At 61.9% G+C, this 56,860-nt stretch carries 53 protein-coding genes (2 of these 53 only partly in view); 23 read left to right on the top strand and 30 right to left on the bottom strand.

Annotated features, from left to right (window positions below):
* Positions 1–3,189 carry the 3' portion of a GH36-type glycosyl hydrolase domain-containing protein gene (locus ACLHZ1_RS01725; protein ID WP_427260705.1) on the top strand. 5,310 nt of this gene lie to the left of the window's left edge, so the window shows 3,189 of its 8,499 coding nt (coding positions 5,311–8,499); its start codon lies beyond the left edge, outside the window; it ends in the stop codon at positions 3,187–3,189.
* Positions 3,190–3,200: 11 nt separating this feature from the next.
* Here the strand turns inward: ACLHZ1_RS01725 and ACLHZ1_RS01720 are convergent, their stop codons facing one another.
* The gene (locus ACLHZ1_RS01720; protein ID WP_408792508.1) at positions 3,201–3,917 is read right to left on the bottom strand and encodes a Crp/Fnr family transcriptional regulator; all 717 of its coding nucleotides are present in this window, start codon (positions 3,915–3,917) and stop codon (positions 3,201–3,203) included.
* 415 nt (positions 3,918–4,332) lie between these two features.
* Here ACLHZ1_RS01720 and ACLHZ1_RS01715 point away from each other — a divergent pair, with 415 nt between their 5' ends.
* The gene (locus ACLHZ1_RS01715; RefSeq protein WP_427260704.1) at positions 4,333–4,662 is read left to right on the top strand and encodes a hypothetical protein; all 330 of its coding nucleotides are present in this window, start codon (positions 4,333–4,335) and stop codon (positions 4,660–4,662) included.
* A gap of 254 nt (positions 4,663–4,916) precedes the next feature.
* On the opposite strand, the gene ACLHZ1_RS01710 is transcribed toward ACLHZ1_RS01715, so the two are convergent.
* The 18 genes from ACLHZ1_RS01710 to rpsB all read right to left on the bottom strand — a co-directional run bounded on the left by ACLHZ1_RS01710 (position 4,917) and on the right by rpsB (position 24,854).
* Positions 4,917–5,234 carry a BON domain-containing protein gene (locus ACLHZ1_RS01710; RefSeq protein ID WP_427260703.1) on the bottom strand — a complete coding sequence of 106 codons (318 nt, stop codon included), beginning with the start codon at positions 5,232–5,234 and terminating at the stop codon, positions 4,917–4,919.
* A 362-nt stretch (positions 5,235–5,596) separates the two neighbouring features.
* Complete coding sequence (accA, locus tag ACLHZ1_RS01705; protein ID WP_427260702.1) at positions 5,597–6,547, bottom strand: acetyl-CoA carboxylase carboxyl transferase subunit alpha; 951 nt, start codon at positions 6,545–6,547, stop codon at positions 5,597–5,599.
* Between the two features lie 16 nt (positions 6,548–6,563).
* Positions 6,564–10,043: a DNA polymerase III subunit alpha gene (gene dnaE / locus ACLHZ1_RS01700; protein WP_427260701.1), complete on the bottom strand. Its 3,480-nt coding sequence runs from the start codon at positions 10,041–10,043 to the stop codon at positions 6,564–6,566.
* Between the two features lie 58 nt (positions 10,044–10,101).
* Complete coding sequence (gene rnhB / locus ACLHZ1_RS01695; protein ID WP_427260700.1) at positions 10,102–10,692, bottom strand: ribonuclease HII; 591 nt, start codon at positions 10,690–10,692, stop codon at positions 10,102–10,104.
* Between the two features lie 78 nt (positions 10,693–10,770).
* Entirely contained in the window at positions 10,771–11,910 is a 1,140-nt protein-coding gene (gene lpxB, locus ACLHZ1_RS01690) for a lipid-A-disaccharide synthase (protein ID WP_427260781.1), read from the bottom strand.
* A complete protein-coding gene (lpxA, locus tag ACLHZ1_RS01685; RefSeq protein ID WP_392444124.1) occupies positions 11,903–12,694 on the bottom strand; it encodes an acyl-ACP--UDP-N-acetylglucosamine O-acyltransferase in 792 nt (263 codons plus the stop codon). The genes lpxB and lpxA overlap by 8 nt, the downstream gene beginning before the upstream one ends.
* 2 nt (positions 12,695–12,696) lie before the next feature.
* Positions 12,697–13,158 (bottom strand): 3-hydroxyacyl-ACP dehydratase FabZ, encoded by a 462-nt coding sequence (gene fabZ, locus ACLHZ1_RS01680; RefSeq protein ID WP_041993394.1) that lies wholly within the window; start codon positions 13,156–13,158, stop codon positions 12,697–12,699.
* Between the two features lie 18 nt (positions 13,159–13,176).
* Complete coding sequence (gene lpxD / locus ACLHZ1_RS01675; protein WP_427260780.1) at positions 13,177–14,199, bottom strand: UDP-3-O-(3-hydroxymyristoyl)glucosamine N-acyltransferase; 1,023 nt, start codon at positions 14,197–14,199, stop codon at positions 13,177–13,179.
* Positions 14,200–14,202: 3 nt separating this feature from the next.
* Positions 14,203–14,715 (bottom strand): OmpH family outer membrane protein, encoded by a 513-nt coding sequence (locus ACLHZ1_RS01670; RefSeq protein WP_427260699.1) that lies wholly within the window; start codon positions 14,713–14,715, stop codon positions 14,203–14,205.
* A 162-nt stretch (positions 14,716–14,877) separates the two neighbouring features.
* Entirely contained in the window at positions 14,878–17,301 is a 2,424-nt protein-coding gene (gene bamA, locus ACLHZ1_RS01665; protein ID WP_427260698.1) for an outer membrane protein assembly factor BamA, read from the bottom strand.
* A 34-nt stretch (positions 17,302–17,335) separates the two neighbouring features.
* Positions 17,336–18,688, bottom strand: a complete 1,353-nt coding sequence (rseP, locus tag ACLHZ1_RS01660; protein ID WP_427260697.1) for a sigma E protease regulator RseP — start codon at positions 18,686–18,688, stop codon at positions 17,336–17,338.
* A gap of 73 nt (positions 18,689–18,761) precedes the next feature.
* A complete protein-coding gene (ispC, locus tag ACLHZ1_RS01655; RefSeq protein ID WP_427260696.1) occupies positions 18,762–19,958 on the bottom strand; it encodes a 1-deoxy-D-xylulose-5-phosphate reductoisomerase in 1,197 nt (398 codons plus the stop codon).
* A complete protein-coding gene (locus ACLHZ1_RS01650; RefSeq protein ID WP_427260695.1) occupies positions 19,958–20,815 on the bottom strand; it encodes a phosphatidate cytidylyltransferase in 858 nt (285 codons plus the stop codon). Before ACLHZ1_RS01650 ends, ispC begins: the two co-directional genes overlap by 1 nt.
* 27 nt (positions 20,816–20,842) lie before the next feature.
* Positions 20,843–21,619: a polyprenyl diphosphate synthase gene (uppS, locus tag ACLHZ1_RS01645; RefSeq protein ID WP_041993377.1), complete on the bottom strand. Its 777-nt coding sequence runs from the start codon at positions 21,617–21,619 to the stop codon at positions 20,843–20,845.
* A gap of 72 nt (positions 21,620–21,691) precedes the next feature.
* Positions 21,692–22,249: a ribosome recycling factor gene (gene frr / locus ACLHZ1_RS01640; RefSeq protein ID WP_041993374.1), complete on the bottom strand. Its 558-nt coding sequence runs from the start codon at positions 22,247–22,249 to the stop codon at positions 21,692–21,694.
* Between the two features lie 84 nt (positions 22,250–22,333).
* Positions 22,334–23,068 carry a UMP kinase gene (gene pyrH / locus ACLHZ1_RS01635; RefSeq protein ID WP_427260694.1) on the bottom strand — a complete coding sequence of 245 codons (735 nt, stop codon included), beginning with the start codon at positions 23,066–23,068 and terminating at the stop codon, positions 22,334–22,336.
* A gap of 70 nt (positions 23,069–23,138) precedes the next feature.
* Positions 23,139–24,020, bottom strand: coding sequence for a translation elongation factor Ts (gene tsf / locus ACLHZ1_RS01630; protein ID WP_427260693.1), 882 nt, complete (start codon positions 24,018–24,020; stop codon positions 23,139–23,141).
* 105 nt (positions 24,021–24,125) lie between these two features.
* Positions 24,126–24,854, bottom strand: a complete 729-nt coding sequence (rpsB, locus tag ACLHZ1_RS01625) for a 30S ribosomal protein S2 (protein ID WP_408792521.1) — start codon at positions 24,852–24,854, stop codon at positions 24,126–24,128.
* A 362-nt stretch (positions 24,855–25,216) separates the two neighbouring features.
* Between rpsB and map the strand changes: the two genes are divergently transcribed.
* The 4 genes from map to ACLHZ1_RS01605 all read left to right on the top strand — a co-directional run bounded on the left by map (position 25,217) and on the right by ACLHZ1_RS01605 (position 30,267).
* The gene (gene map / locus ACLHZ1_RS01620; protein WP_408792522.1) at positions 25,217–26,005 is read left to right on the top strand and encodes a type I methionyl aminopeptidase; all 789 of its coding nucleotides are present in this window, start codon (positions 25,217–25,219) and stop codon (positions 26,003–26,005) included.
* A gap of 53 nt (positions 26,006–26,058) precedes the next feature.
* Positions 26,059–28,698: a bifunctional uridylyltransferase/uridylyl-removing protein GlnD gene (glnD, locus tag ACLHZ1_RS01615; protein ID WP_408792524.1), complete on the top strand. Its 2,640-nt coding sequence runs from the start codon at positions 26,059–26,061 to the stop codon at positions 28,696–28,698.
* Between the two features lie 120 nt (positions 28,699–28,818).
* Positions 28,819–29,646: a 2,3,4,5-tetrahydropyridine-2,6-dicarboxylate N-succinyltransferase gene (gene dapD / locus ACLHZ1_RS01610; RefSeq protein ID WP_427260692.1), complete on the top strand. Its 828-nt coding sequence runs from the start codon at positions 28,819–28,821 to the stop codon at positions 29,644–29,646.
* Between the two features lie 237 nt (positions 29,647–29,883).
* Entirely contained in the window at positions 29,884–30,267 is a 384-nt protein-coding gene (locus ACLHZ1_RS01605) for a DUF3461 family protein (protein WP_427260691.1), read from the top strand.
* A gap of 147 nt (positions 30,268–30,414) precedes the next feature.
* Here ACLHZ1_RS01605 and ptsG read toward each other — a convergent pair whose 3' ends face one another.
* From ptsG to ACLHZ1_RS01575, 6 genes are all read right to left on the bottom strand, one after another.
* A complete protein-coding gene (gene ptsG, locus ACLHZ1_RS01600) occupies positions 30,415–31,845 on the bottom strand; it encodes a PTS glucose transporter subunit IIBC (protein WP_427260690.1) in 1,431 nt (476 codons plus the stop codon).
* A 424-nt stretch (positions 31,846–32,269) separates the two neighbouring features.
* Positions 32,270–33,238: a MalM family protein gene (locus ACLHZ1_RS01595; protein WP_427260689.1), complete on the bottom strand. Its 969-nt coding sequence runs from the start codon at positions 33,236–33,238 to the stop codon at positions 32,270–32,272.
* Positions 33,239–33,329: 91 nt separating this feature from the next.
* Positions 33,330–34,649 (bottom strand): maltoporin, encoded by a 1,320-nt coding sequence (locus tag ACLHZ1_RS01590; protein ID WP_427260688.1) that lies wholly within the window; start codon positions 34,647–34,649, stop codon positions 33,330–33,332.
* Positions 34,650–35,178: 529 nt separating this feature from the next.
* On the bottom strand, positions 35,179–35,619 hold the full coding sequence (locus ACLHZ1_RS01585) for a flavodoxin (protein ID WP_427260687.1): 441 nt from the start codon (positions 35,617–35,619) through the stop codon (positions 35,179–35,181).
* Between the two features lie 92 nt (positions 35,620–35,711).
* Positions 35,712–36,497, bottom strand: a complete 786-nt coding sequence (gene truC, locus ACLHZ1_RS01580; protein WP_427260686.1) for a tRNA pseudouridine(65) synthase TruC — start codon at positions 36,495–36,497, stop codon at positions 35,712–35,714.
* A complete protein-coding gene (locus ACLHZ1_RS01575) occupies positions 36,494–36,829 on the bottom strand; it encodes a YqcC family protein (RefSeq protein WP_408792534.1) in 336 nt (111 codons plus the stop codon). The genes truC and ACLHZ1_RS01575 overlap by 4 nt, the downstream gene beginning before the upstream one ends.
* Before the next feature lie 254 nt (positions 36,830–37,083).
* Between ACLHZ1_RS01575 and ACLHZ1_RS01570 the strand changes: the two genes are divergently transcribed.
* From ACLHZ1_RS01570 to ACLHZ1_RS01550, 5 genes are all read left to right on the top strand, one after another.
* Entirely contained in the window at positions 37,084–38,112 is a 1,029-nt protein-coding gene (locus ACLHZ1_RS01570) for a DUF3549 family protein (RefSeq protein WP_427260685.1), read from the top strand.
* A gap of 20 nt (positions 38,113–38,132) precedes the next feature.
* Positions 38,133–38,435 (top strand): DUF3301 domain-containing protein, encoded by a 303-nt coding sequence (locus ACLHZ1_RS01565; RefSeq protein WP_427260684.1) that lies wholly within the window; start codon positions 38,133–38,135, stop codon positions 38,433–38,435.
* A gap of 80 nt (positions 38,436–38,515) precedes the next feature.
* On the top strand, positions 38,516–38,746 hold the full coding sequence (locus tag ACLHZ1_RS01560) for a DUF2789 domain-containing protein (RefSeq protein WP_427260683.1): 231 nt from the start codon (positions 38,516–38,518) through the stop codon (positions 38,744–38,746).
* A 115-nt stretch (positions 38,747–38,861) separates the two neighbouring features.
* Positions 38,862–39,185 (top strand): hypothetical protein, encoded by a 324-nt coding sequence (locus ACLHZ1_RS01555; protein ID WP_427260682.1) that lies wholly within the window; start codon positions 38,862–38,864, stop codon positions 39,183–39,185.
* 19 nt (positions 39,186–39,204) lie between these two features.
* A complete protein-coding gene (locus ACLHZ1_RS01550) occupies positions 39,205–39,990 on the top strand; it encodes a Zn-ribbon-containing protein (protein WP_427260681.1) in 786 nt (261 codons plus the stop codon).
* Between the two features lie 91 nt (positions 39,991–40,081).
* Here the strand turns inward: ACLHZ1_RS01550 and syd are convergent, their stop codons facing one another.
* Complete coding sequence (gene syd, locus ACLHZ1_RS01545) at positions 40,082–40,630, bottom strand: SecY-interacting protein (RefSeq protein WP_427260680.1); 549 nt, start codon at positions 40,628–40,630, stop codon at positions 40,082–40,084.
* A 50-nt stretch (positions 40,631–40,680) separates the two neighbouring features.
* On the opposite strand from syd, the gene queF reads away from it, so the two are divergent.
* The 7 genes from queF (at position 40,681) to ACLHZ1_RS01510 (ending at position 49,823) form a co-directional block, all read left to right on the top strand.
* Complete coding sequence (gene queF / locus ACLHZ1_RS01540; RefSeq protein WP_427260679.1) at positions 40,681–41,529, top strand: NADPH-dependent 7-cyano-7-deazaguanine reductase QueF; 849 nt, start codon at positions 40,681–40,683, stop codon at positions 41,527–41,529.
* Between the two features lie 112 nt (positions 41,530–41,641).
* Positions 41,642–43,909, top strand: a complete 2,268-nt coding sequence (locus tag ACLHZ1_RS01535; protein WP_427260678.1) for a hypothetical protein — start codon at positions 41,642–41,644, stop codon at positions 43,907–43,909.
* A 95-nt stretch (positions 43,910–44,004) separates the two neighbouring features.
* Positions 44,005–45,639: a GGDEF domain-containing protein gene (locus ACLHZ1_RS01530; RefSeq protein ID WP_427260677.1), complete on the top strand. Its 1,635-nt coding sequence runs from the start codon at positions 44,005–44,007 to the stop codon at positions 45,637–45,639.
* 188 nt (positions 45,640–45,827) lie between these two features.
* A complete protein-coding gene (ppnN, locus tag ACLHZ1_RS01525) occupies positions 45,828–47,183 on the top strand; it encodes a nucleotide 5'-monophosphate nucleosidase PpnN (protein ID WP_427260676.1) in 1,356 nt (451 codons plus the stop codon).
* Between the two features lie 134 nt (positions 47,184–47,317).
* Positions 47,318–48,106, top strand: a complete 789-nt coding sequence (gene xni / locus ACLHZ1_RS01520) for a flap endonuclease Xni (RefSeq protein WP_427260675.1) — start codon at positions 47,318–47,320, stop codon at positions 48,104–48,106.
* A 150-nt stretch (positions 48,107–48,256) separates the two neighbouring features.
* Positions 48,257–49,264, top strand: coding sequence for an isocitrate dehydrogenase (locus tag ACLHZ1_RS01515; RefSeq protein WP_427260674.1), 1,008 nt, complete (start codon positions 48,257–48,259; stop codon positions 49,262–49,264).
* A gap of 121 nt (positions 49,265–49,385) precedes the next feature.
* Positions 49,386–49,823 carry a hypothetical protein gene (locus tag ACLHZ1_RS01510; RefSeq protein WP_427260673.1) on the top strand — a complete coding sequence of 146 codons (438 nt, stop codon included), beginning with the start codon at positions 49,386–49,388 and terminating at the stop codon, positions 49,821–49,823.
* Here ACLHZ1_RS01510 and ACLHZ1_RS01505 read toward each other — a convergent pair whose 3' ends face one another.
* Positions 49,824–50,999: a membrane-associated sensor domain-containing protein gene (locus ACLHZ1_RS01505; protein WP_427260672.1), complete on the bottom strand. Its 1,176-nt coding sequence runs from the start codon at positions 50,997–50,999 to the stop codon at positions 49,824–49,826. It abuts the gene before it with no gap.
* An 86-nt stretch (positions 51,000–51,085) separates the two neighbouring features.
* On the opposite strand from ACLHZ1_RS01505, the gene ACLHZ1_RS01500 reads away from it, so the two are divergent.
* The 3 genes from ACLHZ1_RS01500 to ACLHZ1_RS01490 all read left to right on the top strand — a co-directional run bounded on the left by ACLHZ1_RS01500 (position 51,086) and on the right by ACLHZ1_RS01490 (position 52,828).
* Positions 51,086–51,322 carry a YheU family protein gene (locus ACLHZ1_RS01500; protein WP_427260671.1) on the top strand — a complete coding sequence of 79 codons (237 nt, stop codon included), beginning with the start codon at positions 51,086–51,088 and terminating at the stop codon, positions 51,320–51,322.
* 75 nt (positions 51,323–51,397) lie between these two features.
* A complete protein-coding gene (locus tag ACLHZ1_RS01495; protein WP_408794986.1) occupies positions 51,398–52,267 on the top strand; it encodes a phosphoribulokinase in 870 nt (289 codons plus the stop codon).
* A gap of 15 nt (positions 52,268–52,282) precedes the next feature.
* Entirely contained in the window at positions 52,283–52,828 is a 546-nt protein-coding gene (locus tag ACLHZ1_RS01490) for a DUF4136 domain-containing protein (protein ID WP_427260670.1), read from the top strand.
* A gap of 68 nt (positions 52,829–52,896) precedes the next feature.
* On the opposite strand, the gene ACLHZ1_RS01485 is transcribed toward ACLHZ1_RS01490, so the two are convergent.
* A complete protein-coding gene (locus tag ACLHZ1_RS01485; RefSeq protein WP_408794981.1) occupies positions 52,897–53,196 on the bottom strand; it encodes an MliC family protein in 300 nt (99 codons plus the stop codon).
* Between the two features lie 37 nt (positions 53,197–53,233).
* Complete coding sequence (locus tag ACLHZ1_RS01480) at positions 53,234–53,638, bottom strand: OsmC family protein (RefSeq protein ID WP_427260669.1); 405 nt, start codon at positions 53,636–53,638, stop codon at positions 53,234–53,236.
* Between the two features lie 317 nt (positions 53,639–53,955).
* On the opposite strand from ACLHZ1_RS01480, the gene crp reads away from it, so the two are divergent.
* Both crp and ACLHZ1_RS01470 read left to right on the top strand, forming a co-directional pair.
* A complete protein-coding gene (crp, locus tag ACLHZ1_RS01475; protein WP_041995525.1) occupies positions 53,956–54,594 on the top strand; it encodes a cAMP-activated global transcriptional regulator CRP in 639 nt (212 codons plus the stop codon).
* A gap of 190 nt (positions 54,595–54,784) precedes the next feature.
* Positions 54,785–55,585 (top strand): putative RNA methyltransferase, encoded by an 801-nt coding sequence (locus ACLHZ1_RS01470; RefSeq protein ID WP_427260668.1) that lies wholly within the window; start codon positions 54,785–54,787, stop codon positions 55,583–55,585.
* Positions 55,586–55,689: 104 nt separating this feature from the next.
* On the opposite strand, the gene ACLHZ1_RS01465 is transcribed toward ACLHZ1_RS01470, so the two are convergent.
* Positions 55,690–56,860, bottom strand: the end of a protein-coding gene (locus ACLHZ1_RS01465; protein ID WP_427260667.1) for a glycosyl hydrolase family 18 protein. 1,424 nt of this gene lie beyond the right edge of the window; only the last 1,171 of its 2,595 coding nucleotides appear in the window; the start codon falls outside the window, past its right edge; the stop codon is at positions 55,690–55,692.

Raw genomic sequence — 56,860 nt, 5'->3', positions numbered from 1 at the left:
AACACCACGGGCACCGTGCTTGACCCCATCTTCTCCCTGCGCCAGCGGGTCCAGGTTCTGCCCGGCGGCAGCACCCATGTCGCCTTCTGGACCCTGGTGGCCTCCTCACGGCCGGCGCTGCTCGATCTCATCGATCAGCACCACAACCGCCACGCCTTTCAGCGGGCCAAGACGCTGGCCTGGACTCAGGCCCAGGTGCAGTTGCACCACCTCAACATCCAGCCCTCAGACGGAGCCAACTTCCAGCGGCTGGCCGCCCCCCTGCTCTATGCCGATGCCAGGTTTCGCGCCCCCTCCCGCACCATCGGCGAGGGACTGATGCGGCAATCGGCCCTCTGGCAACAGTCCATCTCGGGGGATCTGCCCATCATGCTGCTGCGCATCGACGATGTGGAGGATCTGGCCCAGGTGCATGAACTGCTGCTGGCCCACGAGTATCTGAGGATGAAGCGCCTGGCGGTGGATCTGGTGATCATGAACGAGCACGCCTCCACCTATGTGCAGGATCTGCAAAACGGCATCGACACCGCCGTGCGCGGCAGCCAGTCCCGGCCGCGCTTCCACTCCGAGCTGGCCCAGGGATCCGTCTACACGGTGCGCCGAGACCTGATGAGCGGCGAGCTGTGCGAGCTGCTGTACGCCGCGGCCCGCGTCGTGCTGACAGCGCGCCGCGGCACCCTGCAAGAGCAGCTCGCCCGCCTCAAGGAGCCCCCCCAGCACGCCCCATTGGCGGCGCCCCCCAGAGCGCGCCACGCCGGCGCCATCAAGCATGCCCATCACCCCGAGCTGGAGTGCTTCAACGGCCTGGGGGGATTTGCCAGGGAGGGGCGCGAATACGTCACCCTGCTCAGCGGCGAGCAGACCACCCCGGCCCCCTGGCTCAACGTGATTGCCAACCCCGGCTTTGGCTTCCAGGCCTCTGCCCAGGGCAGTGGTTACACCTGGGCCGACAACAGCAAGGAGAATCAGCTGACCCCCTGGTCCAATGATCCGGTGACCGACCCGGTCGGCGAGGCCATATACATTCGCGATGAAGAGACCCGGGCGCTGTGGAGCCCCACCGCCCAGCCCATCCGCGACGGGGGCCAGTATGTCGCCCGCCATGGCTTTGGCTACAGCCGCTTCGAGCACCAGGCCCACGGCATCCACAGCGAGCTGCTGCAATACGTGCCGGTGGCGGATCCCGTCAAGATCTCCCGCCTGACGCTGCACAACCTGACCAACACGCCCCGCCGACTCGCCATCACCTGCTATGCGGAGTGGGTGCTGGGTCCATCCCGCGCGGTCAGCGCCCCCTTCATCACCACCCGGATCGACGAGCGGACCGGGGCCATGCTGGCCCGCAATCCCTGGAACGGGGCCTTCCCCGAGCGGGTGGCCTTCCTCGACCTTGGCGGCCGGCAGACCAGCTGGACCGGGGATCGCAGCGAATTTATCGGGTACCAGGGCCAGCTCGCCGCCCCGGCGGCGCTGCTTGGTGATCATCCCCTGTCCGGCAGCACCGGGGCTGGCATGGATCCTTGCTCGGCGCTGCAGACTCACGTCGAGCTGGCCCCTGGCCAGCGGCTGGAGATCCTGGTGCTGCTCGGCCAGGGGGCCTCGGCCGAGCAGGCCGCTGAGCTCATACTGCGCTATCGCCAGGATCTCGATGAGGTACTGGAGCAGGTCGAAGGCCAATGGCGGGGGCTGCTCGGCGCCGTGCAGGTCAAGACGCCGGACAGGGCCATGGACATCATGCTCAACGGCTGGCTGCTCTATCAGACCCTGGCCTGCCGGATCTGGGCCCGCTCCGCCTTTTATCAGGCGGGCGGGGCCTATGGTTTTCGCGATCAGCTGCAAGACGGCATGGCCCTGGGATTCGCCGCTCCCGAGGCGACCCGGCAACATCTGCTGCGGGCGGCGGCTCGCCAGTTTGTGGAGGGGGACATGCAGCACTGGTGGCTGCCGCACTCCGGCCTGGGGGTGCGCACCCGCATCTCGGATGACAGGGTCTGGCTGGCCCTCGCCACGGCCACCTATGTGCGCAGCAGCGCCGATGACGGCATCCTCGAGGAGAGGATCCCCTTCCTGGATGGTCCGCCCCTTGGGCCGGATCAGCAGGATGCCTTCTTCCTGCCCCAGGTCGGCGAGGAGGTCGCCTCCCTCTATGAGCACTGTGCCCGCGCCCTGGATCAGGCCATGGCGCTCACCGGCAGCCTGGGGCTGCCGCTCATGGGGTCGGGGGACTGGAACGATGGCATGAACCGGGTCGGCAGTGGCGGCAAGGGCGAGAGCGTCTGGCTCGGCTGGTTGCTGCTGCGCACCATAGCGCTGTTCGCCCCCCTGGCCCGGGCCCGTCACGACGACCGCGCCGAGCGCTGGCTGGCCCATGCCGAGCGGGTCGGCGCCGCCCTGGAACAAACCGCCTGGGATGGCGCCTGGTATCGCCGGGCCACCTTCGACGACGGCAGCTGGTTGGGGTCAAATGAGAGTCATGAGTGCCAGATAGATGCCATCGCCCAATCCTGGGCCGTCCTCTCGGGCGCCGCCGACCCGGTCCGGGCCAGGATGGCCATGCAATCCCTGGCGCACCATCTCATCCGCGACGATGAGGGCCTCTGCCTGCTGTTTCGCCCCCCATTCGATACCCTGACCCAGGATCCGGGCTACATTCGCGGCTATCCCCCCGGGCTTCGCGAGAATGGCGGCCAGTACACCCATGCCGCCGTCTGGGCCATCCTGGCCTTCGCCCGCCTGGGGGAGGCAGACAAGGCCCATGGGCTCTTCAACCTGCTCAACCCCATCCACCACGCCCGGGATCCGGCGGCGGTCGAGCGCTACAAGGTGGAGCCCTATGTCATGGCGGCGGACATCTACTCGGTCGCGCCGCACACCGGGCGGGGTGGCTGGACCTGGTACACGGGGGCGGCTGGCTGGATGTACCAAGCGGGACTGGAGGGCATCTTGGGGATCCGTCGCGAGGGGGAGTGGCTGCTCATCGACCCCGCCCTGCCGACCCACTGGCCGGGATACAGGGTGGAGATCGCCCTGGCGGAGTGCCAGATCATCATAGAGGTGAGCGCCGAGCCCCTGTGCGAGCAGGCGGCAGGCACGGTGCGACTCGATGGCGTGCTCCAGCCCCCCCGTGGCTATCCGCTGCGGGTGCCCCTCCATGGTCAGCACAGGGTCGAGATCATCCTGGGGGAGTGAGGGAAACCAGATCAGGGCTTGGACAGATAGGGCAGCAGCCGGTCCGTCTCGGCCTTCACCACCCCATAGCATTCGCAGCAGAGCTGCTCCAGCCTGGGCCTGTCCAGCACTGTGATGTGACCACGGCGGTACTCGATCACCCCCAGTTTTTGCAGCTTGCTCGCCGCCTCCGTCACCCCTTCACGCCGAACCCCCAGCATGTTGGCGATCAGCTCCTGGGTCATGGAGAGCTTGTCGCCAGAGAGCCTGTCGAGGGAGAGCAGCAGCCAGCGGCAGAGCTGCTGATCGATGGAGTGGTGACGATTGCACACCGCCGTCTGGGCCATCTGGGTCAAGAGCGCCTGGGTGTAGCGCAGCACCAGGTGGAGCATGTCGCCATGGAGGTTGAATTCGGTCTTCAGCAACTGCCCCTTCAGGCGATAGGCATGGCCTGCACTCTGCACCAGGGCGCGGCTGGTGGTGCTTTCGCCCCCCATGAACAGGGCTACCCCGATCAGCCCCTCGTTACCCACCACGGAGATCTCCGCCGAGGCGCCATTCTTCATCACATAGAGCAGGGAGACGATGCAGTCGATGGGGAAATAGACATGGCGCAGGGCATCACCAGATTCATACAAGACCTTCCCGAGCGGGAGTTCGATATATTCCAGATGGGGCAAGAGGCGCGAATAGACTTCGGGCGGCAAGGCTGCCAGCAGATGATTCAGTTGCGGGTGATGTTCAGACATATCTCGTTCTCCACGCTGGGCTAAACACTGACATGCCACCCGCCGCTATTCATCACTCCCGCCTATCCCGCCATGGCGAGAGTGACATCTCCGGCGCAGCGCCATATCAGCAGACATAACAGGGCGTCTGGGAGCCGCTATTTTCATTCGCAATCATCGGCACCTATGTGCCCTAACGTACCGACACCATACTCTGAATGGCTCATATTCCTATAACGCTCATCCATCATAAACACTGGGCGTCATGGCACGGGTATTGGCTGCCACAAATCAGAATAGGCTGTCAGACATCATTCAGCGATATATGCATGGCCGCCATGGTTAACGTCCTGTTCGCCTGTAACTGAATGAAGAGGCCCCCACGCCACACCTGTCAACGTCCCCCGGCAATCACAGAGACCGAATACGGAGCAATATGATGAATACACCTGACAAGAGTGCCCCTCTCACCAAGAGTGACGGGGCAACCGCTTCGGCGGCGAAATCGAAAGAGGCGAGCGGTGCCAGCATCAACCCCACAGTGGCGCACATGACCCAGAACACCCATGAGGTGGTGGACAAGCTGGCCGAGGCCGCTAATTCCACCGCCAGCACCTTCAACGAGAAGGGGCGGGATTTGAAAGAGGCGAGGGTCACCTACCTCAAGAAACTCCGCACTCACATCAATCACAACCCGGTGGGAAGTATTGCTCTGGCAGTCGTCATCGGCTTTTTCATCAGCTGGTTGCTGATACTGATCTTCTAACGCAATAAAAACCCCCGGGCCGAATCAATCTGGCCTGGGGGTGCTATTGGTTTCATGGCAAAACGAGCTGTGACAATGCTGTTATGTGCGCACTTTTGCCGATCCTCATCGGCGCCGCCGACTGTTTCCTGCCCAGAGGCAGGCGCTTTTTCCCCATTCATGCAGCGGCTCAAACGGGGCTTCAGCGGGGGATCCCACCCTGACGGTGAGTAATGCCTTGGCCATATTATTCCCCCGCCACCTTTATCCCCGGGTCATTTCAGGCGCAGGTCATTCTTGACCGAGGTGACGCCATCGACCTCCCTCGCCACCGCACCGGCCCTGGAGATACTCGCCTCGGAGCGAACGAAACCACTCAGTTGCACCACTCCTTTAAAGGTCTCCACGCTGATCTCGGAGGATTTAAGCTCGGGGTCGGAGAAGATGGCGGCCATGACTTTCGTCGTCACGACGGAGTCATCAAAATACTCCCCCGTCCCTTCCTGGTTGGCCGTGGATCCACAGCCAACCACCACTGCGGATAGCAATACCATGGCGGCAGCGGTCTTGATAATGCGATTGAGAGCTTTCATAGCGAGTTCGACTCCAGCTAGGGTGAAAGAGACCAATGAGCCGGGTACACAGACGAGTACATGGCCATTGCCTCCTGTCAAACCGCTCAACAGGCGGTGGCACAGGGTGCAATCTGGCAGAGACACTGGTAGTAAATTCATATCTTAAATGCTCAGGCTATGCCTGTTCCTTCTCCCCGTCTGTACGCTGGCGTACAAAGGGCGAAGCCGGGCCGATCCCCTCTGTGACTCCGGCTGACAGAGGGCCAGATCAGAAGCCAGCGCCATGATTCACGTCCGAACCGGCCCATTGGACAAACGCGGCCCATGCAAAAGGCCCCCGCATGGGCGGGGGCCTTCGACAACACCTGGACGGCGAGGGCTTAGCAGTAGCCGTAGCCCAGCAGGCGCTGGTAGCGCTGCTCCAGCAGTTGCTCGCTATCGAGCGGTCGCAGGGCATCCAGATCCTGCTTGATGCGGGCCTTGAGGCGCTCGGCCATCAGGGGCACGTCGCGGTGGGCGCCGCCGAGGGGCTCCTCGACGATGCTGTCGATGAGCTTGAGCTCCTTCAGGCGCTGGGCGGTGATGCCCATGGCATCGGCGGCCACCGGCGCCTTGTCGGCGCTCTTCCACAGGATGGAGGCGCACCCTTCCGGCGAGATGACGGAGTAGGTGGAGTACTGCAGCATGTTGACCCGATCGCCGACGCCGATGGCGAGCGCGCCGCCGGAGCCACCTTCACCGATCACGGTGCAGACCACGGGCACGGTCAGACCGGCCATGACTTTCAGGTTGCGGGCGATGGCCTCGGACTGGCCGCGCTCCTCGGCCCCCACGCCCGGATAGGCACCCGGGGTATCGATGAAGGTGATGATCGGCATCTTGAAACGCTCGGCCATCTCCATCAGGCGCATGGCCTTGCGGTACCCTTCCGGGCGCGGCATGCCGAAGTTGCGCTTGATCTTCTCCTTGGTCTCGCGACCCTTCTGCTGACCAATCACCATCACGGGCTCGCCGTCCAGACGGGCGATGCCGCCGACGATGGCCTTGTCATCGGCATAGGCGCGATCGCCGGCCAGCTCGTCGAAGTCGGTGAAGATCTGCTCGATGTAGTCGAGGGTGTAGGGACGCTGAGGATGACGCGCCATCTGGGAAACCTGCCAGGCCCCCAGATCGCCGAAGATCTTCTTGGTCAGCTCTTCGTTTTTCTTCTCCAGCCGACGAATGTCCTCATTGAGATCGACGGCACTGTTGTGCTCACTCACATGGCGGAGTTCATCGATCTGCGCCTGCAACTCGGCAATCGGCTGTTCAAAATCCAGAAAAAGACTCATAGGGCCTATAGATCCTCTAATCAAAAACCAATTCCACCCGCTCTCGTCCCAGCAGGACGCGCAAGTCATCTATCAGTTGATCGGTGGGCGTCACCCGCCACTCGGTACCAAGGGTCAGTCGCACCCGGGAGCCGGGGCGCCGATAGTGTACCTGAACCGGACAGACTCCGGCACGGGCGGGTTCCAAAATCTCGTTAAAACGCTGAAAAAAGCGTTCATCTATCCGTTGTTCGTCGAGGAAAATGCGGATCGCTCTGGCGAATCGTTCCCTCGCATCATTGATATCCAGTACTTCACGGGCCGACATTTTAAGGCCACCGGAGAAGTCATCAAAGCTGACCTGTCCAGAAACCACCAAAATACGGTCTTTTTGCATCAATTCTTCGTACTTTTCCAGCGCTTCGCTGAACAGGGTCACGTCCAGACGCCCGGATCTGTCGTCCAGGGTGAAGATCCCCATCTTGTTGCCGCGCTTGGTCACCATGCTGCGTGCCGCGATCACCAGCCCGGCCGCCGTGGTGACCGTATCGCGGGAGGTGGGGTGCAGGTCGCACAGCCGCCCCGAGGTGTAGCGCCGCAACTCGCCGCTGTACTGGTTGATGGGGTGACCGGTCAGGTAAAGGCCGAGGGTCTCGCGCTCCCCCTCCAGCCAGACCTTGTCGGGCCAGTGGGGCACGTTGGCGAATGCCTTCTTGACGTCATCTATCTCCTGGGTCAGCACCCCGAACATGTCCACCTGGCCGAACGCCTGGGCCTTGGCATGCTGCTCGGCGGCGCGCATGGCTTCTTCCAGGGTCGCCATCAGGGCGGCGCGGTGGGGGCCGAGCCGGTCCATGGCGCCGGAGTAGATGAGTTTCTCCATCACCCGCTTGTTGATCTTCTTGATGTCGACCCGGTTGCAGAAATCGAACAGATCCCGGAAGGGGCCGTCCTGATCCCGGGCGCTGAGGATGGCGTCGATGGGCCCTTCCCCCACCCCCTTCACCGCGCCTATGCCATAGACGATGTGGCCGTCCTCGTTGACGCTGAAGCGGTAGCGGCCCGTGTTCACGTCCGGCGGTATCACGGTGAGCCCCATGCGCTGACACTCGTCCACTAGCGTCACTATCTTGTCGGTGTTGTCCATGTCGGCGGTCATCACCGCCGCCATGAACTCGGCCGGGAAGTGGGTCTTGAGCCAGAGGGTCTGGTAGGAGACCAGGGCATAGGCGGCGGAGTGGGACTTGTTGAAGCCGTAACCGGCGAATTTCTCCACCAGATCGAAGATCTTCATCGCCAGCTCGCCGTCGACGCCGTTCTTGACCGCCCCCTCCTCGAAGCCGGCCCGCTGCTTGGCCATCTCCTCGGGTTTCTTCTTGCCCATGGCCCGGCGCAGCATGTCCGCCCCACCCAGGGTGTAGCCCGCCAGGGTCTGGGCTATCTGCATCACCTGCTCCTGATAGAGGATGATGCCGTAGGTGGGCTCCAGTATGGGTTTGAGGCTCTCGTGCTGCCACTTCTCGTCCGGGTAGGAGATGGCTTCTTTACCGTGCTTTCGCTCGATGAAGTTGTCCACCATGCCGGACTGGAGCGGGCCCGGACGAAACAGGGCCACCAGGGCGATCATGTCTTCGAAGCAGTCTGGCTGCAGCCGCTTGATCAGATCCTTCATGCCGCGGGATTCGAGCTGGAACACTGCCGTGGTCTCGAAGCGCTGCAACAGATCGAACGACTTCTTGTCGTCGATGGGGATGGCGGCGATGTCGACCGGCGGCTTGCCCTCCTTGGCAAGGCGCGGGTTGATCATGCCCAGCGCCCAGTCGATGATGGTCAGCGTTCGCAGCCCCAGGAAGTCGAACTTGACCAGGCCCGCGTACTCCACGTCGTTCTTGTCAAACTGGGTGACCGGGTGCTGGCCCTCACTGTCGCAATAGAGGGGCGCAAAATCGGTGATCTTGGTGGGGGCGATCACCACGCCACCGGCGTGCTTGCCGGCGTTGCGGGTGATCCCCTCCAGCCGGCGCGCCATGTCGATGAGGTCTTTGACCTCCTCGTCCTGCTCGTAGAGTTCCGGCAGCTTGGGCTCGGCCTCGAACGCCTTGGCCAGCGTCATGCCCGGATCCGGCGGAATGAGTTTGGAGATGCGATCCACGAAGCCGTAGGGGTGACCCAGCACCCGGCCTACGTCCCGCACCACCGCCTTGGCCGCCATGCTGCCGAAGGTGATGATCTGGGACACCGCATCCCGGCCATACATGTCGGCCACGTGGTCGATCACCTCGTCGCGCCTGTCCATGCAGAAATCGACGTCGAAGTCGGGCATGGAGACCCGCTCCGGGTTCAGGAAGCGTTCGAACAGGAGATCAAACTCCAGCGGATCCAGATCGGTGATCTTGAGGGCGTAGGCCACCAGGGAGCCCGCCCCCGAGCCCCGACCCGGCCCCACCGGAATGCCGTTGTCCTTGGACCACTGGATAAACTCCATCACGATGAGGAAGTAACCCGGGAAGCCCATCTGGTTGATCACCTTGAGCTCTATGTCGAGGCGCTCGTCGTACTCGCCGCGCTTGGTGGCGCGCACCTCTGGGTCCGGGAACAGGAAGGCGAGCCGATCCTCCAGCCCCTCCTTGGACTTCATCACCAGGAACTCTTCGGTGGTCATGTCGCCGGTGGGGAAGTTGGGCAGGAAGTATTCGCCCAGGCGCACCGTCACGTTGCAGCGCTTGGCGATCTCCACCGTGTTCGCCAACGCCTCCGGGATGTCGGCGAACAGCTCGGCCATCTCGGCCTGGCTGCGCAGATACTGCTTGGGGCTGTAGTTGCGCGGCCGGCGCTTGTCCGCCAGGGTGTAGCCGTCGTGGATGGCGACCCGGATCTCGTGGGCATCGAAGTCTTCGGCCTCGAGGAACACCACCTCGTTGGTGGCCACCACCGGCAGGTCGAACTCGGTGGCAATCGCCACCGCCATGTGCAGGTAGACCTCCTCATCCGGGCGCTCGGTGCGCAGCAGCTCCAGGTAATAGGCATCGGGGAAATGGGTCTGGTAGAAGGCGAGACAGGTCTCCGTCATCTGCCGGTTGCCCTTGAGCAGGAACTTGCCCACGTCACCCTCGCGCCCGCCGGACAGCACTATCACCCCCTTGGCGTGCTCGCCAAGCCAGGCCTTGTCGATGACGGGCTTGTCCTGGACATGACCGCGCTGATAGGCCCGGGAGATGAGCAGGGTGATGTTCTGGTAGCCCTCGTTGTCCATGGCCAGCAGGGTGAGGCGAAACAGCTCGTCGCCGAGATCGCTGCTCTGCACCCAGAAGTCGGCCCCGACGATGGGCTTGATCCCCTTGCCGTGGGCCGTGCCGTAGAAGCGCACCAGGCCGCACATGTTGACCTGATCGGTCAGGGCCAGGGCGCCCTGGCCATCGGCGGCGGCGGCTGCCACGATGGGGCCTATCTTCTGCAGTCCGTCGACCATGGAGAAATCGGAATGCACGCGCAGATGGATAAAGCTAGGCTCGGCCATGGTCACCTCTTGGGTTGGCTGAAGAGAGAGTCAATTGCATCATGAGTGAGGGGCCGGCTCACTCCTGCCCGAGCGCCCGGCGCACCGGCTTGAAGCTCTGCCGATACTCGGGCAGGGGGCCGCGTTCGACCAAGATGGCAAGGTGCTCCGCGGTCGGGTAGCCCTTGTGGCGGGCGAAACCGTACTCGGGATGGCGGCCATCCAGTTCGGTCATCTCGGCGTCCCGGGTCACCTTGGCCAGGATCGAGGCGGCGCTGATGGCGGCCACCAGGCTGTCCCCCTTGACCACGGCGCGGGCCTCCATCGGCAGAGCCGGGCAGCGGTTGCCGTCGATGAACACCAGCTCCGGCGTCACCGCCAGCCCCGCCACGGCGCGCTGCATCGCCAGCATGGTGGCGTGCAGTATGTTGAGTTCGTCGATCTCCACCGGGCTGGCGCGGCCGATGGCCCAGGCCAGGGCCTTTTCCTTGATCTCGCCGTACAGGGCGAGCCGCTTCTTCTCGGAGAGCTTCTTGGAGTCGGCGAGGCCAAGGATGGGATTGGCGGGATCCAGGATCACCGCGGCGGTGACCACGTCCCCCACCAGGGGGCCGCGACCCACCTCGTCCACACCGGCAATCAGCTTGTCTTCGGGAATATCGATCGTCATCTCATAGCCTTGAATCAAAACCGGCCCCGCAGGGCCAGTATCAGCACAACATCACGCCTGACACACAGGCAGACCCCACTAGCGTTCCAGCAGCGCGGCGACCGCTTCCGCTGCCTGCACATCGGCATTGCAGCGGATCTTCTCGTGCAACCGGGTGAAGGTGGCGATGAGCTCGCTGTTGTCATGGTCCAGCAGCTTGCACACCTCCTCCACCAGGTTCTCCGGGGTGCATTCGTGCTGGATGAGCTCGGGCACCAGCATCTTGTCCGCCAGCAGGTTAGGCAGGGAGACATACTCCGTCTTCACCAGCCACTGGGCCAGCAGGTAGCTGAAGGGTTTGAGCTTGTAACCCACCACCATGGGCTTTTTCACCAGCATGGCTTCCAGCGCCGCGGTGCCGGAGGCGAGCATCACCACGTCGGCGGCGATCATGGCCTCCCGGCCCTGGCCATCCAGCAGCACCATGTCGAGATCCGGGGCCACCTCGGCCTTGATGGCGAGAAACTGCTCACGCCGCTTCTGGTTGACCAGAGGCACGATGAAGCCGAGATCCGGGTTGTGCACCGTCAGGTGCTTGCACGCCTCGAGGAAGACCGGCGCCATGAAGCCCACTTCCGCCGTGCGGCTGCCCGGCAGCACAGCCAGCCAACGACGGGCGGGATCGATGCCGAGGGCCTCGCGCACCGTCCCTTGATCCGGCACCAGGGGAATGTCGTCCGCCATGGTGTGGCCGACGAAGCGACAGGGGGCGTCGAAGCGGTCGTAGAAGGCTTTCTCGAACGGCAGGAAGGCGAGCACCATGTCGGTGGCCGCCTTGATCTTGTGAATGCGGCCCTGACGCCAGGCCCAGACCGAGGGGCTGACATAGTGGACCGTCTTGATACCGGCGCGGCGCAGTTTCAGCTCCACCCCGATGTTGAAATCCGGTGCATCCACCCCGACGAAGATATCGGGCGGATTGGCGATGAAGTGGCGCAGCAGCTCGCGGCGCACCTGGAGGATGCGCGGCAGTCGGCCCAGCACCTCGCTGATCCCCATGACGGAGAGCTCTTCCATCTCGAACAGGGCCTTGACCCCGAGCGCCTGCATGCGCGGCCCGGCAATCCCTTCAAACTGCGCGTCCGGGTAGCGGGCCTTGAGCTCGCGCACCAGGCCGGCGGCCAGGATGTCGCCGGAGGTCTCTCCGGCAACGATGCCGATGCGCATGGGATCAGGCACGGATGATGCCACGCTCGTTGTCCTTGAGGAAATCCACATAGAGCTGGACGGCCGGCTCGGTGGCCGCCATCTCGGTCAGCACAGGCAGCACCTCTTCGATGGTCTTGCCGGAGCGGAAGATCTCCTTGTAGGCGCGCTTGACTGCGGAGATGGCCTCAGGGCTATAGCCACGGCGACGCAGGCCTTCGGAGTTGACCCCGAACGGCTTGGCATAGTTGCCGGCAGCCATCACGTAGGGCGGCACGTCCTTGTTCAGGGCGGCGCAGCCACCGACGAAGGCGTGGGAGCCGACCCGGCCGAACTGGTGAATGGCGGAGAGGCCGCCGAAGATGACGAAATCGCCGATCACCACGTGTCCCGCCAGGGTGGCGTTGTTGGCGAAGATGCAGTTGTCACCGATGATGCAGTCATGGGCCACGTGAACGTTGACCATGAAGAGGTTGCCGCTGCCCACCTTGGTCAGGCTCTGGTCCTGGGTGGTGCCACGGTGCACGGTGCAGTTCTCGCGAAACACGTTGTTGTCACCTATCTCGAGGAAGGTGCGCTCGCCGGCGTATTTCTTGTCCTGGCAATCCTCACCGATGGAGGTGTGCTGGAAGAACTTGTTGCCACGGCCAATCCTGGTCGGGCCCTTGATCACCACATGGGATCCTACCCAGGTGTCGTCGCCGATCTCCACTTCGGCGCCAATGACGGTAAAGGGGCCGATTTCAACCCCTTTCCCGATCACGGCAGACTCATGGACGATGGCGGTATCGTGAATCATGGCTGTCGAATCGATCACTATTACACCTCGCGTTTGGCACACATCAGCTCGGCGGTACAGACCACCTCGCCATCGACGGTGGCCACACCGGTAAACTTGGCGATGCCGCGGCGCTCCTTCAGGAAGACCACGTCCAGCACCAGCTGATCGCCAGGACCGACCGGACGCTTGAAGCGGGCGTTGTCGATGGAGGCGAAGTAGTAGAGCTCGTTGGGGGACGGCTTGCCCACCATGGTAAACGCCAGGATGCCGGTGGCCTGGGCCATGGCTTCCAGGATCAAGACCCCGGGGAACACCGGCTTGGCCGGGAAGTGTCCCTGAAAAATGGGTTCGTTGAACGAGACGTTCTTGATGGCGCGCAGCGTCTTGCGCTCATCGCTGATCTCGTAGTGCTCCACCTTGTCCACCATCAGGAACGGATAACGGTGCGGCAGCAGATCCATGATTTCCTGGATCCCCAGGCTTTTCTTTTCAGTAGTCAAAACAGTACCCTATCGTGATTATTCTTCTTCACCCAGTTTCTTCTCAAGCTTGCTTATCCGCTTGTGCATCTCGTCGATACGCATCACCCGGGCGGCGGTCTTGCGCCACTCTTTATTGGTTTGCAGGGGGATGCCGGAGGAGTAGACACCGGGCTCGGTAATGGGGCGCATCACCATGGCCATACCGGTCACGGTGGCCTGGTCGCAGATCTCCATATGCCCGTTGAAGACGGAAGCGCCGCCAATAATACAATACTTACCGACCTTGAGACTACCGGCCATCACGGTCGAACCCGCCACGGCGGTGCCGTAGCCGATCTCGACGTTGTGGGCGATCTGACACTGATTGTCGATGATGACGTTGTCGGCAATGCGGGTGTCTTCCAAGGCTCCCCTGTCAATGGTAGTACAGGCGCCTATTTCGACCCGATTGCCTATGGTGACACCGCCCAGCTGGGGGATCTTGATCCATTCGCCACGCTCGTTGGCGTAGCCAAAGCCATCGGCCCCGATGACGGTGCCGGCTTGCACCAGGCAGTCGGTGCCCAGGGTCACCTTGTGGTACAGGGTGACGTTGGCCCACAGACGGGAGCGGGCGCCCAGCCGGGTATCCTTGCCAACGAAACAGCCGGGGCCGATGCGCACATCGTCCCCCAGCACCACACCGGACTCGATGACCGCATTGGCACCGATGGCAACCCTCTCACCCAGCTGAACATCGGCGGCGATGACGGCGCTAGGATGGATATCCGTGGCCGGCTGCGGCGTGGTGTCCAGCAACTGGGCGACCCGGGCAAAGCCGACATAGGGATCCTTGAGCACCAGGGCGTTGGTGGGGCAAAACGGCAGATCCGCCTCCGTGATGAGCACGGCACTCGCCTTGCTCTGCGCCAGATAGTCGCGGTACTTCTTGTTGGACAGGAAGGTGATCTCCCCCTCCCCGGCCTTCTCCAGTGTCGCTACCTTGCGAATTTCCAGGTTTTCGTCCCCATGAACCTCGGCCCCCAGTTGCTGGGCCAGCTGTGCGAGAGTGAATACCATCAATTAGTTGCTCTTGCTGACCTGGGAGATGACCTGGCCGGAGATGTCCAGCTTGCTGGCGGCGTAAGGGGCGGCGTTGCGCTCCAGCACCAGATCGTAACCATTGCTCTTGGCGATGGAATCGATTGCGGCCTTGACCTTGGTCAGGATCTTGTTGCGCTCTTCCGCCTGACGACGGCCGTTATCCTGCTCGAACGCCTGACGCTTCTGGTTGAATTCCATCTGCAGCTTGGCCAGTTTCTCCTGGTTCTGCTTCTTCTGCTGGGCGCTCATGAAGGCTTCGTCCTTCTTGAACTTCTCGACCAGCGTCTGGCCTTCCTGCTCCAGCTTTTGCAGCTCGCGCATGCGCGGCTCGAACTCGCCCTTCAACTTCTGGGAGACGGCTTCACGCTGGGGCAGCTTCTGGAAGATTTCGCCCATGTCGACCACGGCAATCTTGGTGTCAGCCAGGGCGGAACCCATGCCGGCAGCCATCAGAGCAATACTCAGACCCGCGACTTTCAATGCTTTGTTCACACTAACTCCTTGTTCCCTCAAGGTGAGGGTAACGGATTACCTTGAATGACAAGCGGCACCCTGTGCCGACTCGTTACTGGTCGGGGCCGAATGGCCCCGGCATTACCTGCCCTCAGGAAGAGGGCGTTTCATCGAGAAAGGAGCCAGACTGGCCCCTCTCTGTTAGAAGGTGCGACCTATGTTGAACGAGAAGAACTCGGTCCTGTCACCCTCGTACTCCTTGAGCGGTCGCGCGATGGCGAACACCAGGGGGCCCATGGGGGAGAGCCACTGCAACGACAGGCCATAGGAGGCGCGGAAGTTGGTGGGATCCGAGTAGTCCAGCAGGTACTTGCAGCCCGTGGTGCAGCGATCCTTGTACTGGTCATAGTCGAAGGTGGTGTCCCACACCGAACCGGCATCGAGGAAGACGCTGGTCCGCAGCTGGGGCTGATAGGTCTCGGACGCAAACGGCGTCGGCACTATCATCTCCAGAGAGGCCACCGCCAGGGCGTTGCCCCCCACCGAGCTGCTGGTGCCCTGGGTCACGTCATTGCCCGCGACGTTGTAGTAGTAGAGCGCCTTGGGACCGACCGTGTTGCTCTTGAAGCCACGCAGGGTATCGAAACCACCGGCGAAGTAGTTCTCGAAGAAGGGCAGCACGTGCTCGTAGTCACCGTTGTTGCCGTAACCGTTGCCGTAGGAGGCGCGGGCCCTGGCCATCAGCACCCACTGATGATCCGCATCGAACGGGAAGTAGTGGGCATCTTCGGCATTGAGTTTGAAGTACTGCAGATCCATGCCGGGCACCGTCACCTTGGCGTTGACGCGCTGGCGATCGCCATCGGTCGGGAAGGTGCCCTTGTTGAGGGTGGATCGGGTCCAGCCGGCGGTGACGTCGACCGTGTTGAAGGTCAGTCGGTTGTCGCCGTCTATGTTGCCGTTGTAGACCTTCCAGAACTCCTCTACCTGCTGATAGGGGTTGGGCTGGGAGAGCTTGTTGTTCTCGATCCCCAGGCTGAAGTCGAGGCGGTTGTTCTCGTTGACCGGGAAGCCGCTGGAGAGGCGGAAACCTATGGTGGTGTTCTCGTAGTCGACGATGTTGGCATCGCCCGCACTGAATTTGTTGTAGTAGAGGCGACCACCCAGGCTGACCCCGTCCACTGTGAAATAGGGATCGTTGTAGCTGAGATCGACGCTCTTGGAGTACTTGTTGGTACTGGCGGAGATGCCGATCTTCTTGCCGGTCCCCATGAAGTTGTCCTGCTGCAGGCCCGCCTGCAGGCTCAGGCCCGACTCGGTACCATAGCCGACACCGGCGTTGATGGAACCTGCCGGCTGCTCCTTGACCTTGAAGTCGAGATCGACCTGATCGTCCCGGCCCGGTACCCGCTTGGTATCCACCTCCGCGGTTTCGAAGAAGCCGAGGCGGTTGAGGCGGGTCTTGGACTGCTCGACGTTGTCGGAGGAGAGCCAGGTACCCTCCATCTGACGCATCTCGCGCCGCAGCACCTCATCCTGGGTGGTGACGTTGCCGCTGAAGTTGATGTTGCGCACATAGACACGGGGGCCCGGCTCTATGTTGACGATCAGCTCCACCTCTTTGCTCTCGTCATTGATCTGCGGGAAGGTGGTGACCTTGGGATAGGCGTAACCGTAACGACCGAGGAACTTGGAGAGCACCTCTTCGGTGTGGGTCACCTGGCTGGCGGAGTAGACGCTGCCGGCCTCGATGGGGATCAGCTCCTTCATCTCGGCGCCGCGGTCTATCATGTCGCCCTTGAGCTGGACGCCGGAGACCTTGTACTGATCCCCTTCCTTGAGGTTGAGGGTGACATAGACCCCCTTCTTGTCCGGGGTCATGGAGACCTGGGTGGACTCCTGGGCGAAGCGGATGTAGCCGCGGTCCAGGTAGTAGGAGCGCAGCACCTCGATGTCGCCGGCCAGTTTCTGTTTCTGGTAACGCTGATCGCCGGTGAAGTTCCACCAGGGCACGTCATCTTTCAAGGAGAGCTGGGCAAGCAACTTCTCTTCCGGGAACACCTGGTTGCCGACGATGTTGATCTGCTGGATCTTGGCGGCCTCACCCTCGACGAAGGTGAACTTGAGGTCGACCCGGTTGCGGGGCAGCGGGGTGACGATGGCCTTGACCTTGGCGGAGTATTTGCCCACGCCGTAGTAGAAATCTTCCAGTCCCTTCTCGAGGGAACTCAGCACGGTGCGATCCAGGGGGTCACCTACCCGGATGCCGGAGGACTCCAGGCTCTGGGTCAGCTGCTCTTCCTTGATGTCCTTGTTGCCGGAGAACTCGATGCTGGAGATGGTCGGCCGCTCCTTGACCGCCACTTGCAGCACGTTGCCGTCCCGATAGACCTTGACGTCCTCGAAGTTGCCCGAGGCATAGAGCCGCTTGATGGCGGCGGCCAGGGTCACGGGATCCACGGTGTCACCGACCCGGATCGGCAGGTTCAACAGGGCGGCGCCCAGGGTCACCCGCTGCAGCCCGTCGACCTGAATGTCTTGCACCACAAAAGAGGCAGGGGCCGCCTGGGCCAGGAAGCTGGCACCCAGCAGGCAACTCAACACCAATGCTTTTTTAACAGCCATTTTGTTCTTATGTGTCCTTGTTGATGCTCTGGCCTCAGAGGCGAGCGAAATCATTAAACAGCGCAATACCCATCAGCAACATCAGAATGGCGGCGCCTATCCTGAACCCCACTTCCTGAATCCGCTCCGAGACCGGCTTGCCGGTCACCGCCTCGATGAGGAAATAGACCAGGTGGCCACCATCGAGCACCGGCAGGGGGAACAGATTGATGATCCCCAGATTGACGCTGATCAGCGCCAGGAAGCCGAGAAAATAGACCAGACCATAATCGGCGCTGTTGCCCGCGCCCTTGGCGATGGAGATGGGGCCGCTCAGGTTGTCCAGCGACACTATGCCACCGATCAGCTTGCCTATCATGTCGAAGGTGAGCGTGATCAGGCTCCAGGTCTTGTGCATACCCTGCCAGAGGGCATCGAACGGCCCATACTGTAACAGAATTCGATATTCATCCGGTAATGGAACCACCTGAGGCGATACCCCTACGAATCCCACCGCCTTGCCCTTCACCTGCCTGGACTGGGGGGTCAGCTCGATGGGCAGTTCGCCGCCATCCCGCGCTATGGTCAGTCGCAGGGGTTGCTCGGGAGAGGACTGCACCTGGCCCACGAAGCGAGCCCAGTCGGTCAGCGGCTCCCCCTCCAGGGTCAGGATCTTGTCGCCCTTGCGCATCCCGGCCGCCGCGGCGGCGCTCCCCTCCACCACCTCGGCCACCACCGGCAGCACCTTGGCACCCAGGGGCACTATCCCCAGGCTGGAGATGGGGGACTCCTTGTCCGGATCGAACTGCCAGTCGTGCAGCATCAGCGTCTTGTCGGTGGCGTAGCTGCTCTGGGGCGCGGTCAGCTTGAGGGTGACGGCGTCCTCCCCCAGGTGGCTGATGAGGGCATAGGTGATGCTCTCCCAGTCGCCGGTCGGCTCACCGGCCACCTCGACAATCTGCATGCCGGGCAGCAGCCCCGCCTCGGCGGCGATGGAGCCGGTGCGCACCTCGTCGACGATGGGCTTGACGCTCGGCACCCCTATCATGAACATCAGCCAGAAGGCGAACAGGGCGAACACGAAGTTCGCCATGGGGCCGGCGGCGACGATGGCCATCCGCGCCCAGACACTCTTGTGGTTGAAGGCCTGGGCCTCCTCCCCCGGCTTGAGCTCGTCGACCCGGCCGTCCAGCATCTTGACGTAGCCGCCGAGCGGGATCAGGGCCAGCACATACTCGGTGCCATCCTTGCCCATCTTGCGCCAGATTGCCTTGCCAAAGCCGATGGAGAAACGCTCCACCTTGACACCGCAACGACGGGCCACCCAGAAGTGGCCAAACTCATGGACCGCCACCAGCAATCCGAGGGCGACGACGAAGGCGCCTATGTTCCACAGCAGCGTGCCCATCAGCCCATCACCTCGATTCGGTGTGCGGCCCTGCACCCGAAGGGGGGAGTGGCAATCTGCCTGAGCGCGTCATTCATCGGCTAAGTTCCTCAATCAAGTCGTGAGCCCGGGCCCGGGCCGCCCCGTCCAGGGCAATCAAATCATCCAGCGAACCGGCCCCCTGCTGACCGAAGGCCTGCAGGGCCGCCTCGTTGACTCTGGCAATATCCATGAAACCGATGCGCTCGGCAAGGAAAGCCGCTACCGCCGCCTCGTTGGCGGCATTGAGGGCCGTGGTGGCCGCCTGACCTTGTCGGCAGGCGCTCATGGCCAGGGCCAGGCAGGGGTAACGATCCAGGTCGGGTCGGATAAAGCTGAACTCTCCGACACTGAAGAAATCCAAAGGTTCCACCCCGGAGGAGATACGGTCCGGATAGGCCAGGGCGTGGGCGATGGGGGTACACATGTCCGGGTTGCCGAGCTGGGCCAGCACGGAGCCATCCTTGTACTGCACCATGGAGTGGATGACGGACTGGGGATGGATGACCACCTGGATCTGCTCGGGGGCGGCATTGAACAACCAGCGCGCCTCTATGTACTCCAGCCCCTTGTTGAACATGGTGGCGGAGTCCACCGAGATCTTGGCCCCCATGGACCAGTTGGGGTGCGCCACCGCCTGGGCCGGGGTGACAGAGGCCAGCTCGCCTAGCTCGCTGTAGCGAAACGGACCGCCGGAGCCGGTGAGCAGTATCTTGCTGATGCCGGCAGCGGCCAGATCGCAGAAGCCGGGCTGGCGCTGGATGGCCTCGGGCAGGCACTGGAAGATGGCATTGTGTTCGCTGTCGATGGGCAGCAGCTCGGCGCCATGGTCGCGCACCGCCTCCATGAAGAAGGCGCCGGACATCACCAGGGCCTCCTTGTTGGCCAGCAGAATGCGCTTGCCGGCGCGCACGGCGGCCATGGTGGGGGCCAGCCCGGCCGCACCGACGATGGCCGCCATCACGCTGTGGGCATCGGGGTGCGCCGCCACCTCGCACAGTGCCTTGGCGCCAGACAGCACCCGGGTCTGGCTGCCGTGGGCCCTGAGTCGGCTCGCCAGTTCACGGGCGGCCGTCTCGTCCACCATGACGGCGAAGCGGGGGGAAAATTCGAGGCAGTCCCGCACCATGGCATCCAGGCTGCGCCAGGCGGTCAGGGCCAGCACCTGCCAGCGGCCGGGATTGCGGCGCAGCACCTTGAGGGTGCTCTGGCCGATGGAGCCGGAGGCCCCCAGGATCACGAGCTGGCGCATCAGACCCCCTGGCTCAGCAGCAGATAGCTGAGCAGGAACACGGGCAGCGCCGCAGTCAGGCTGTCGATGCGATCCAGGATGCCGCCGTGGCCGGGCAGCAGGGTGCCGGAATCCTTGATGCCCGCCTCGCGTTTGAACATGCTTTCGGTCAGATCGCCGAGCACCGAGGCCAGCACCGCCAGCAGGGAGCAGAGCAGCACGGTTGCCATCTTGGCGGGGACGAAGCCCATGAACCAGGTGACCCCGACCGCCAGCAGTCCTGCGGTCAACAGGCCGCCGCACAGCCCTTCGATGGTTTTACCCGGGCTCACGGCCGGCGCCAGCTTGTGCTTGCCGAACGCCTTGCCGAAAAAATACGCGCCAGAATCTGCCGCCCAGACCAGTCCCATGACGAACAGCAGGATCCAGGCGCCCATGGCGGAGTCGTGATAGAAGTTGTAGCCGCGAATGGCGACCATGGACCAGAAGAAGGGGATCAGGGTAACCAGACCAAACAGGGACTTGAGCCAGATGGACTCCTTCCACAGCCGGGCGCTTTGGGGATAGCGCAGCACCAGCAGCAGGCCGAGCAGCCACCAGCTGGCGGCGGTCCAGAGCACCCCCATCAGCAGGGGATGCAAGTCCGGCGTCCATAGCTGCTCCACCGGCAGCCACACCAGGCTGGCCCCCAGCAACAGGCAGAACAGCAGCGGGATCCACTCCCGCCGCTCGGTACTCACGAAACCACTCCATTCACGACTGGCCAGCAGAAAGACCAGGGCTGCCAACAGGGCAAAAAATTTCAAAGGCAAGAAAAACAGCGCCCCCAGCACCAGGGGGATCAGACACAATGCGGTAATAATTCGTTGTTTTAGCAAAAGAAACCTCTCTCTTGGGAGCGGGGTTTAGCCGGTCTGTTGCGCGGCGATCAATTCCCGGATCTGTTCACCCGTACACCCGAAGCGACGCTCGCGGGCCACGAAAGAGGCAACTGCCTCACTGAACTCGGCCTCGTCAAAGTCGGGCCATAACACAGGGGTAAAATGGAGCTCGGCATAGGCGAGCTGCCATAACAAAAAGTTGCTGATGCGGTGATCACCACCGGTGCGGATCAGCAGATCGACCGCAGGCAGGTCCGCCATGCAGATGGCTTGCCCCAGTCGTGTCTCATCTATCTCGTCGGCCTGAAGTTCACCGGCCGCCACGGCCCGAGCCAGTTGGCGCGCCGCCTGGGCGATGTCCCACTGACCGCCATAGTTGGCGGCGATGTTGAGGGTCAGCCCGGTGTTGCCATCGGTCAGCGCCTCCGCCTTGGCGATCTTGCCCCTCAGCCGCTCGCTGAAACGCGAGGTATCGCCGATGACCCGCAAGCGGATGCCATGGCTGTGCAGCTTCTTGACCTCGCTGCCCAGTACGGTGAGGAAGAGTTCCATCAGGGCACTGACCTCCCCTTCCGGGCGGCGCCAGTTCTCGCTGGAGAACGCAAACAGGGTCAGGGCTTCCATCTTGGCCTGGGCGGCAAAGGTGACGGCCGCCCGCACGGCCTTGACGCCGGCCTTGTGCCCATAGACCCGCATCTTGCCACGGTTCTCGGCCCAGCGCCCGTTGCCATCCATGATGATGGCCACATGGCGGGGCAGACACTGGTTGGCGCTATCGCCTAACGCTGCCAAACGCGACATTCATTTCTCCCACAAAGACAAAAGCGCCGTGCAGGGGCACTACACGGCGCTCGTAATATACCTGTCAGAGCCTTAGATTTCCATTAGCTCCTTTTCCTTCGCGGCCAGGGCTTCATCCACCAGCTTGACGAAAGAATCGGTGAGTTTCTGGATCTCTTCCTGGGCACGACGGTCGTCGTCTTCGGAGATCTCCTTGTCCTTGAGCAGCGCCTTCAGGTCTGCGTTGGCATCGCGGCGGATGTTGCGCACGGCGACACGGGCACCTTCGGCCTCGGCACGGACGATCTTGGTCAGATCCTTGCGGCGCTCTTCGGTCAGCGGCGGCAGGGGTACCCGCAGGGTCTGGCCGTTGCTGGACGGGTTCAGGCCCAGATCCGAGGTCAGGATGGCTTTTTCCACCGCCTGGATCATGGAGCGATCGAAGATGGAGATGGACAGGGTGCGGGCATCTTCAGCCACCACGTTGGCCAACTGCTTGAGCGGAGTCGCTGCGCCATAGTACTCAACCTGGATGCCGTCGAGCAGGCTCGGGTGAGCACGGCCAGTACGGATCTTGGACATCTGGGATTTGAGCGATTCTACGCTCTTGGACATGCGGTCCTTGGCGTCGTTTTTAATCTCGTTGATCACAGTGGTTTTCCTTTTGGCGAACGAACCCGCAACGGGTCCGTTTCTGACTTATTTACTGACGTAATGGATAAGAGTCCTTTCGGCTCATTTACCAATGTGGTGGATCAGGGTGCCTTCCGGCTCACCCATGATAACCCGACGCAGGGCACCCGGCTTGTTCATGTTGAACACCCGGATCGGCAGGTCGTGGTCACGCGCCAGGGTAAAGGCGGCAAGATCCATGACTTTGAGTTCTTTATCAAGCACTTCGTCATAGCTCAGCTCATGATACAGCACGGCGTCCGGATTCTTAACCGGATCATCGGTGAACACACCATCGACCTTGGTGGCCTTGAGCACGACGTCAGCCTCGATCTCGATCCCGCGCAGGCAGGCCGCAGAATCGGTGGTGAAGAAGGGGTTGCCGGTACCGGCGGAGAAGATGACGACCTTGCCGGCGCGCAACTGGCTGATCGCCTCGGCCCAGACATAGGAGTCACAGATGCCCTGCAGGGAGATGGCAGACATCAGACGGGCATTCACATAAGCACGATGCAGGGCATCACGCATGGCCAGGCCGTTCATCACGGTGGCCAGCATACCCATGTGGTCACCCACCACGCGGTTCATGCCCGCCTTGGCAAGACCGGCACCCCGGAACAGGTTGCCGCCGCCGATGACCAGACCGACCTGAACACCCAGCTCAACCAGTTCCTTGATCTCTTGGGCCATGCGATCCAGCACCGCCGGATCGATGCCGAAGCCTTCTGCGCCTTGCAGGGCCTCACCACTCAACTTAAGAAGAACGCGTCTGTATGCAGGTTTGGGATTGGTACTCATGTCACTGATTCCTGGTCATATAAAGACCGCGACATAAGTCGCGGTCTGGAGTTAGCGAAAACCGGTTCGGTTATGCCTTCTGAGCAGCCGCGATCTGGGCAGCCACTTCGGCAGCGAAGTCAGTTTCCTGCTTCTCGATGCCTTCGCCTACTTCGAAGCGAGTGAAGGAGACAACGTCAGCACCTTCTTTCTTCAGCAGCTCGGCAACGCTCATGGACGGATCCTTGACGAAGGGTTGACCAGTCAGGGAGACCTCACCGGTGAACTTCTTCATGCGGCCTTCAACCATCTTCTCGGCGATCTCTTTGGGCTTGCCGGAGTTGATGGCGATGTCGATCTGGATTTCGCGCTCTTTGGCAACGACTTCGGCAGACACATCTTCGGGCTTGACGAACTGCGGGCTGTTGGCAGCAACGTGCATGGCCAGATCTTTGGCCAGCTCGTCGGAACCACCGGTCAGCTTGGTGATAACACCGATGCGGGAACCGTGCACGTAGGTACCCAGGTTGTCACCTTCAACCAGCATCACGCGACGCAGGTTCATGTTCTCACCGATCTTGGCGATCAGGTTGGTGATGGTCAGCTCGACGGTCTCGCCGTTGCCGAAGTCGGCCGCTTTCAGGGCGTCAACGTCAGCAATCTTCTGGGTGGCAGCGATCTCGACGATCTTCTGACCCATGGCCAGGAAGCCGGCATCCTTGGAGACGAAGTCGGTCTCGCAGTTCAGCTCGATCATCACGGCAACCTTGCCTTCGGTACGGGCAAAGATCACGCCTTCGGCGGCGATACGGCCCGCTTTCTTGGCGGCCTTGGCCTGACCAGATTTGCGCATGTTTTCGATAGCCAGTTCGATATCACCGTTGGCTTCTTCCAGCGCTTTTTTGCAATCCATCATGCCAGCGGCGGTGCGCTCGCGCAGTTCTTTCACCAGGGCGGCGGAAATATTTGCCATGTCCAGTATCCTCGGTCTCGAGTTATCAAGAAACAGGGGCCACAAGGGCCCCTGCTAACCAATTACATCAGCTTGGTTAATAAGGGCTTTAACAGACCTTATCAATTACTCAGCTTCAACGAAGCCATCTTGTTCGGCTTGAACAACGATGTCTTGAGCGCGCGCTTCCAGTACGGTATCAGCAGCAGCGTTCAGGTACAGTTGAACGGCACGGATCGCATCGTCGTTACCCGGGATGACGTAATCAACGCCGTCCGGATTGGAGTTGGTATCAACGATGGAGACAACCGGGATACCCAGGTTGTTGGCTTCTTTGATAGCGATGTGCTCGTGGTCGGCATCGATCACGAACAGAACGTCAGGCAGGCCGCCCATGTTCTTGATACCACCCAGGCTCTTCTCCAGCTTGTCCATTTCGCGAGTACGCATCAGCGCCTCTTTCTTGGTCAGCTTTTCGAAGGTACCGTCTTGGCTCTGGGTTTCCAGATCTTTCAGACGCTTGATGGACTGACGAACGGTTTTCCAGTTGGTCAGCATGCCGCCCAGCCAGCGATGGTTCACATAGAACTGATCGCAACGAGCAGCAGCTTCTTTGACGGCTTCAGACGCGGCACGCTTGGTACCAACGAACAGTACCTTGCCTTTCTTGGCAGCAACGGAGCTCACGAAGTTCATGGCTTCATCAAACATCGGAACGGTTTTTTCCAGGTTGATGATGTGAACCTTGCTGCGGGCACCGAAGATGTAGGATTTCATTTTCGGGTTCCAGTAACGAGTCTGGTGACCGAAGTGAACGCCGGCTTGCAGCATGTCGCGCATAGAAACTTTAGCCATTTTATACCTCTGTATTGGGGTTAGGCCTCCACACATCCCATGTAACCGACCCCAGAGGGGCACCCCGGTACAGGTGTCGATGTGTGTGTGTTATTGATTAAGGGTGATGAAACCGGGACCAGTAGTTCCGGTTCCGGCGCGCTTTATACCATAAGTTTGCCTGAGGCGCCACCGGCAGCCGTGCTAAAAACCGGGGCCCCAGCTTCACTCTGTGTCAGAGATTTGACCCTGTGATGACAATCACACTGGAAGTCGGCGGGGGTTGCGGATAAAATTTTGCCCTGATTGCAAACGCATCTATTTTTCATTACCTGCTTGTTGTCGGCCATGCCGGCGAGGAACCAGGCCGCAAGAGAGATCCCATGTCCATTAAAATCAAGACGCCGGAAGAGATTGAAAAGATGCGCGTTGCCGGCCAGCTGGCCGCCGATGTGCTGGTGATGATAGCCCCCCACGTCAAGGCGGGCGTCACCACTGACGAGCTCAACACTCTGTGCCATGACTTCATCGTCGATGTCCAGCAGGCCATTCCCGCGCCCCTGAACTACCACGGTTTCCCCAAGTCCATCTGCACCTCGGTCAACGACGTCATCTGTCACGGCATCCCCAACCACAAGAAACTGCGGGAAGGGGACATCATCAACCTGGACATCACCGTCATCAAGGATGGCTACCATGGCGACACCTCCGCCATGTTCATCGTCGGCCAGACCACGCCCCTGCGCCGTCAGCTGTGCAAGATAGCCCAGGAGAGCCTGTACGCCGCCATCAAGCGGGTACGCCCCGGCATGTGCATCACCGAGATTGGCGCCGTGATCCAGCCCATCGTCGAGCAGGCGGGCTTCTCCGTGGTGCGTGACTACTGCGGCCACGGCATCGGTGCCGAATTCCACGAAGAGCCCCAGATCCTGCACTATCGCAACAGCGGCAAGCTGGAGCTCAAGCCGGGCATGTGCTTCACCATAGAGCCCATGGTCAACAGCAAGAAGTACCACTGCCGCACCAACCCGAAAGATGGCTGGACTGTCACCACCAAGGATGGCGGCGACTCCGCCCAGTGGGAACACACCCTGCTGGTGACCGAGGATGGCTGCGAGGTGCTCACCCTGCGCCCCGACGACACTATCGACCGCCATATCAAACACGGTTAACATCAAACCCCGGCCCCGCGCCGGGGTTTGTGTTTTCAAGATGACGAGATGCCATGGACGCCAGCCTGCTTTCCCCCCACCTGCTCCCCGATGACGACCTCGGCCGGGACAACTGCAAAGAGTATCTGAGCCGCTTTCTCGGCTGGTTGCACGAGCGCTTCGATGCCGGTGACAACATCATAGAGCTGGTCGCCACCCGCTCCCTCTACATGGATCAGCTGCTGACCCGGCTGTGGCACAAGTTCGGCTTCGATCAGGAGACCCACCTCACCCTGATTGCGGTCGGCGGTTATGGCCGGGGCGAGCTGCACCCCCACTCCGACATCGACCTGCTGATCCTCTACCAGGGGGATGAGCTGGATGAAGCCCTGGGCCAGCGCATCGGCGAGTTCATCACCCTGCTCTGGGATCTCAAGCTGGAGGTGGGCCAGTCGGTGCGCAACCTGGCCGAGTGCATCGAACAGGGGCTGGCCGACATCACGGTCGCCACCAACCTCATCGAGGCGCGCTACATCACCGGCCATCTGGCCGGCTTCGAGGCGCTGCAGCGGGCGACCCGCCCCGAGGTGTTCTGGTCGAGCGAGGATTTCTTTCGCGCCAAACGCGCCGAACAGACCCAGCGTCACCAGCAGTTCCTCGGCACCGCCTACAAGCTCGAGCCGGACCTCAAGAGCAACCCCGGGGGGCTGCGGGATATCCAGACCCTGGCCTGGGTCGCCCGCCGCCACTTCGGCGCCACCACCCTGTTCGAGATGACCAGCCACGGCTTTCTCAACCGGGCCGAGTACCGGGAGCTGCTCGACTGCCAGAACTTCCTGTGGAAGGTTCGCTTCGCCCTGCACATGGCCATCAACCGGGGCGACAACCGGCTGCTGTTCGACAGGCAGCGCACCGTGGCCGAGATGCTCGGCTTCGAGGGGGAAGGCAACCGGCCGGTGGAGCAGATGATGAAGCGCTTCTACCAGACGGTGCGCCGGGTCTCCGAGCTCAACGAGATGCTGCTGCAGCTGTTTGACGAGGCGATCCTCGGCAACACCGCCATGGACGTGCGCCGCATCAGCGACGAATTCCAACTGCGCGGCCGCCTCATCGATGCGGTGGATGCCGAGCTGTTTGGCCGCGATCCGGCCGCCATACTGCGACTCTTCTACCAGATAGCCCAGCATCCCGAGATAGCCGGCATCCACTCCGCCACCCTGCGCCAGCTGCGGGAGGCGCGGCGCAAGCTCGACTGCTGGTTGCAGGAGATCCCCGAGTGCCGGCGCCTGTTCATGGCGCTGCTGCGCCACCCCGGCGGCATCGGCCAGCCCCTCACACTTATGCACAAGTACGGGATCCTCGCGGCCTACCTGCCCCAGTGGAACCTCATCGTCGGCCAGATGCAGTTCGACATGTTCCACGCCTACACGGTGGACGAGCACACCCACCGGCTGCTCAAGAACATCCACCAGTTTCCCAATCCGGCCAGCCGCCAGACTCACCCCCTCTGCCACGAGATCTTCAATCGGCTGCGCAAACCTGAGCTGCTCTGCATCGCCGCCCTGTTTCACGACATCGCCAAGGGGCGGCGCGGGGATCACTCCGAGCTCGGCGCCGTCGATGCCCTGGAGTTCTGCCAGCTGCACGGCCTGGATCGCTACGAGAGCCGACTGGTGGCCTGGCTGGTGCGCCACCATCTGCTGATGTCGGTCACCGCCCAGCGCCGGGATATCCACGACCCCGAGGTGGTCACCGACTTCGCCCAGAAGGTGCGCGATGAACAGCATCTGGATCTGCTCTACTGCCTGACGGTGGCCGATATCTGCGCCACCAACGACACCCTGTGGAACGACTGGAAGGGCACCCTGCTGCGGGAGCTCTACTTCACCACCCAGAAGGCGCTGCGCCAGGGGCTGGAGAATCCTCCCGACATTCGGCTGCGCATCCGTGAAAACCAGCGTCAGGCGCGCCAGCTGCTCAGCCAGCGCCACCTGGACGATGCCTCCATCACGGCCCTGTGGAGCGACTTCAAGGCGGACTACTTCCTGCGTCACAGTCCGGAGCAGATCGCCTGGCACAGCCGCCATATCCTGGAGCAGGAGGGGGCCGGCGAGACGCCCCTGGTCACCATAGGCAAGCACCCGACCCGGGGCGGCAGCGAGGTGTTCATCTATTGCCGCGACACGCCTAACCTGTTCGCCACCGTGGCCTCGGCCCTGGATCAGAAGAACCTCAACATCCACGACGCCCAGATCATGAGCTCCCGCAGCGGCTATGTGCTCGATACCTTCATCGTGCTCGAGCCCAATGGCGAGCCCATCAGCCCGAACCGCACCGCCACCATCAAGAAGGCGCTGGAAAAGGCCCTGCAGGAGCCGGGCAGGCTGGTGCTGCGCAACAAGCCCCTGTCCAGACGCCATCGCCAGTTCCTGGTGCCGACCCGGGTGGTGTTCCTGCCCCACAAGGGCGAGAACCGCCACACCCTGCTGGAGCTGACCGCCCTGGATACCCCCGGCCTGCTGGCCCGCATCGGCGCCGTGTTCCAGCAGTGCGGCCTCTCCCTGCATGCCGCCAAGATCACCACCATCGGCGAGCGGGTCGAGGATTTCTTCAGCCTGACCAATCGCGACGGCGAGCCCCTGACCCAGGAGGAGCAGCGGGCCCTGGAAGAGAAGCTGGTGCATCAGCTCAACCCTCAGGAGCAGGAAGCCTGAGCCAAGTGAACCTATTGGGCCACGCCTGCCGCGGTTATGGGGAAGAAATCCCCTCTCCCCCTTAAACCCGGCGGGAAAAGTGTGATACAACAAACAGAATTTTTTCAAAGGAACCCCACCATGACCGAGTTGCAACAGATCATCGAGTCGGCCTTCGAGCGCCGTGATACCATCACCCCTGGCACGGTAGACGGCGCCACCAAGGCCGCCATACTGCAAGCCATCGAGCTGCTGGACAGCGGCAAGGCCCGGGTGGCCGAGAAGATCGCCGGTGAGTGGGTCGTCCACCAGTGGCTGAAAAAAGCGGTGCTGCTCTATTTTCGCATCAATGACAACGGCATCATCAAGGGTGACGACGCCCAGTACTTCGACAAGGTCCCCCTCAAGTTCTCCGACTACAGCGCCGAGCAGTTCAAGCAAGCGGGCGTGCGCGTGGTGCCGCCGGCGACCGCGCGCAAGGGCTCCTTCATCGCCCCCAATACCGTGCTGATGCCCTCCTACGTCAACATCGGCGCCTTCGTCGATGAGGGCACCATGGTCGACACCTGGGCCACCGTCGGCTCCTGCGCCCAGATCGGCAAGAACGTCCACCTCTCCGGCGGCGTCGGCATCGGCGGCGTGCTGGAACCCCTGCAGGCCAACCCGACCATCATCGAAGACAACTGCTTCATCGGTGCTCGTTCAGAGGTGGTTGAAGGGGTGATCGTCGAAGAGGGCTCCGTCATCTCCATGGGCGTCTTCATCGGCCAGTCCACCCGCATCTATGACCGTGAAACCGGCGAGATCCACTATGGCCGCGTCCCGGCTGGCTCCGTGGTGGTCTCCGGCTCCCTGCCCTCCAAGTGCGGCAAGTACAGCCTGTACGCCGCCGTCATCGTCAAGAAGGTGGATGCCAAGACCCGTGCCAAGGTCGGCATCAACGCCCTGCTGCGCTCCATCGACGAGTAACATGCCGCACGGCTTGCACAAAGGGCACCCTCGGGTGCCCTTTTTCGTTTCCAGCGCCTCCTGAAAGCGGGGCGGCTCATCAGCAAGCATCCATCCCCTGCGGCGAATCCGGCACGCCTCGCCGGCACAAGAGGGGTCTGAACGGCACCACTGATTTTGGTGCCCCAGTCACAGGCCGATCGCACTTTCTCGGCTATCATGGCTGAGCAAGACGCTTTCAAGTCAAGGAACAGTCGAATGTACGAGAATCTGAAGAGTTTAGGGATCCAGGATCCCACCGCGGTGGACAGCTATACCCTGCGCCAGGAAGCCAACCACGACATCCTCAAGATCTACTTCAAGAAGCAGAAAGGGGAGTTCTTCGCCAAGAGTGTCAAATTCAAGTACCCGCGCCAGCGCAAGACCATACTGGTGGACTCGGGCACCCACCAGTACAAGGATGTCACCGAGATCAACGCCAATCTCAAGTACGTGGTCGATGAGCTCGACAACCTGACCCAGGGAGTCCATGTTCAGGCGGATCAGGATCTCAAGAAGAAGATTTTGCGTGACCTGCGCCATCTGGAAAAAGTGGTGGCCAACAAGATAAGCGAGATAGAAAAGGATCTGGAAAAGCTCTGAGCCTGGCGCCATGCCGGCTCGTTGCAACAACAAGGGTGCCTCTGGGCACCCTTGTTGTTGCATCTGCCCCCGGGGTCGCAGATGCCCAGCACGAAAGAGGGAGGCCAACGCCTCCCTCTTTCGTCTTCTGTCTGTCAAGCAAGCGGATTAGTTGCTCTTCATCCAGATATCCATGTCGGTCTTCAGGTTGTCGGACTTGGTACCGAAGATGGCTTGCACGCCGGAGCCTGCTACCACCACACCGGCGGCGCCCAGCTTCTTCAGACCAGACTGGTCAACCTTGGCCACGTCTTTCACGCCCACCCGCAGACGGGTGATGCAGGCATCCAGAGAGGCGATGTTCTCTTTACCACCGAAGGCACTGACCAGGGCGGCAGACATCTCGTCCTTGCTCTGACCCACGGTCTCTTCGGCGGCTTCATCTTCACGGCCCGGGGTTTTCAGGTTCATGGTACGGATGACGAAGCTGAATACCACGTAGTAGAGCGCGGCATAAGCCAGACCCAGACCCACCAGCAGCAGCATGTTGTCGGCACGCGGCGATTGCACCACGAAGTCGATGAAGCCGTTGGAGAAGGTGTGACCGTGCACCACGCCCAGGGAGTTGGTCAGCACGTAGGCCAGACCCGCCAGCAGCGCGTGGATGGCGTACAGTACCGGAGCGATGAACAGGAAGGAGAACTCGATCGGCTCGGTGATACCGGTCAGGAAGGAGGTCAGGGCGGCAGAGGCCATGATGCCTACGATCTTGGCGCGGTTTTCCGGCTTGGCGGCGTGAGCGATGGCAAACGCGGCGGCAGGCAGACCGAACATCTTGAACAGGTAGCCACCGGCCAGCTGACCGAAGCCGTTGCCGGCGGCGCGGGTGGCGTCATCGGCGGTCAGGAAGCAGGTCATGATGCCGTGTACGGTTTCACCGGCGCCGTTGACGCAGGTACCGGCCTGATAGAAGAAGGGCACGTTCCAGATGTGGTGCAGACCGAACGGGATCAGGGAGCGTTCAACCACGCCGTAGATACCGAAAGCCAGGACAGGGTTCTGGTTGGCAGCCCAGTCGGAGAAGGCACCGATGGCGGCGCCAACGGGCGGCCAAATCACGGAGAGGATCACACCCAGGCCGATGGAGACGAAACCTGTGATGATGGGTACGGCACGCTTGCCGGCGAAGAAGCCCAGGTACTCGGGCAGCTGGATCTTGTAGAAGCGATTGAACGCCCAGGCGGCCACACCACCGGCGAGGATACCCCCCAGAACACCGGTCTCGATGTTCTCAACGCCCATCACGGGTGCCATTACCTTCAAGGTGGCGGTCATGATGCCGTAGCCAACGATGGCTGACAGGCCGGAGACGCCGTCGTTGTTGGTAAAGCCGAGGGCCACGCCCACCGCAAACAGCAGAGCCATCTGACCGAATACGGAACCACCCGCCTGCTCCATCAACTGGGAGACAATTTCTGGCATCCAGCTGAAGTGGGCGGCACCCACCCCAAGCAGAATACCTGCAACGGGCAAGACCGATACAGGCAGCATCAGCGCCTTACCGACTTTTTGCAGATTGGAGAATGCATTTTGTAACATGTGTGTACTCCTGAATGATTGTTCCCTAACGGACCCGTTCGAAGTTAAGCCTATCATCCGCATGAATGCTAACCAGAACCGGGAGATGGGGTGTTTTTTATTTTGACCAAGTCAATATAACCCATGGAATAGGGAAATTCTTCAGTCAGGAATTAGCAGATAAGAAATTTGGGGAAGAGATCACAAGATGATTGACACAAGACAAGAATAAGATTTAACAGTTAATATTCCGCACAATAACTATATTTTATTTTCATGAAAACTGCTGTTTCATATTGTATTTTAACCCTACCAAACACAACCAGCTGAAACGCAGTGTAACTCAATGTAACCAACCATTGGTTAAGTGTAGACCCAATATAATCATTAAAAAGGCCCCCGACAATGGAGGCCTGATAAATATAGCTCAGTGATGGTAAACGCATTATTTCTGCTGAGAACGTTTCACCGCATCGACGAACACGGATTTTGCCTTGGTGGAACCGGCCCGTTCGGCCTCATTGACCAATTGCATTGCCTTGTCGATATCCCCGCCCTTCACCGCTTTTTCGATCTGGCTGTGATAGAAGGCTTCCGTCTCGCTCAACATGGCGGGTGCCGGCTTGCTCGGCGCCGTGGCCACCAGGGCCGTGCCTCCTACGGCGGCAGCCGTGGCGGTCGTTGCCGGCTGGCTCATGGCCACCTTGTCGGCATACTCGGGCTTGAACACGGCTTCAATGCCCTGTGCCTTGGCCATGTCGGTGACCACTATCTGCACCAGGCCCCAGGGAGAGTGCGGGATCACGGGATCCGGCACGGCCGGCTCCACCGTGTTGTTGGCCCGGGCGAAGGCCTTGGCGGGATGCAGTATGGTGGTGCTGCCAGAGAGCGCATCGGCAGGGGTGTAGACAATCATATAGGTTTCGGCTGCCGGATTGCCCGGCATGCTGCGATCCACAAATACCTTGCCCTCGATCCTGTCGTTATCCAGCAGGTGGGCGGGTTGATAACTGAATACCGATTCACCCAACACGCGAGTCACTTTGAACTGGCTATCCAGCATGATGACTTGTGGTGCCAGCACCGTCTTGCTCACCTGAGACGCCACCTTGATGGCCAGATTGCCGGTATTGGCGGGCAGGCGATAAGCGGCGAAATAGCTCATCCCCTCCTCAAACTGAAAACTGGGTTGTTTACCATCAAGGGTCAGCAGGGTATCCCCTACGGGCAAGGCGACATAATTGAACTCACTGAATGCAGCACAGCAGCTAGTCTCCTGCGAGAGCGCCTGTTTGGCTTGATCGGCATTGCTCAGGATGGAAGCGTGTTCCTGCATGGGAACCACCATGTTCCCGGAACAACCGGCCAACAGCGCAGTAACCATGGCCGCGATAGACATCTTTACCAATTTCATTCTTCTTATCTCCATAACCCGGTTGCCGTTACCTGGCGAAACGAAACTGCCCCCAAGTGGGGGCAGTGACTAACTTAACTGAAAGCCGGGCTTACCACCAAGCTTCCGCTTGAACACCAAAGTTCCAAGTGTCTTTTGAGGATTGGCTATCGAAAGGCTTACCAGCCATATCGTTATCATCAAGCCCAACGTAAGAAGCAAACACGCGAATTTCCGGACGGGCCCAGAAGCTGGAACCAGCAGACCAGGCCTGAGCCAGAGTCAGCTTGTAACCTGAATCTTCAAGAGAAGAGCCATCAGTTGACTTGTTCTTGTCCTTGAAATAGCCGCCTTCGAAGATGGTCTTGTTGAAGTCATCCCACTTGTACATGGGGCGAACGACAGCGGACATAGTCTCCCACTTGTCGTTGCCATCCCACATCTCGTTGCCTACGCCGTAAACCAGTTGGTGACCCATCTCGACCTTATCACCCATCGGGATAACGCCCCAGTTGATCAACCGGAAGCCATCTGCTCCATCTTTGGCTTCGGCGCCATACCAAGAACCATCACCCCAGAAAGCAAATACTTTGGAGTAGCCTTCGGTACCGTACTGCACCACAGATTTGTTGAAACCACCCAGCACATTAGCAGTCAGCTCGGCGGTCAACATTACGCCGTCTTCAGCATTCTTATATTGTGCATTGTTGGATTCTTTCTGAGCATCGGTCGGATTTGCGATGGCGTAGTCGACACCCAGCTCCAGTGAGGCATCTTGCCACAGCGGAATACCGGCATAACGAAGGTCAAGGGTGTTGACGTTCAGCTCATCATTGTATGTCCAACCATCATCAGTACCGCTGCGGTCGTTGCGAACCCAGGCAAAGGACACCTTGCCGGGACCAGCCTGGATACCTTCGATACCGGCACCGGCACCAGAGATATTCCAGTAGTAGAAGTCAGAGATATGGATGTCGTGACGCTGGTAGAAACGCTTGCCTGCCCACAGAGTCGCTTCCGGAGCAAAGCCCAATAACCCCTTGGCTTGAACATTGAACTGACGCAGTGCAAACGTAGAATCTTCCTTATTGTCACATTTGGTCAGAACACCATCTGCAGCAGTGCACTGGAAACGAGACTCTGTAGATTCCCAGTCATTGGAGCCATTGGAGGTCATGGCCACCATGGAGTCAACATAGAAGGTCTTGCCATCCTTGTTAAACACTTCCTGACCCAGCTGGACTTCACCATAGGTGTCATCTTCGTGGCCCAGGCGACCAACCTTTTGCTTTTTAATAACAGTCTGCATGTCGCCATCTTTGGAGACGCCGACACCGGAACGGAAGTAGCCGTGGAAATCAACGGCGAAGGCGGCTTGAGAAGCCAGGGCTGCGGTTACTGCGGCAGCGATCGGGAGCCACTTTGCTTTCATTTTCATTTTCCTTATTTCCCGCTGTGGAGTGTGTGTCCTGAGGTTTTACTTCCTATCACCATAAAAACGTTTGGGTGATAACCGAGGTCGATTATAGGTAGGTGATATAGGGACAAACATGAGCCAATTCACAAAACAGGGACAAACAGCGCCCAATCTGGCAGTGGGGACAATAACGCCCCAAAAAGAGCAAGCGTCAGCAACAATCGACCAATATAACAACCATAATGCCGCAAAATGATAAAATGAAACCGCTGTCAGCAATTAATTTGCGACGAACAAAAAGTAATTGCATGGCGAGTGAATGACAAAAACATGACTGAAATCGCTTTCAATGAGGAACTTTTAAATTTGGGACTTGTCAGCGCAACAGTACTTTATCCATGGTGATGTCATGACGGAGATCTATCAGCCAGGAAGGTGAAACAGAAATAATGCCCGCCACAAGGCGGTGGGCAATAAAAATAACGGGCCAAATATTGGCCCGTTATTCCGAATAAAAGCGTTAATTATTTTCTCTTTGGTCTGATCAGATACTTTCTTGCCACTCTTTCAGCCAGGTAAGCGCCACCACTTCCGGCTCATCCACCTGGGTCGCATCTATTTCCAGTCGGGGCAGCAGGGCATGGGCCCCCAACTCCTGGAGCAGGGTGTCAAGCTGGCGACCGGCGCCGCAGAAATGTTCATAGCTGCTGTCACCCATGGCGATCAGCGCATAATTGAGCCCTTTCATATAGGGTGCCCTCTCCCTGAGGTCGGCGGCAAAAGGCTCCAGGTTGGGGGGGATATCCCCCTGGCCCGTGGTCGCCGACACCAGCAGCAGGAAACGATTGGTACCTATGTCTTCGAGACGCGCCTCCTCGTGGAGACGGCACTCATGGCCCAGCCCCTCCAACGACGCCATCAGCGTCTGTGCCACCAGAAAGGCGGCGCCATAGACGCTGCCCACTACGATATCTATCTGTGCCATCTTGCCTCCTCAGTCGGGGAACGACCCCAGCATGCCACAGTGGGCGAGAAGGGAACAGGGCAAGGCACCAGGTGGCAGAGATGACCTGCCGGTCAGTAATCACTCTCGCTGGCGGGCCATCCCAACTTGGCGAACAGGCTCAGCAGCTCGGCGCCGAGGGGGGCCTGGATCCGCATCGGCACCTTGAGCACTGGGTGCTCGAAGCTCAGGGTACGCGCCACCAGCAGCAGGCGCTGGCAGTCAAAGTGCTCTCGAAAGAAGCGATTGTGGCGGCCATCACCATGGGTGGTGTCCCCGACGATGGGGTGGAACAGGTGATCGAGATGGCGACGCAGCTGATGCTTGCGGCCGGTGTGGGGGGCCAGGCGCACCAGGCTGTAGCGACTGGTGGCATGCTTCTTGGACACCGCATGGGGCAGCTCCACCTGATGCAGCCGGCTGAAACTGGTCACCGCCTCCTGGGCGGGCTTGTCCGGATCGGCGAAGGCATCGGCTATCTTGTCCAGCTGCTCCTTGAGGGGATAATCGATGAGCCCGCGGGTCGGTGCCCAGCCCCGTACCAGTGCCAGATACTCCTTGTGCACCCGCCGCCCGGCAAACGCCTCGGTCAGGCTGCGGGCCACCTCGGGACTCAGGGCAAAGAGCAGCACGCCCGAGGTCGGCCGGTCGAGCCGATGCACCGGATAGACGTGACGACCCCCGATGAGATCCCGGGTCATCTGCATGGCGAAACGGGTCTCGCCCTTGTCGAGCCAGCTGCGGTGCACCAGCAGGCCGGAGGGTTTGTTGACCGCCACCAGCCAGTCATCCTGATAGAGCAGGGTCGGCGCCAGCGCATCCTCCCCGGGCTCACAGCCAGGGGTCAGGGGCTCACTCATTTTTCCACCACCTTGCCGGAGAGCAGCAGATCGAAGCGGGCGATGAGCCGCAGCAGATCGGCCACCTCCGCCAGGTTCTCCTTGTAGCTCTCGCTCGCCATGGGATAGAGGGAGACATTGGCGGGCAGGGGCGCCTGCAACATGACCAGCTGCTCCATGCGCGGGATCAGCACGAACTGCAACCACTGATCGAAGCTCAGGGTATCGACGCAAAACGGCAGCGTGCTGGCCAGCGCCTCTTCCCCGGGGTGGTCGCTCTGCCAGCGCTCCAGACGCTGCAGCTCGGCGCTCAGCTCGCCCAGCAGGCCAGCCACCAACAGATACTTGTTCATCATCTACTCCTCAAGGCCGGGAGCCTCGCTCAATCGGGCCGCTCGCATCGGCCGCCAGATACCATCAGAGATAGTCCAACCGGTCGCATCGGCTGCCGGATGCCATCAGAGGCAGGGGCTGATCCGTCGGCGGGGATACACAAAGGGGCGCCACTATACACAATCTCGCCACGGTTAGGCAGGGGCCGCGCCGCTGGCTATCTGGTGCCGGCTCCTTATAATCGGGGGCCATGACTCATCAGCCTTCTCATACCATGACCGCCATCAACACCCTGACCGAATTCCTGACCCAGGCCGATACCCAGTTCCAACTGTTCGATCTGGGCCGCCAGGTGCGCCCCCTCGACAGCGCTGAGTTCGTGCGTGTCGAGCAGCAAGCCATCCCCTACCCCTGGCCCCTGCAGCAACACGCCTGGCTCGCGGTGCACTTCTTCCAGCGCGCCGAGGAGAAACACTACCTCTGGTTCCTCAAGTTTGCCCTCGATGAGCGGGGTCTGCTCGTCAGCGCCGGTCCCAAGCACTTCATGGATCTGGTGGTCGAGACCCTGGGCTACAAGCTGACCGGCGAGCTGGACGACGCCACCGCCAAGCGGCTGGCAGACAACCCCTACACCTTCCGTCCGGCCGAGGCCAAGATGGCCAGTCTGCACGCCAAGCTGGGGTGCCAGCTCGAGCAGGCACCCTCCGGCTACTATCAGGCCCTGTGCCACTATCTGGCCGCCCCCAGTGAAGAGGGCTGGCAGCAGCTGGGCCTGCAGGGCTTTGCCGATCTCGCCGAGCGTCTGCAACTGGAGAGCAACCTGGCCCTGGTGTGCAAGGCCATGGCGCGCCTGCCCGAGGCGCCGCTGCACGCCCTGTGCCAGAGCCTGGAGAGCGCCCCCCTGCCCCCTGCCCTGCAAGGAGCACTGCTCGAGCGCATCGCCCGGGAGCAGGAGTCGGCCCACCCCAATCCCGAGACCCTGGCCTATCTGTGCCGCGCCTTCGCCGCTACCGCCAGCAACGGCCAACGCATCAACAAGCTGCTCACCCTGCTGGAGACCCACCCCAGCCCCAGCCTGCTGCTCGCCATCGCCGGTCGGCTCTGGCCGGATCTGCAAGATCCCGCCCTGCTCGATCTCTTCCTCGAGCGACTGGCCGAGCAACCGACCCCCTTCTTCAATCAGGTCTTTGCCGAGCTGGTCACCCTGCCCCTGCTGCGACCCCAGGTGCTCGCCACCCTGCGCAGCCCGGCCCGCAGCGAGGCGGTCAGCCGCGCCATCGGCCGCCTGTTCAAGGCCGGCTGACCGGCCGCAAGGAGCCCATCATGGAAGAACTGCTCTGGATCCTGCTGCTGGTTGTGCTGGCCTCCGCCTTCTGGCACCAGCGGCGCCAGGCCGAACTGGCCTGGCAATACCTGAGACGCTACTGCCAGCAGCATCAGCTGCAACTGCTGTCGGTGGCCCGCAGCCACCGGCGGCTGGCCCATCGCCCCTTGCGCCTGCTCACCTGCTACCAGTTCGAATTCAGCAGCGATGGCGAGAGCCACTACCTTGGCACCCTCACCATGCAGGGGCTCAAGATAGCCGGGGTCGAACTGCCACCCCACCGGCTGCCGAGCGAGGGATAGCGCCAGCGATGAAAGGGGCACCGGACGAGGCGAGGCAGGGGGCGGCTATAATCTAGGCATTTGCACCAAGGAGAAGAAAGATGGACCCCATGGTACACGACATGCCCGCCCTCTTTGCCCAGTTGGGGCTGCCCAACGATGCCGACAGCCTGCGCCGCTTCATCGACAGCCACGCCCTGCGCGATGGCATGGAGCTGGCGGACGCCCCCTTCTGGAATGCGTCCCAGGCCAGTTTCCTGCGCGAATCCCTGCGCGATGATGCCGCCTGGAGCGAGACCATAGATCAGCTCGATGTGCTGCTGCGCCAATGATTGCGGGCTCGCCGGGGCCGTGACAAGCGCCCGTCCATGACTTACCCTGCCGGCGCCAATCCGGCATAAAGGCAGCCCAGTTCGCCGCCCCGGCCAAGACCCCAGAGGAGCGCTCATGTCGTCCAGCGAAATCCATCAGATTGCCAGCGAGCTCAAGGCGCGCGGCATCAGTCCCACCACCGCCATGATCAAGGCGCGGCTGAGCCAGCCCATCCCCATGGCCGAACTGCTCAAGGGCCTCAGCCAGTGGAAGCAGGCCCAGCTCAAGTCGCCCCAGACCGAGCCGGCACAGGAGACGCAAGTCCAGGCGCCTCAGGTGCAGCCTGACCCGGCCACCCCCGATGCGGACGGCCCCAGCCTGCAGAGCCTGAGCGAGCGGCTGACACGGCTCGAACAGAAGCTGGACCGCCTCCTTGCCCTCATGACCCAGCCCCGCTAAATCAGGCCCAGCATCCACCATGTATATTCTCGAACTCACCTTCGAATGCTATCGCGACACCTCCCTCGGCGAGGCCGAGGGCGCCATCGTCAACTACCTCGACATGCTGCGCTATCAGGGCCAGATCCTGGGCCGGGAGTTTCCCACCAGCATGCACGATGGCCATTTCATCAGCCGGGTGGTCTGCCCTGAGCAAGACAGCCTGCACCCGGACAACCAGAGCGAGCTGGTGACCCTGGCCGAGCAGAGGCTGCACCAGGCGGGGCTGCTGGCCCCCAAATTGCAACTGCAGGGGATGGATCTGCTCTCCGACAGCACGGATCCCTGCGGCCAGAACGACGCCCGACCCGGCTGGCTGCTGCTCTATACCAGCTTCCTCCACAGCTGCTCGCCGCTGCGCTGCGGCGATCACTTCGCCCCCGTCCCCCTCTATCGGCTGCCCGCACTCGCCAACGGCGATCACAAGCAGATCATCAAGTGGCAGGAGGATTGGGAGGCCTGCGATCAGTTGCAGATGAACGGCTCCATCGCCGAACACGCGGCCCTGCACGAGATAGGGGATGCGGGCAGCCGCCTCGCCCGGCGCGGCAGGGATCTGTGCCAGCGGCTCGAGGCCCTGACCGGCATTCCCGTCTACTACTACCTCTATCGGGTCGGCGGCCTGAGCGGCGCCGAGGAGCGCGCGCGCCCCTGTCCGGGCTGTGGCGGGGACTGGGCACTCCAGGCCCCCCTGCACGAGATCTTTGACTTCAAGTGCGAGCCTTGCCGACTCGTCTCCAACCTCTCCTGGGACTTCAAGGATTGAGCCTCCTCCCTTGAGATGGCACTACCTTGTGTCCCGATATCAGAAGGGCCTTGCCGGATAGCAAGGCCCTTCTCGTCTCACAGGGACAGGATCAATGGGGCAGGGTTTCCAGCCGCTCGAGGAAAGCCGGCAGGGAGGGCGCCAGCGCGAGGCGGCGGCCCGAGTCGAGCCACTCCAGCCACACCTGGCCGGTCTCATTGTCCAGGGAGATGAGGGTCATCTCGTTGCGGGTGGTGGCGATAAACAGCGACGGGGCCCGCTTCAACTTGCGCAACATCAGCAGGTGGCCTATCAGGTTCTCCCGCAGCAAGTCGAGATCCTGCTCGTTCCAGGGCAGGATCAACTCGAGGCGCAATCCCTTGAACAGGCAAGGCAACGGCCGGCTGAACCCCAGGCCGAACCAGATCCTGGCGCTCGGATGCAGGGTCAGCTCGAGGGCCGCCTCCATGGCGCTGAAGTCGGCGGGCTCGGGGCGAACATGGGGCCGCCAGGCGACCTGACCCCCGCTGGGTTCCCCCAGCTCGCAGGGGGAGCGCCAGTCCGCCTCCCACTGGCACAGGGGCAGCCCGCGCCGCGCCTCCCCCTCCCGCTGCCAGCGCAACAAAAAGTGCGTCAGGGCAGACAAGACTTGATCCGGCATCGAAATTCCTCACAATTAGCGACAACATTCGCCATTGCACCACCAATCCCATGAGCAAACAAGACAGATACCAGGATGCCGCGGCCCTGCAGGGCCTGAGCCTGGGCCAGCAGTCCGCCTATATCAGCCACTACAGCCCGGCGCTGCTGCAACCCGTGCCCCGCAGCCTCAACCGTGACGATCTCGCCCTGCCGGATCCCCTGCCGTTCCGGGGCTCCGACATCTGGACCCTGTACGAGCTCTCCTGGCTCAATGCCAAGGGCAAACCCATGGTGGCCCTGGGCGAGGTGAGCGTGCCCGCCAGCAGCGCGAACCTCATCGAATCCAAGTCGTTCAAGCTCTATCTCAACTCCTTCAACCAGACCCGTTGCGCCAGCATGGCGGCGGTGCGCGACTCGCTGATCCAGGATCTGAGCGCCTGCGCCGGCGCCCCGGTGGCGGTGACCCTCTTCCCCCTGGAGCAGGCGCCGCACCGGATAGCCAGCCTGCCCGGCGAGTGCATCGATGACCTCGATATCGAGGTGGATGAGTATGAATTTGATGCCGACCTGCTGGCGGGCGCCGCCGGGGACGAGGAGGTGGAGGAGACGCTGCACAGTCACCTGCTCAAGTCCAACTGCCTGGTCACTCGCCAGCCTGACTGGGGCTCTGTGGTGATCCGCTATCGCGGCCCTCGTCTGGATCGGGAGAAGCTGCTGCGCTACCTCATCTCGTTTCGCCAGCACAACGAGTTCCACGAGCAGTGCATCGAGCGGATCTTCACCGACCTGAAACGGCACTGCGCCCCGCAGCGGCTCACCGTCTACGCCCGTTATACCCGCCGTGGCGGCCTGGACATCAACCCGTTTCGCAGCGACTGGGAAGAACCCGCTGAGAACCTGCGTCTGATCCGGCAGTAATAAGGGGGGCGCTGACGGCGATGACCCCGGGTATCATATCTGTCAGTAAACTCTGGACTCACGGGGGGGGGCTTGGATAACATGCCCTCACCCCCGTGCGGCCCCCAATACCATGAATCAACTGTTTTTTCTGGCAATGATGATGTCCTCCCTGTCGGCTCCCAATGTGGATCTGGCCAAGGAGCAATTGTCTGTCGATCTCCAGCAGGCTCAGACCCTGGTGCAAAGCGATCCGGCCAGATGCGTACAGATCACCTCCGCCTTCCTGGTCCGCACGGCCAACAATCCCAAGCAGATCATCAATAGTCGCCAGGATTATGGCTACCGCGAGCCCCTGCTCACCTTCGGCACCATAGCCCAGGCCACCGGTGCCCACCTGCTCAAGGGGGAGTGCCTGATCCAGCTCGGCCAATATCAGCTGGCCGAGCAGGAACTGCGGCAGGCCCTGGCCCTGGCCAGCAAGGAGAAGCAGACGAAGCAACAGGCCCAGAGCCTCTACCTGATGCTGCGCAACCAGAACCTGCTGGGCGCCGGTCAGGACAATGCCCCCCTGCGCACCCAGCTCTCCCACCTGCTCGATGAACGGGCACTCCAGAACAGTCCACTGCAGGTCTACAGCCGGCTGCTGCGCGCCACGGATCAGATCCAGGCCCATCAGTTCGAGGAGGCCAAGCAGTTGATCAGCGAATCACGGCAGTGGGCGAATGCCGCCGGCGACATCAGGGCCCTGGCCTGGGTCGATGCGGTCAGCGGCGACCTCTATCACGCCCTCGGCCAGCCCCAGCTGGCCCTTGGCGACTACATCTCGGCCCAGCAACAGGCCAGACCCCTGGCCGATCCCCTCTTCCTCGGCCTGCTCGCCAACCAGATAGTGAACCTCTATCAGGAGGAGCAGGAGCCCCAGAAGGCGCTGCAATACGCCAACGAGGCCACCAACTACTTTCACGCCCTCGGCAACCCCATCCTGCTCAGCCAGGCCCTGAGCGTGCTGGCGAGCCTCAACCGCAACCAGGGTGACATGAACATGGCCCTGGTCTATTTCTTCAATGCCCTGGATCTGCTGGACGAAGGGAGCCAGCGCACCCGGGTCGCCCAGCTCAAGTACGAGATAGGCAAGACCTATCTGCAAAGCGGCAACCTGCCCCTGGCCCGCAGCTATCTCAGCGCAGCTCGCCAGGCTCACAGAGCGGGGGATGACAAGGAACCCCTGATCGATACCCTGCTGCTGCTGGGAGAGCTGCACCTCAAGCAAAAAGAGGCGGCCATCGCCATCCTGCAACTGGAGGGGGCCCAGGAGCTGGCCAATCAGATAGATGACGCCCACCGCCAGTTCGAGATCTACCGCCTGCTCTCCCTGGCCTATGAGCAGAAAGGCTACCTGCAACAGGCGCTGGAGAGCTACAAACGCTTCCATCAACTGAGCGAGCGGATCAACCAGCAGCAGGTGGATCTGGAGCAGGAGGCGATCCGCGACAACTACAGCCAGATAGAGCGCGAACAGCAGATCAAGGCCCTGGAGCTGAGCCTGGACCACAGCCGCCACCAGCAGGAGCGCTACCTCTGGTCGAGCGTCATCTCAGGCCTCTTGCTCGCCTTCTTCATCTACCTCTTCTTCACCCTCTGGCTGCGGCTCAAGAGTGCCCGCCAGCAGGCACGCTTCCTCGGCGAAGCCACGCTGACTGAGCCCCGCAGCGGCCTGGCCAACTGGCAGCGGCTGATGAATCGCTGGCCCAGAGAGATGGCCAAGCGCCAGCAAAAATCGGAGCGCTGGTACCTCAATGAGCTGACCGAGGGGGAGTTCGACGACAAGCTGCATTATCTGCTGTTTCGGGTTCCCTTCCTGGCCAACAACCTGGAGCGCCACGGCTATCAGCTGGCACGGGAGATAGAGAGCGCCTTCGGCGACTATGTGGCCGGCCTGACCCCCCCCGATGGCCGCATCTATGACCTGCGCGAGGGCCACCTGCTCTATGTGGTGCCCCAGCGCCACGTCGCCCAGCTGCATCAGCTGGCCCGGCAACTACTCGAACAACTCGCCGCCTTTCCCTGCGATCAGCCCCTGGATCGCCGCATCAGCCTGGGGATCGTCAGCCACCCCTTCCTGCCCAAGGCGGCCAGCGCCCTCGACCACCTCGGCCTGTTCGATCTCTGTTACCTGGCCCTGGCGGGTGCGACTCAGCTGGGGGAGAAGGCCAATCAGAGTGCCTGGCTGGAACTGGCGGCGATCGACTGCCAACAGGCGGCCTTTTTTAACGGAGACGTGTGGCAATGCTGCCTGATGGCGATTGACAAGGGATTGGTAAAAGTAAACTCTTCTCACGACAAACAGTGGATCAACTGGGCAAGCCTGTCACGGACGAGGGGCGCAGATGATCGATGACAAGATAGCGGATCGCTGGGGATCTGAGTCGGCCTCGCCCACAGAGGACTATCCCACCTCCACGGACAATAACAACAAACAGGGCAGCCTGAATAATGAATGACATCACTGCCGTAGCAGGGCAACTGGCCAGACTCAGGGAGTCGCTCCAGCACAAGCAACTCGAGCTCGATGAGACGGTGCTCTGCAGCCAGGCCGAGCGCAGCCGCAGCATCCAGTTTATCGCCAAGCTGATGCAGGCCTGCCGCGGTCATGATCGCGAGCTCGACAACAAGCTCGCCCGCCTCAAGCAGAAGCTGGAAGGACAACCCTCCCTCACCAGTCTGGACAACGACCTCGCCGCCATCGAGAAGCTGCTGCAACAGCACAGTACGGCCCTGGAAGAGTCCATCAACCTGACCGCCAGCGCCATCGAACTCGGCTCCCGGCAGCTCAAGTCCCTCAAGGGATTCCCGGAGGAGACCCGCAAGTCCCTCAGGGCCTTCCTGGCCGCCCCCAACGGCTATGGTCTCAGCGACCACCAGCGCCGGGTCACCCAGTTGCTGGAGTTCTACCAGCAGGCGATCAAGATCCAGCTGCTGCCCAGCCAACCCCTCTCCCCTTATGGGACTGGTCAGGACCAGCCCCCCGCCGACAAGGGGGCGGATGGCGCGGCCCTGGATACGGACGAGGCCGCCAGCCTCGACGTCAAGGTCTACAACCGCATCGCCGATGAGCTGCAGCGCCTCATCACCGAGCTCGATTTTGCCGGCGCCGTGGGGGAGAGCCTGGGGGAGATACGCCGCCAGCTGCTGATGGGGATGGATCCCTCCCTGCTGGCCGAGTCCTGCCTGCAGGTGATCCAGCTCATCATCGAGGGCACCCGCGAGGAGCGCAAGAGCTCGCGCGCCTTCCTGACCGCCCTCAACGAGAGCCTCTCCTCGGTCCACTTCAACTTCACCGAGTCCCTGGATGAGGGGCGGGCCTTGCAGCAGGCGAGCCAGACCAGCCGTGAGGCCCTGGACAACGAGGTTCAGGCCATCGATGACACCCTGACCCGCCACCACTCCTCCGAGGAACTCAAGCAAGCCATCAGCGACCACATGGCCGCCATCGGTCTGCTGCTCAAGGAGCGTGAGGCCATGACGGCCCGCGAGCTGCACCTCATCACCCGCCTCTCCACCATGGAGGCCAAGCTGCGGCTGATGAAGGAGGAGACGGCGGAGTACAAGAAGCGCCTCACCATCCAGAAGCACAAGCTGTTCCTCGACAGCCTGACCCAGGTCCACAACCGGGCGGCACTGGACGAGCGGCTCGAGCTGGAATACAAGCGCTGGCTGCGCTACCGCACCCCCCTGTGCCTGGCCATCATCGACATAGATCACTTCAAGGGAATCAATGACAACTATGGCCACATGGCGGGGGACAAGGCGTTGAAAGTGGTCGCCAAGGCGCTGCAAAAGTCCCTGCGCGACACCGACTTCATCGCCCGTTTCGGCGGCGAGGAGTTCGTGGTGCTGCTGCCCAACGTCAACCCGGACAAATTCGAGACCCCTCTCGAGAACCTGCGCAAGGCGATCAAGAGCATTCCGTTCCGCTTTCGCGATGCCAGGGTCGAGATCACCATCTCCATCGGCGCCACCCTGTTCAAGGAGGGGGACCAGCCCTCCGACGCGTTCGAGCGGGCGGACAAGGCGCTCTATGGCTCCAAGCACGGTGGTCGGGACAGGGTCAACACCGACCTGGGCTGATCCGCATCGAAGGGGGCCGGCACGCCGACGCCATTCCACCGACGCTCAAAAAAACGGCAGTCACACCCGCCCCTATTCCCCTCCCCCTCCCCTTGGCTCTACTATCAGGTGAGAGGGATGCCCAAAGGCATCCCTCTTATCCCCAGGGGCAGAGACAACGATAACAAATGAGTGAGAAGGGGAAGATCATGATCACGCACATCAATCCCGTGGGCAGCATGGACCTGCTGTCCCAGCTCGAAGTCGACAGACTCAAGCAGACGGCCTCCAGCGATATCTATCAACTGTTTCGCAACTGCTCGCTGGCGGTACTGAATTCGGGCAGCCACACCGACAGCTCCAAAGAGATACTGGAGCGCTTCAAATCATTCGACATTCATGTGATCCGGCGCGAGCGCGGGGTCAAGCTGGAGCTGTTCAACGCGCCCGAACACGCCTTCGTCGATGGTGACATCATCCGCGGCATCCAGGAGCATCTGTTCTCGGTGCTGCGCGACATCCTCTATGTCTCCAATCAGCTCGAGGCCAACGCCCTGGTCGACCTGGCCAGCCCGAGCCACATCTCCAATCTGGTCTTCTCCATCTTGCGCAACGCCAAGGCGATCCACCCGGGGGCGGATCCCAACCTGGTGGTGTGCTGGGGCGGCCACTCCATCAACGAGACCGAATACCAGTACACCCGCGCGGTGGGCAGCGAGCTGGGCCTGCGCGAGCTCAACATCTGTACCGGCTGCGGCCCGGGCGCCATGGAGGGGCCCATGAAGGGGGCCGCCGTGGGCCATGCCAAGCAGCGGGTGCGCAACGGCCGCTACATCGGCCTGACCGAGCCCTCCATCATAGCGGCCGAGCCTCCCAACCCCATCGTCAACGAGCTGGTGATACTGCCGGACATCGAGAAGCGGCTCGAGGCGTTCGTGCGCCTGGGTCACGGCATCATCATCTTCCCGGGCGGGGTCGGCACCGCAGAAGAGCTGCTCTACCTGCTCGGCATCATGATGCACCCGGCCAACGAGCGCCAACCCATCCCCATCGTGCTGACCGGGCCCAAGGAGAGCGCCGACTACTTCCGCGCCATCGATGACTTCATCAAGGCGACCCTGGGAGAGCCGGCCACCAGCCTCTATCGCATCATAGTGGGCGATGCCCCCGAGGTGGCCCGCACCATGAAGGAGGCCATGCCGCGCGTGCGCGAGTACCGCAAGTCGGTGGGGGATGCCTACTCCTTCAACTGGTCCCTCAAGATAGAGCCCGATTTCCAGCTGCCCTTCGAGCCCAACCACACCAACATGGCCAGCCTGGATCTGCACCGCAACCAGGCGCCGCAGCAGCTGGCAGCCCACCTGCGCCGCGCCTTCTCCGGCATAGTGGCGGGCAACGTCAAGGAGGCCGGGCTCCACGCCATCGAGCAGCACGGCCCCTTCAAGCTGCACGGCGACAAGGAGCTGATGGTGCTGATGGACAAGCTGCTGGAGAGCTTCGTCAAGCAGCAACGCATGAAGCTGCCGGGCAGCCAGTACGTACCCTGCTACGAGATAGTGCGCTAGGACAAGGGGCGAGTCACCCCGTGAAGGGAGGGGCGCAATGGCGCCCCTCCCTTGTTACAATGGCGCCATTCCCGCGCGTCAGCGCCACACCCGCCGCTCCCCGAGCCGGCCCCTGGAGAAAGCGCACCGCCACCATGTCGCCCAAGTCTCATCTGCTGATCATCGATGCCCTCAACCTCATCCGCCGCCTCCATGCGGTGCAGGCCCAGCAAGCCCTGAGCCCGGAACAGGCACTGCTCGCCACCCGGGCCAACCTGGTCAACACCAGCCGCAAGTTGCTGGCGGCCGCCACGCCGACCCATGTCATCGCCGTATTTGATGGCGAGGTCAACAGCTGGCGCAAGGGGCTCTATCCCGACTACAAGGCGGGACGCAGCCCCATGCCCCCCGAACTCAAGGCCGGGCTGGCCAGCCTGCAGGACGCCTTCTGGGAGTGCGGCATCGATGCCCTGCTCTCCCAGACGGACGAGGCCGATGATCTGGTGGCCACCCTGGCCTGCGGCATCGCCCGCCACGGCCACAGGGCCACCATCATCTCCACCGACAAGGGGTTCTGCCAGCTGATAGGCAAAGGGATCCAGGTGCGCGACTACTTCAACAAACGCTGGCTCGACGCCGCCTTCGTCCAGCAGCACTATGGGGTCGCCCCGGCCCAGCTCGTCGATTTCTGGGCCCTGACCGGGGTGGCCGGCTCCAACATCAAGGGGGTGGCGGGCATAGGCCCCAAGGGCGCGGCCCAACTGCTGCAGCAATACGGCAGCCTGGACGGCATGTTGGCGGTGGCCATAGAGGAAGCCGGCAAGCCCCTGCAAAAGGTGCTGACCCAGGCCGAAGACGCCAGACTCGCCCAGACACTGGTGCGACTACGACTCGACATCCCCCTGGGTTTCAACCTGCAGGAGATCCGCTATGTGCCTCGCTGATCCCCCGTCGGCACAATCATGACGGCGCTCACCTTCGCTGTTGAGGAAAACCGGTAGAATGTAAAGAAACATGGTGGGATTGGGGTGAAAATGATATAAAAACCGCCGAATCCTCCCCCCTCCTCTGTTCCCTAGAAGTGGATACGTTTCATGTCAAAAACCAAGATCACCGTCATCCCGGGCGACGGCATAGGCCCCAGCATCATCGAATCCGCCATCCAGATCCTGACCCATGCCGGCTGTGACTTCGATTATGAGTATGCCGATGCGGGCCTGGTGGCCCTCGAGAAACATGGCGAGTTGCTGCCCCAGTCCACCCTCGATCTGATCGAGAAGAACAAGATCAGTCTGAAAGGCCCGCTCACCACCCCGGTCGGCGGCGGCTTCACCTCCATCAACGTCTCCCTGCGCAAGCGGTTCCATCTCTACGCCAACGTCCGCCCCGTCATCTCCTTCAAGGGCACCAGGAGCCGCTACGACAACATCGACATCATCACGGTGCGGGAGAACACCGAAGGCATGTATTCGGGGGCAGGCCAGAAGCGCAGCGATGACAACAACAGCGCCGAGGCGATGAGCATCATCACCCGCGAGGGTGCCGAGCGCATCGTCACCTTCGCCTACGAGCTGGCCCGCAAGGAGGGTCGCAAGAAGGTCACCGCGGTCCACAAGGCCAACATCCTCAAGTCCACCTCGGGCCTGTTCCTGGAAGTGGCCCGGGAAGTCGCCGCCCGCTACCCGGACATCCAGAGCGAGGAGATGATTGTCGACGCCGCCTGCATGAACCTGGTGATGTACCCGGAGCGGTTCGATGTGATGGTTACCACCAACCTGTTTGGCGACATCCTCTCGGATCTGTGCGCCGGCCTGGTGGGCGGCTTAGGCATGGCCCCGGGCGCCAACATAGGCGAAGGGGCGGCCATCTTCGAGGCGGTCCACGGCTCGGCGCCGGACATCGCCGGCAAGAACATCGCCAACCCGACCTCGGTGATCCTCGCCTCCATCCAGATGCTGGAATACCTCGGCATGCAGGACAAGGCCGAGCGGATCCGCGAGGCGGTGCGCGCCACCATAGAAGCGGGCGACTGCGTGACCCGGGATCTCGGCGGCAGCGCCTCTACCGACCAGTTCACCCAGGCCATCATTGCCCGACTGTAATATGGGCTAATCGCTTGATCTAAAAAGGGAGCCTCGGCTCCCTTTGTTTTATCCGGCTCACGGCTTCCCCCTTGTCCCAATGGCAACTATGTTCAATAGACCAAGGATAAGGAGATCCGACATGCGAGCTATGCTGATGCTGCTATTGATAAGCAGCGGGGTAATGGCCATCGACAGACCCGTCGCGCAACGAGCCTGGAAAGAGGCCCCCCAACAGACCCCCACCCAGACCTGGCAGTCCAGCCTGGACACCAATGACCTGCTCAAAGCCCCCAAACCTCTCTCCTTTGGCGTCGAGATCACCACGGACAACCTGGGCAACCAGACCATCACCCCCTACCAGAGGCTTAATCTGACGCCGGAGAAGAGCGTCAGCCTCGCCTTCGAGAACTACAGACCCAGGATCAAGTTCAAGGCCGGCGGCATGAACACCGCGGTCAAGCTGCGGGGAGACGGGGTCAAGGTGCAGTTCAACCCGACTGACAAGACGATCCCGCTGCAAGTCGAGATCAAGGTCACCGATGATGAGTCTTCCCTGCGTTTTGACTACAAGTTCTAGCTAGGGCGCGACCCCGTAGCCATTTCGTCCCTGCTCCTTGACCCGATAGAGGGCCTCGTCGGCCCGTTGCAGCAGCATGTTGAGCGTCTCTCCCGCTTGCCACTGGGCCACCCCCTGACTCACGGTGAGATACGGGGCCACATCTGACCCTGCGTGGGGCAGGGCCCGTGCGGTCAAGGTGGCGCGAATGCGCTCGGCCACCTCGACCGCTTCCCGACGATCCGTCTCGGGCAGCAGCACCACGAACTCCTCCCCCCCGTAGCGGGCCACCAGATCGCCGGGCTCACGTATGCTCTCCGTCAGACACTCGGCCACCAGGAGCAGGCACTCATCTCCGGCCTGATGACCATAGTGGTCGTTGTAACCCTTGAAAAAATCCACATCGATCAGGATCAGTGTCAATGCCCCGCCCACCTTGGCGCCCTGGGCGATCGCCGCCTTGCTGGCTTCATCAAAATAGCGGCGGTTGGCGATCCTGGTGAGCGGATCCTGATGGGCCATGGCATCGAGCCGCTTGAGCATCCGCTCCTGCTCATATTCCCGATGGACGGCCAGCACAAACCAGCTCTTGAGCATGCGTCGCCCGGTTTCGATGATGACCAGCAGCAGTAGCAGGCCCGTGATGAACGCCAATGGCGAGATCACCGTCTTGATCAGCATCATGCTGGCGAGTCCGAGCAGGATCGGCAGACAGAAGCCATAGAGGACGCGGCTCACGGGGTAGAGGGCGATGAGCCCCAGCAGCAGCAGCATGGCCGCCAATGCGGGCTCCAGCGCGCCCCGGCCCGGTTGTTCACTCTTGATCAACCCGTAGATGACGCTGGCCCAGAGGCAGCCCCAGACCAGCGCCAGCACCAAGATCGCTTGATACCAGCGTGATGAGGCGAGGCGACCCATCCAGAACCACAGTGGTGGCTGCAACATCAAGGAGAACAAAAGCAGCCAGAGTTGGGAGTCCAGTTGCCAGGGCAGTGCATGCTCGACCAGCAGGTGTGCCCCCTCCATCACCCGCACGTTGAACAGCAGATAGAGGATGATCAGCAGCTGCACCCACCAGATCCAGACATTCCCCTTTCTCAACGCCTCGCGACTGGCCTGCTCGAGCAGGTGCTGGAACTGTGGCGAGTGGCGGCGATTGGATCGCAGGGGACTTGGCCCCTCTTTCAGCAAGGGCATAGGCCCCTCCTTAACAATGGAAAAACTGTTTGCAGCGCCGCTCCCCTGAATCGACAATGGCGCATCCCATTTTGAGAGATCTCCCCATGATCATTCCCTGGCAGAGCCTGGAACCCGATACCCTGCAACGGCTTATTGAGCAATTTGTGTTGATAGAGGGTACCGATTATGGCGAGCAGGAGTCCACCCTTGCCGACAAGGCGGAGGCGGTTCTCACCCAATTGCGCCAGGGAACGGCGGTGATCGTCTACAGCGAGCTACACGAAAGCGTGAACATAGTGCCCGCCGATCGCTTCGATTCATCGTGGACAGAGAGCCCCTAACCGGTACATTCTCCCTGTCGATCCAGACGGACAACCCCCTGCTGCGCGGGGGCAACAGCAAGGAAACAGACCCCAATGTCGGCCAAGCACCCCATCATAGCGGTCACCGGTTCATCCGGTGCAGGTACCTCCACCACCACCAATGCCTTTCGCTCCATGTTCCACCAGCTCGGCTACCAGGCGGCCGTGATCGAGGGCGACAGCTTTCATCGCTACACCCGTCCCGAGATGGACGTCGCCATTCGCAAGGCGCGGGAACAGGGGCGCCACATCAGTTACTTCGGCCCGGAGGCGAACGACTTCGCCCTGCTCGAGTCCTTCTTCCAGCGCTACGGCCAGGATGGGACCGGCCAGTACCGCCGTTATCTGCACTCGTTCGATGAGGCCGTCCCCTTCAACCAGATGCCGGGCACCTTCACCCCCTGGCAGGATCTGGCCAGCGAGACGGACCTGATGTTCTACGAGGGGCTGCACGGCGGCGTGGTCACGGCGGATCACAACGTGGCCCGCCACGTCGACTTTCTCATCGGCGTGGTGCCCATCGTCAACCTGGAGTGGATCCAGAAGCTCATCCGCGACACCTCGGAGCGCGGCCACTCCCGCGAGGCGGTGGCGGACTCCATCGTGCGTTCCATGGACGACTACATCAACTTCATCACCCCGCAGTTCTCGCGCACCCACATCAACTTCCAGCGGGTGCCGACCGTGGACACCTCCAACCCCTTCAGCGCCAAGGTGATACCCAGCCTGGACGAGAGCATGCTGGTGATCCGTTTTCGCGGCATCAAGAACGTCGATTTCCCCTATCTGCTGTCGATGATCGATGGCGCATTCATGTCCCGCATGAACACCATCGTCGTCCCCGGGGGCAAGATGAGCTTCGCGATGGAACTGATCCTGCGCCCCCTCATCCAGCAACTGATCGAAACCGGCAAGATCACCTGACACGAGGCGACCCCCATGCACACTATCTTGAGAACCCCCTGGCCACTCCTGCTGCTTGGACTGGTTGGCTTGCTCGGCGGCTGCAGCAGTGGCCACCAGGCCCCCGTGGTCGACATGGGCACCCAGGTGACCCGTCCGGCCGAGCAGTGGCCCTTCCCGGCCCAGCCCCGCTACGCCCTGGCCGAGCAGTACCAGTATTCGGGGGCGAGCGCCGAAGGCTGGCTCGCCCCCCTGCAGCAGGCGGTGGCGTTATACCTCGATGGCAAGGGCTGGCGCAGCGCCCCCCTCGATGAGGCCGATATCTGGGTGGCCATCGGCGTCGCCGGCGCCCAGGACATCAGCGACGAGGCGCTGTTCGCCCGCCTCGGCATGAACCCTGGGGTGCAGGCCAAGGCGGGGGTCCGCAAGGGGACGCTCGCCATCATCATGCTGGATCGCCAGCGGCAGCAATCGGCCTGGAGCAGCGTCATCCAGCTCACCACGGATCAGGCCATTGCCGAGTCACAGCGGGCGGCCTTCAGTCAGGAGCTGGTCGGCAAGATGCTCAGCACCCTGCCCTGAGCCCGCCTCCGGCGTCCGCAGACGACAAAGGCCTGCATGATGCAGGCCTTTGTCCGTGCTGACCGCCGTTACAGGCGGGTACAGTTGAGCAGGGTGACCCCCTTCTGGGTCAGGGTCAGCCGATCCCCCTGGGTCCAGAACATGGTGACCCCGTCCGAGTAACGGGCACTCTCTTTCTCGGATTCGACCCGGCCCAGCTTCTGGTAGACCCCGTTCAGGGGAAACTGCACCATGTCGGCCTGGGGATCATAGGTCACCGCCAACATCTCTTCACCACACTGATACTGGTTATATTGGTACTGGGTCGGTTGCGGCGAGCTACAGGCTGCCAGTCCCAACAGGGGGATCAGAGCGACTAGTTTCTTCATTGCACTTTCCTTTTGTGATGACGAGAGAAGCGGGGGATCAGGCCTCAATAATTTGATAACTATGGGTAATTTCGACGGCTTTTTCCAGCATCAGGGAGACGGAGCAGTACTTCTCCATGGAGAGGTCGACGGCGCGAGCCACCTGTTTCTCGGCCAGGCCCTGACCCGTGACCACGAAGTTCAAGTGGATCTTCTCAAACACCCGGGGCACCGTCTCGGCCCGCTCACCGGAGAGATCCACATGGCAGGCGCTCACGTTCTGGCGCGCCTTCTCCAGGATGGAGACCACATCGATGGAGCTGCAACCGCCCACCGCCAGCAGGATCAACTCCATCGGGCTGGCCCCCTCCCCCGGGTTGGTGCCGTCGAGGATCAGCTGGTGACCAGACTCGCTGTGACCCACAAACTTCATCCCTTCCACCCAGTTGACCTTGGCTTTCATCTTCATTACCTCATGCGTGATACGAGTGTCCTGGCGGACGCGATGCCATAGCATACCCCAGTCGAGGCCGCCGCTGCACCCGGCCGCGATGTCGGCATCACCACAAGCCGTCGCTGGCTAGATCAAAATCAAGGTTTGTGGCCGCCAAGTTCCCTAGAATGCCCTGTCCAGTGCGCTAGCCTGCGCCCAAAGGAGGCCCTAAGCCTTGTCAGCACCGGCAAAGGCTCTTATCCTACTGCGACTAATACAAGGAATGGCAAGATTGGCAGCTTGCCCGGACGCACGAGTCCATAAAAAGACACTACAGAGGAAATCTCATGGTCATTGGCAAACCGCAAAGCGATCCCACCCTGGAATGGTTCTTGTCGCACTGCCACATTCATAAGTATCCCGCCAAGAGCACCCTTATCCATGCGGGTGAAAAAGCGGAGACCCTCTATTACATCGTCAAGGGCACGGTGGCCGTCCTCATCAAGGACGATGAAGGCAAAGAGATGATCCTCTCCTATCTCAACCAGGGGGATTTCCTGGGCGAGATGGGCATGTTTGAAGAGAACGACAACCCCGAGCGCAGCGCCTGGGTGCGCGCCAAGGGCGCCTGCGAAGTCGCCGAGATCTCCTACAAGAAGTTTCGTCAGCTGATCCAGGTCAACCCCGAGATCCTGATGCGTCTCTCCGGCCAGATGGCGCTGCGCCTGCAGCACACCAGCCAGAAGGTCGGCAACCTCGCCTTCCTGGACGTGACCGGCCGGATCGCACAGACCCTGCTCAACCTGGCCAAGCAGCCGGACGCCATGACCCACCCCGATGGCATGCAAATCAAGATCACCCGTCAGGAGATAGGCCAGATCGTCGGCTGCTCCCGGGAAACCGTCGGCCGCATTCTCAAGATGCTGGAAGAGCAGGAGCTCATCTCGGCCCACGGCAAGACCATAGTGGTGTTTGGCACCCGCTGACCGCGGTGCCAGCCCCAGGACAAAGGCTGCCGAGGCAGCCTTTTTCGATCTTGGGGCCGCGCCAGCCCGGGTCGCGCCAAGATAAAACCCGTCGGGGCCGCCCTTTTCGGCGCAATCCCCCTATAATGCCCCCCAATCAGGCTCGGCCCCCGCGTCAGCCTGCCAGCCCCCTTGATCGGAACGAGAAGCCATGCACCTGCAATGTCCCCGCTGCCGTAGCCCCTTGCATCTTCACCAGGCCAGCAAGGGCCTCTACTGTGATAACAAGCACCACTTCGATCCGGCGCCCGAAGGCTATCTGGATCTCATCCCAGGCAAGAAGAATCCCAAGGACAGCGACAGCCGCGCCCTGATGCGCGCCAAGCGCCACTTCCTGGAGCAGGGCCACATGCAGCCCCTGGTCGACGCCATGGCCAGCCTGCTGGCCCCCCTCGGCGAGCGTGAACTGATCCAGCTCGAGTGCGGCGAAGGCTACTACTGCCGCGCCCTGGCCGAGCGCCTGCCCGGCTGGCGTTTCGCCGGGGTGGACCTGGCCAAGAATGCCATCTTCGCCGCCAGCAAGGCGCAGCCGGAAGGCAGCTTCGTCATCGCCGATCCGGCCCGGGCCCCGCTGCAACCGGGCCAGGCCCAGCTGCTGCTGGTCAATGACCTCAGGGTCAAGACGGAGCAGCTGTGTGACTGGCTGGCGCCGGGCGGCTACCTGCTTCACCTGCAGCCGGGTCCCCGCCACCAGTGGCAGCTGAGGGTCAGCCTCAACCCGGTGAGCATGGAGCATCCCCTGAGCTGGCCCGCCCTGGCCGGGCTCGACCCGCTGGCGCAGCAACGCTGCCAGTTCTCCCTGACCCTGGATCAGAAGCTGCGCGGCTTCGTGCTCGAGACCAGCCGCCTCGGCTGGCGTGCCGACGCCGAGCAGCGTCATCAGTTCATCCAGCAGGGCCCGGACGAGCTGGAGCAGGATCTGCTGCTCACCCTGTGGCAGAAGCCGCTCTGAGACCCGCACACAGAAAAAAGGCCCGAACGGGCCTTTTTTTATGTCGTGGCATCGCCACTGCTTCCATCAGGAGCGCTTGAGGGAGCCCCGCGCAACGGTCTGGCTCAGTGGCAACTCGCGGCCCCCTGATCCAGCCAGACGGCGGCCACACCGGGCTCATCCCCCCTGGTCCAGTACTGGGCTTTCCAGCTGTGGCCGTCATGGGTGGTGAGATCCCCTGCGTTGTAGGCCACGGCGGCATCCCAGCCCAGTTGCACATTGCTTGCCAGCGTCCACTGATCGGCACTGCGGCTCGGCTCGTTGCCCTGGGTCCAGTACTTGGCCTGCCACACCAGCCCCTGATGGCTGACCTTGGCTCCGCCGTTATAGGTGGCGCTGGCCTGCCATGCCGGCCAGTTGGCGGCATCCGGATCGCTGGCCTCGCAGTCACCGCCCGTGCTGGCCGGCTTGACGGTGAGGCGGGTGCTGGCCTGGGTGTCCAGGGCGCCGTCGGTGACCACCAGGGTCAGATCGTAGGCGGTGTCACTGGTCACACTCGGACCTGTGACCACCAGGGTGGCGCTGTCCTGGCCGGTGGCGCTCAGGCCGGCGGGCACAGTCCACTGATAGCTCAGGGCATCGCCGTTGGGATCGCTCGCCTGGGTCTGGATGCTCACCTGCTTGCCGGACTCGACGCTGGCCGTGGCGGGCAGGGTCAGGGTCGGAGCCAGGTTGGGCTGGGGCGCCTTGTTGGTCACCACCACGCTGTCCTTGGCCGTCAATCCTTCACCATCGGTCACCGTCAATTCGAAGGTCAGGGTGACATCCGCACTCACGCCATCGAGATTGACGCTGGCCTTGGCCTGATCGGCACCGCTCAGTGTCACCTGAGGGCCGGAAAGCTGACGCCAGCCATAGGTGAGGGTGGTCCCTTCCGGATCCCGGGAGGCGGAGCCATCCAGGGTCAGGCTGGCCGGGCCGGTCACGGTCAGATCGGCCCCGGCATTGGCAATGGGCGGCATGTTGACGGGAGCCGTGCCATCCCCGTGGCCCAGCCCTTCGTGCATGGCGTTGAGGATGTCGCCGTTATCCGAGTCGATCTCCCAGGCAAACAGGCCGCCGAGCTGATTGGCCTGCACGTACTGACCCTTGGCCTTGACCGAACGGTCGTTGTCGAAGGTGATGAGATCCCCCGTGCTCGCCTTGAACACATAGGGAGCCTCGGCCACCTCGTCATAGCCCTGTTCCCAGCCGGCGCCCATGTAGTCGTTCACTATCTGGCGATAGTCCACCACA

It is taken from the genome of Aeromonas sobria (assembly GCF_050266975.1).
Taxonomy (GTDB): Bacteria; Pseudomonadota; Gammaproteobacteria; order Enterobacterales; family Aeromonadaceae; genus Aeromonas; species Aeromonas sobria_B.
Note: the sequence above shows the minus strand (reverse complement) of the source record. Positions and strands in the feature narration are given on the sequence as shown.

What these genes read in the sequence shown, in the direction of transcription:
- rnhB (WP_427260700.1), bottom strand. Translation starts at nt 10,692, where the DNA reads ATGACGATCGATATTCCCGAAGACAAGCTGATTGCCGGTGTGGACGAG.
- dapD (WP_427260692.1), top strand. Translation starts at nt 28,819, where the DNA reads ATGACCGAGTTGCAACAGATCATCGAGTCGGCCTTCGAGCGCCGTGAT.
- ACLHZ1_RS01550 (WP_427260681.1), top strand. Translation starts at nt 39,205, where the DNA reads ATGTATATTCTCGAACTCACCTTCGAATGCTATCGCGACACCTCCCTC.
- xni (WP_427260675.1), top strand. Translation starts at nt 47,318, where the DNA reads ATGTCGCCCAAGTCTCATCTGCTGATCATCGATGCCCTCAACCTCATC.
- ACLHZ1_RS01715 (WP_427260704.1), top strand. Translation starts at nt 4,333, where the DNA reads ATGATGAATACACCTGACAAGAGTGCCCCTCTCACCAAGAGTGACGGG.
- ispC (WP_427260696.1), bottom strand. Translation starts at nt 19,958, where the DNA reads ATGCGCCAGCTCGTGATCCTGGGGGCCTCCGGCTCCATCGGCCAGAGC.
- map (WP_408792522.1), top strand. Translation starts at nt 25,217, where the DNA reads ATGTCCATTAAAATCAAGACGCCGGAAGAGATTGAAAAGATGCGCGTT.
- ACLHZ1_RS01590 (WP_427260688.1), bottom strand. Translation starts at nt 34,649, where the DNA reads ATGAAAGCAAAGTGGCTCCCGATCGCTGCCGCAGTAACCGCAGCCCTG.
- ACLHZ1_RS01470 (WP_427260668.1), top strand. Translation starts at nt 54,785, where the DNA reads ATGCACCTGCAATGTCCCCGCTGCCGTAGCCCCTTGCATCTTCACCAG.
- queF (WP_427260679.1), top strand. Translation starts at nt 40,681, where the DNA reads ATGAGCAAACAAGACAGATACCAGGATGCCGCGGCCCTGCAGGGCCTG.
- ACLHZ1_RS01575 (WP_408792534.1), bottom strand. Translation starts at nt 36,829, where the DNA reads ATGAACAAGTATCTGTTGGTGGCTGGCCTGCTGGGCGAGCTGAGCGCC.
- ACLHZ1_RS01485 (WP_408794981.1), bottom strand. Translation starts at nt 53,196, where the DNA reads ATGAAGAAACTAGTCGCTCTGATCCCCCTGTTGGGACTGGCAGCCTGT.
- ACLHZ1_RS01570 (WP_427260685.1), top strand. Translation starts at nt 37,084, where the DNA reads ATGACCGCCATCAACACCCTGACCGAATTCCTGACCCAGGCCGATACC.
- ppnN (WP_427260676.1), top strand. Translation starts at nt 45,828, where the DNA reads ATGATCACGCACATCAATCCCGTGGGCAGCATGGACCTGCTGTCCCAG.
- ACLHZ1_RS01720 (WP_408792508.1), bottom strand. Translation starts at nt 3,917, where the DNA reads ATGTCTGAACATCACCCGCAACTGAATCATCTGCTGGCAGCCTTGCCG.
- bamA (WP_427260698.1), bottom strand. Translation starts at nt 17,301, where the DNA reads ATGGCTGTTAAAAAAGCATTGGTGTTGAGTTGCCTGCTGGGTGCCAGC.
- ACLHZ1_RS01710 (WP_427260703.1), bottom strand. Translation starts at nt 5,234, where the DNA reads ATGAAAGCTCTCAATCGCATTATCAAGACCGCTGCCGCCATGGTATTG.
- ACLHZ1_RS01605 (WP_427260691.1), top strand. Translation starts at nt 29,884, where the DNA reads ATGTACGAGAATCTGAAGAGTTTAGGGATCCAGGATCCCACCGCGGTG.
- uppS (WP_041993377.1), bottom strand. Translation starts at nt 21,619, where the DNA reads ATGTCGCGTTTGGCAGCGTTAGGCGATAGCGCCAACCAGTGTCTGCCC.
- ACLHZ1_RS01555 (WP_427260682.1), top strand. Translation starts at nt 38,862, where the DNA reads ATGTCGTCCAGCGAAATCCATCAGATTGCCAGCGAGCTCAAGGCGCGC.
- ACLHZ1_RS01490 (WP_427260670.1), top strand. Translation starts at nt 52,283, where the DNA reads ATGCACACTATCTTGAGAACCCCCTGGCCACTCCTGCTGCTTGGACTG.
- ACLHZ1_RS01530 (WP_427260677.1), top strand. Translation starts at nt 44,005, where the DNA reads ATGAATGACATCACTGCCGTAGCAGGGCAACTGGCCAGACTCAGGGAG.
- glnD (WP_408792524.1), top strand. Translation starts at nt 26,059, where the DNA reads ATGGACGCCAGCCTGCTTTCCCCCCACCTGCTCCCCGATGACGACCTC.
- ACLHZ1_RS01585 (WP_427260687.1), bottom strand. Translation starts at nt 35,619, where the DNA reads ATGGCACAGATAGATATCGTAGTGGGCAGCGTCTATGGCGCCGCCTTT.
- ACLHZ1_RS01480 (WP_427260669.1), bottom strand. Translation starts at nt 53,638, where the DNA reads ATGAAAGCCAAGGTCAACTGGGTGGAAGGGATGAAGTTTGTGGGTCAC.
- pyrH (WP_427260694.1), bottom strand. Translation starts at nt 23,068, where the DNA reads ATGAGTACCAATCCCAAACCTGCATACAGACGCGTTCTTCTTAAGTTG.
- rpsB (WP_408792521.1), bottom strand. Translation starts at nt 24,854, where the DNA reads ATGGCTAAAGTTTCTATGCGCGACATGCTGCAAGCCGGCGTTCACTTC.
- syd (WP_427260680.1), bottom strand. Translation starts at nt 40,630, where the DNA reads ATGCCGGATCAAGTCTTGTCTGCCCTGACGCACTTTTTGTTGCGCTGG.
- ACLHZ1_RS01510 (WP_427260673.1), top strand. Translation starts at nt 49,386, where the DNA reads ATGCGAGCTATGCTGATGCTGCTATTGATAAGCAGCGGGGTAATGGCC.
- dnaE (WP_427260701.1), bottom strand. Translation starts at nt 10,043, where the DNA reads ATGGCCGAGCCTAGCTTTATCCATCTGCGCGTGCATTCCGATTTCTCC.
- ACLHZ1_RS01505 (WP_427260672.1), bottom strand. Translation starts at nt 50,999, where the DNA reads ATGCCCTTGCTGAAAGAGGGGCCAAGTCCCCTGCGATCCAATCGCCGC.
- lpxD (WP_427260780.1), bottom strand. Translation starts at nt 14,199, where the DNA reads ATGGTATTCACTCTCGCACAGCTGGCCCAGCAACTGGGGGCCGAGGTT.
- crp (WP_041995525.1), top strand. Translation starts at nt 53,956, where the DNA reads ATGGTCATTGGCAAACCGCAAAGCGATCCCACCCTGGAATGGTTCTTG.
- ACLHZ1_RS01535 (WP_427260678.1), top strand. Translation starts at nt 41,642, where the DNA reads ATGAATCAACTGTTTTTTCTGGCAATGATGATGTCCTCCCTGTCGGCT.
- truC (WP_427260686.1), bottom strand. Translation starts at nt 36,497, where the DNA reads ATGAGTGAGCCCCTGACCCCTGGCTGTGAGCCCGGGGAGGATGCGCTG.
- rseP (WP_427260697.1), bottom strand. Translation starts at nt 18,688, where the DNA reads ATGGGCACGCTGCTGTGGAACATAGGCGCCTTCGTCGTCGCCCTCGGA.
- ACLHZ1_RS01565 (WP_427260684.1), top strand. Translation starts at nt 38,133, where the DNA reads ATGGAAGAACTGCTCTGGATCCTGCTGCTGGTTGTGCTGGCCTCCGCC.
- ACLHZ1_RS01595 (WP_427260689.1), bottom strand. Translation starts at nt 33,238, where the DNA reads ATGAAATTGGTAAAGATGTCTATCGCGGCCATGGTTACTGCGCTGTTG.
- tsf (WP_427260693.1), bottom strand. Translation starts at nt 24,020, where the DNA reads ATGGCAAATATTTCCGCCGCCCTGGTGAAAGAACTGCGCGAGCGCACC.
- ACLHZ1_RS01500 (WP_427260671.1), top strand. Translation starts at nt 51,086, where the DNA reads ATGATCATTCCCTGGCAGAGCCTGGAACCCGATACCCTGCAACGGCTT.
- accA (WP_427260702.1), bottom strand. Translation starts at nt 6,547, where the DNA reads ATGAGTCTTTTTCTGGATTTTGAACAGCCGATTGCCGAGTTGCAGGCG.
- ACLHZ1_RS01560 (WP_427260683.1), top strand. Translation starts at nt 38,516, where the DNA reads ATGGACCCCATGGTACACGACATGCCCGCCCTCTTTGCCCAGTTGGGG.
- ACLHZ1_RS01495 (WP_408794986.1), top strand. Translation starts at nt 51,398, where the DNA reads ATGTCGGCCAAGCACCCCATCATAGCGGTCACCGGTTCATCCGGTGCA.
- ptsG (WP_427260690.1), bottom strand. Translation starts at nt 31,845, where the DNA reads ATGTTACAAAATGCATTCTCCAATCTGCAAAAAGTCGGTAAGGCGCTG.
- ACLHZ1_RS01515 (WP_427260674.1), top strand. Translation starts at nt 48,257, where the DNA reads ATGTCAAAAACCAAGATCACCGTCATCCCGGGCGACGGCATAGGCCCC.